The sequence below is a fragment of the Janthinobacterium sp. 1L-D-8-B-C4 genome (genome assembly GCF_057291295.1).
Window position 1 is genome coordinate 1 of sequence record NZ_JBXAVX010000002.1, and the last position, 57,671, is coordinate 57,671.

A 57,671-nucleotide genomic window follows, 5' to 3' on the forward strand; every position below is an offset into this window, starting at 1 on the left:
GCATACGCTCGACAGCAGTGAGTTTGAACTGCCTGGAGAAAACGGTGCGTTCCCGCCGCACTTGCATAGCGGGAACAGCGTCTGATACGGCAAGCGATGGCTTCTTGGTCATGATGGATTCCTCTGGATGTCACTATTTTCTCAAATTAGTGACCCTCCATCAAATCCGGGCTAGCTCACTCTGACCCTGGTGCTGGCCGGCCTGGCCATGCTGGGCCCGTTCGCCACCGATACCTTTTTACCTTCGTTCCCGGCGATCGCCACGCATTTCGACGTCAGCAGCGTGCTGGTGCAGCAGACCCTGAGCGTGTATCTGGCTGCCTACGCCTTCATGACCCTGTTCTACGGCACCTTGTCCGACTCGTTCGGCCGCCGTCCCGTGATCCTGGGCTCGCTGGTGATCTTCGCCATCGGTTCGATTGGCGCCGCGTTTGCGCCCAGCTTTGGCTGGCTGCTGTTCTTTCGCGGCATGCAGGGCGCCTCGGCCGGCGCGGGCAGGGTGATCGGCCAGGCCATCGTGCGCGATACCCTGTCCGGTGCCGCCGCGCAGAAAATGCTTGCCAATATCATGATGGTGTTCGGCATTGCGCCGGCCATCGCACCGATTATCGGCGGCTGGCTGCATGTGGCCTATGGCTGGCAATCGACATTTGTGTTCACTTTTTCCGTCACGGTGCTGCTGATGCTGGCCTGTTTGAAAGGCTTGCCGGAAAGCCTGCCGGCCACCCAGCGCCAGCCGTTTCATCCTGGCACGATTGCCGCCAACTACTGGCAGGCGCTGCGCCACAGGGTGTTCCTGCTGCGCTCCCTGGCGGTCGCCTTTGCGTTTGGCGGCTTTGCCCTGTATATCGCCTCGGCGCCGCATTTCATCCTCGACTTGTTGCGCCTGCCGGAAACCGCATTCGGCTGGATGTTCGTGCCGATGGTGGCGGGCCTGGTGCTCGGTTCGGCGCTGTCGGGCAAACTGGCCCATAGCGTGCCAAGCGCAATCCTGGTGCGGCGTGGCCTGCTGGTGATGGCGGCCACCGGCGTGCTGAACATGGCGTATAACCACTGGTTTGTTGCCAGCCTGCCGTTTGCCGTGGTGCCGGTGGCGCTGTATGCGTTCGGCATGTCGATTGCGCTGCCGGGCATGACCATGTCGACGCTCGATATTTTCCCGCAGATGCGCGGCCTGGCCGCCTCCTTGCAGAACTTCGTGCAGATGGTGCTGTTTGCGCTGGTGTCCGGCTTTGTCGCGCCGCTGCTGTTCGACAGCGGCTTCAAGCTGGCGCTGGGACAGGCCGCCGCCGTCGTGCTGGCCAGTTTTTTCTGGTGGCTGGGCACGCGCCAGACTGCCGCGCACACGGTGGAGAGGGTAGCCAAAAGCAACTAATAGTCAGCCATGCATGCTGCTTTGTTACACTGTCACCATCGGCCGCCTGCACGGGGCCAGGCAGCTTTGTAACTTTATTGGCAGAACCATGCACCTTATCAACTCCAGCCTGAACCACGCCTTGCGCGTGCCGCTGGCCGCCGAGATCCACTCGCGGCCGTTTTTGCAGCTCGATGCACCGGAACTGATCACCCACCTGGCCGTCTACAGCAACGACCAGCCCGCCACAGGCCTGTCGAACATGCAGGCCCAGCACGCCACCCTGGCGGCGCTGTGTACGCATTTCGGCGTCACCGGCCCCAGCAGCGAAGCAAAGTATTTTTATTATGACTTCGGCCGTTTCCGCCTGAAATGGGAATGCCACACGGAATTTGCCACCTTTACCTTTGCCGAACATCCCGGCGACCCCGTGCCGTCGGCGCAGGCCTTCGAGCGCATGCCGCTCGAACAACTGCCGCAGCAGTGGCTGGCTGGCCTGAAAGGCAAGCTGATGGTGGCCGCGCACGTGGTGCTCGAACGCGCCGTCGAGCCGGCCGACACCTTCATGCAAGGGCTGTCGCGTGTGTTCGAAGGCAATACCCTGGTCGGCAGCGAAGTGCTGCAGGGCGGTGAATTGTGGACCGATTTCACCATCCAGTCCGACGGCTTCAGCCGCTTCATTATCCGCGACGCCGGCATGCGTTCGCAGCAGTCGGGCCGCCTGGTGCAGCGCGTGCTGGAAATCGAAACCTACCGCATGTTTGCCTTGCTGGGCCTGCCTTACGCCATGCAGGCAGCGCCGTCGCTGAACGCGATTGAAAACGAGCTGGCGACGCTGGCCGCCGCCATGGTCGAGACCGATGCCGACAAGGCGCGCGGCGATGACGGCGCTTCCGAGCAAGCCTTGCTGGACCGCATCACGCGCCTGGCGGCCCGCATCGAAAAGCTGTCGCTCGACAATAGCTATCGTTTTTCCGCCTCGAAAGCCTACATGGGCCTGGTCCGGGCCCGCATCGAAGAGCTGCGCGAAGTGCGCATCGAGGGCACGCCGACGGTCGGGGAATTCATGGACCGCCGCCTGACGCCGGCCATGAGCACCTGCGAAGCGATGGCCAGCCGCCAGGAAGCGATGGCGCAGCGCATCGCCAATACCAACGATCTGCTGCGCACGCGGGTCGGCATCGTGCAGGAATTGCAGAACCGGCAGATCCTGCAGTCGATGAACGCGCGCGCCGCCCAGCAGCTGCAGTTGCAGCAAGCTGTCGAGGGCTTGTCGGTGGCGGCCATTTCCTATTATGTGATCGGCCTGTTCAGCTACACCGGCAAGGCAGCCAAGGTGATGGGTTTGCCGGTCAATCCGGAAATCCTGGTCGGCGCGCTGGTGCCGTTCGTGGCGGCCGGGGTATGGCTGGGCCTGCGGCGCATGCATCACAAGCTGCATGCGCACTGAGCAGGACGACAGCTTCGCCTGAAGTTTGCTATGGTCCGGCATTCAGCTTGAAAAGGAGCCATGGTGCTAGCAAATGTCGGCGATATCTATAGTGTGTTTTCAGTGGAGCTGCAGCAATACGTGGCTTGCCAGGTCACCCAGCTCAAGCCGGCGTCATCGCCCAGGGGCACGCCGCTGGCGGCGGTGCTGGAACTGGACTGGAGCGGCGACGCCTTGCCCGACGCGGCAGCCGCCAGCCGCATGCAGCCTTTGCGCTACAACTATTTTTTCGTGCGCAATCGCCTCGATCACGGCTATGTGACGGCCAATGTGCCGCCAGATCATGTGTTGATCGCCAACCTGCCGCCGCTGGTGGAGGACGACGTCAGCACCTACAAGTTCGGCTGGGATGTGGGCGCCAGCATGGCGCGCCAGCGCAGTTGGGAGCAGATCGACCCCGCGCGGCGCGCGCAATTCCAGGCCGCGTCAGACAAGACCGAGGTCATGGTCGGCGGCCAGGTCTTCAAGCAGGACGCGACGCGCATCAACGACAGCGTGCTGGACGCTGTGAAGGACCTGTCGGAGCTGGACCGGCTGCCTTGCCTGATGACCATCGAAACCAGCCACGGCACGCCCGAACTAATGGCGTATATCCAGCGGCACCCCTTCATCCACGAGCTGCACTGGCAATCGTCGACGGTTACCGAGATCGATATCAGCGCCACGCGCCTGCGGCGTTTCATTTTGTATCCCGACGGCGTCGCCAGGGTACGCCTCAATCCCGAGCTGTCGATGTTTTCGCTGGCCGCCGTGCCGTCGCCGCAGCTGCAGGTGGAGCAGGCGGAGCAGGGGCGCGACCTGAGCTTGCAGTGCGGGCACGCCATGCCGGCCCTGCATGGCCTGGATCGCCTGGGCGCGCTGTCGCTGACGGGAGTGAAAGAGATCGACCTGGCGCCGCTGGTCCGGCGTTTTCCTCAACTGAGGGAGTTGCGCATCTGGGGCAAGCCCGGCAACGCCAGCAATTTCCACAGCATCGCGCAGCTGAGCCAATTGCAGATGCTGACCACGTTTGATGTCTTCGGATTTGGTGCCGACGAATTTCCGTCTCCCGAGCAATTGCCCAAGCTGTCGAGCTTGTGGATGACCAGCGTGCCGGCGGACGTGGCCAAGGCCGTCAAGGCGGCCTACAAGAAAGCGGCGGCGCAAGGACTGGATTTGTCGATCAGCAAGCCGCGCAAGCCGGAATGGCTGGCCGAGAACCTGCACAATCCTTTTCGCGACTGGGATGGGCGCGAGCAGATCTCGGCGTCCCAGGCAAAGAAGGCGGCGCTGGCGTACAAGAACTTGCTCGCTGCCACGCGCAGTATTGACGCCAGCATGCCGGCGGTGGAAGTTGCAGCCGCGCTCGACGCCATGGTGACGGCCTATACCGTGGATTTCAACAAGATGGACCGTTCCGGCATTATCGAAACCGTCGAGCGCGAGGAAATCTACAGCGTGCTGGTCGATGTGCTGGTGCAGTTGGAAACAGACTTGGGCGAGCAGGGGCCGGCGCTGGTGCAGCAGGAACGCCTGTACGAATTATTCGATCAATTGCGTGATTTCTGACGCAGGCAGGTCCTGAATAGAAATAAAGTTCTAGATATAAAGTTCTAGTGTGGGTATGCTGGCGTCATGTCAAAACATACCCCACTCCCCACGCCTACAGCCGCCGAACTGGACCTGCTGCGCATCCTGTGGCAGCACGGTCCGCTCGATGCCCGCGCCGTGTATGACGCGCTGGCACTCGAGCGCGCCGACGCCAGCTACGCTACCGTATTGCGCCAGCTGCAACTGATGCACGGCAAGGGCCTGCTGAGCCGCGACGAAAGCCGGCGCCCGCAGCGCTATGCAGCCGTCGAAGCGCAGGAAAAAGTACAGACCAGCCTGCTCAAGGACCTGATCGGCAAGGTGTTTGCCGGTTCCGGCAAGGCGCTGGTACTGACCGCGCTGCGCGAGCATGTGAGCGACGCCGAGCGGCTGGAAATTGAAAAAATCCTGCGCAAGACGGACGCCGGCAAGCCATGAATGGGCCGCTGCTGATCCCTGCGCTGGGCTGGGCATTGCTGTATTTTGTCTGGCAGGGGCTGCTTGTCGGCGCCTTCGCTGCCGCTGCCCTGTGGCTGCTGCGCGGCGTTGATGCGCGTACCCGCTATGCCGTCTGTGCGCTGGCGCTGCTGGCCTGCGTGGGCATACCCGTCATCCATCTGCTGTATTTGCTTGGTGCGGGCGCACCACCGCGCGCCGGCCTTTCTTTTGCTGCGCTGCAGGCCTGGATGCCCTCGCTGGTGCTGGCCTGGAGCGCCGGCGTAGCGCTGATGAGCTTGCGACTGCTGCTGGGCCTGGCCTGGGTGGCCCGGCTGCGCCGCCAGGCAGTGGCCGCGCCAGCCATCTGGCAGCAGCGTCTTGATGCATTGGCGCTGCGCATGGGCTTGCGCTCGCCGGTGCCGCTCAAGCTGCATGCGGCGCTGGCCGGCCCCGTGACCGTCGGTTTCTTCCGTCCCCTGGTGCTGCTGCCGGCTTCCCTGTTGAGCGGCATGCCGGTGCCGCTGATCGAAGCCCTGCTGGCGCATGAACTGGCCCATGTGCGGCGCTGGGACTACTTGGTCAACCTGCTGCAGAGCGTGGCCGAGGCGCTGCTGTTCTTCCATCCCGTCGTCTGGTGGCTGTCGGCGCGCCTGCGGATCGAACGCGAACAGGTGGCCGATGCGCTGGCGGCGCAGGCATTGCAGGATCCGGCGCAGCTGGCCAGTGCGCTGCACCAACTGTCTTTGCAGGCCGTTGAACGGCATGGCAGCGGCTTGATCCTGTCGGCGCGCGGCGGCACGCTGCTGGCGCGTATCGAACGCCTGCTGGCGCCCATGCCTATGCCGGGCCGCGCCGGCTGGAAACTGGCGCTGCCAGCCATGCTGCTGGCTTTTGCCACCTTGCTTGCGCAGGCGCAGCGACATCCGGCACCTGAATCGACCCAAATGGTCCAGGCCGCCGCCAGCCTGCTGGCGCTGCCCGTCAATGCGCGCCATATGCTGGTGATCGACGACGCCAGCGGCAAGGTGCTGATGGCGAAAGACGCCGATGCCATCGTGCCGATCGCCTCGATCACCAAGCTGATGACGGCCATGGTGGTGCTCGACGCCGGCCTCGACCCCGCTGAAAAACTGCGCATCGTGCGCGCCGATGGCGAACCGACGCAGCGCCATGGCGTACTGGCCGATGGCGTGCAAGTGCCGCGTTCGGTGGCCTTGCAACTGGCGCTGCTGCCGTCCGAAAACCGCGCCGCCGCCGCCCTGGCGCGCACCTATCCCGGTGGCCGCGCGGCGTTTGACCTGGCGCTGCAAGCGAAGATCCGCAGCCTGGGCCTGAAGCGCACCAGCCTGGACGACCCGGTCGGCGCCTCGCCGGCCAACACCTCGACCGCCACCGAAGTGGCGCGCATCGTGGCGGCGGCCGCGCGCTATCCCGAGATCGCCCGCATCACGACGGCGCCGCTGGCCCGCGTGGCGGTCAATGGCAGGCCGCGCACCCTGCACAACACCAATCCTCTGGTCGGCCATGCCGGCTGGGACATCGCGCTGTCGAAGACCGGCAGCAGCAAGCAGGCCGGCAGCTGCCTGACCATGCGCATGAAGAGCGGCGGCAAGCACGTCACCGTGGTGCTGCTCGATGCCGATGGCGCCGAGCGGCGTGGCCTCGATGCGGCCAATATCCGCACCGCACTGGCTGCACAACCCTATTTTTAACCCTGGAGAATAATCATGACGAGATTGGCAAAACTGTTGGTGGTAGTGGCGATGACTGCGGCGGGCATGGCGCAGGCACAGGATGTGCCGGTGAACTGCGACGACTGCAAGGCGTGGAATGCGCCCGTCAAGCCGTTCAATATTGTCGGCAATACCTGGTATGTGGGTGTGGCGGGCTTGTCCGCAGTGCTGGTCACCAGCGAGGGCGGCCATATCCTGCTCGACGGCGCGCTGCCGCAATCGGCGCCGCTGATCCAGGCCAATATCGAGTCGCTCGGTTTCAGCATGAAAGACGTCAAGCTGATCCTCAATTCGCACGCCCACTGGGACCATGCGGGCGGCATCGCCGCCCTGCAGCGCGCCAGCGGCGCCACCGTGGTGGCCAGCGCCTCTGGCGCGAAAGTACTGCAAAGTGGCACCAACGGCAAAGATGATCCGCAATACCAGGCCAAGCCGGTGGTGCGGGTGGCCAAGGTCGACAAGGTCACCGTGGTGAAAGAGGGCGATGTCGTCAAGCTGGGGCAGTTGGCGCTCACGGCCCATATGACGCCCGGTCATACGCCCGGCGCCACCACCTGGACCTGGCAATCATGCGAAGACCAGCGCTGCTACAACGTCGTGTATGCCGACAGCCTGAACGCGTATTCCAGCGGCGATTTCCGTTTCACCGGCAAGGGCAAGCAAAACACGCCCGATGTCTCGGCCTCGTTTGAGGCGAGCATCGCCAAGGTCGCCGCGCTTCCCTGCGACGTGATTATCTCCGTGCACCCAAGCATGACCAAGGTGCTGGAAAAAGCCGCCAACCGCACCAGCGAACACAATCCTTTTGTCGATGCGAACGCCTGCCGCGCGTATGCGGACAATGCGGGGAAATTGCTGGCCAAGCGGCTGGCAAGCGAGCGGGAGGAGACGCAATAACGCACGTAATCCGACCTGGATTACTTCAGGGCCTTTTGCAGGTCCTTCGGCAATTGATACACCGGGCAATACTGATACGTCGTGCGATCGCCCCTGATCACCTGCGTAAATGTCAGCGCATCCTGCACCATCGCCTGCTGGCGCTGCACCACACGTGGCGCGGGGCCGGCACCGGCGTCAATGCAGGACTGGTCCACTGTATAGGTGCTGCGTTTGCGGCTTTTGACAGTGACTTTGCAGGCACGCGTATGCGCCGTGGACAATCCCTTGCCGTCGTATTGGCGGATGGCGGCATTGGCGGGCGACCCGCAGTCCGATCCTTTCGCAACATAAATGCCGGGCTTGAGCTGGTAGACGCCACCGGGTTGCGGCGACATGTCGGCGCTGGCCAAGGCGGTGGCGGCCATGCCCAGCGACAGCGCGGTCACGGCGATCTTCCTGATAATATATTTCTGCAATCCGTGCTCCTCATCAAGTTGACGGTGACCGATTCTACGACATCAGGATTGCCGGCCGCCGTACGCCTGCCGGCAGTAGCGAAAAAATACGGCTCAGACCTTTAATGAGAACCAATTATCAATTACAATGCAAGACTATTGCATTTAGTTGCATCATCTCAGGAAACCCATGTCCCGATTTTTACGCCGTCCCGCCGCACTGTTGCTCGCCGCTGCCAGCCCATTGGCGCTGGCTGCCGATCCCGTGCCCGCAGAAGATACCACCGGCCACAGCCATATCCCGGATGTGGTGAACGTGAAAGCCGAGCGCCAGCATTACCGCAGCCTGTCGGCCACGGGCGCCACCAAGACCGACGCCTTGCTGATGGACTTGCCGCAAAGCGTGCGGGTGCTGACCGGCGATTTGCTGCGCGATGCGGGTGTCACGAACCTGGCCGGCGCGCTGGAATTGTCGAGCGGCATTGCCAAGCAAAGCCCGCTGGGCGGCCTTTGGGACAGCTATGCCATGCGCGGCTTCACGGGCGACCCGAATTTCGGTTCCGACTATATGGTCAACGGTTTCAGTTCCAGCCGCGGCTACAACGGCATGCGCGACGCGGCCAATACGCAGAACATCGAGGTGCTCAAGGGCCCGGCGTCGGCCCTGTACGGCCGGGGCGAGCCGGGCGGCACTGTCAATATCACCACCAGGAAGCCGAAATTCGTGCCTGAATATAGCGCCGACTTTTCGCTGGGCAGCTTCAACATGAAGCGCGCCGCCGTCGACCTGACTGGCCCCATGAGCGACAATTTCGCCTATCGCCTCAACGCCGCGCACGAGAAGGGCGACAGCTTCCGCGACACCCTGACGGTCGAGCGCAGCCTGTTCTCGCCATCGTTCATCTGGCTGCTGGGCGACCGTACGACGGTGTCCTACGAGATCGAAGCCGTGCGCCAGCGCACGCCCTTCGACCGGGGCGTGCTGGCCGTCAGTGGTAAGCTGGGCTCGGTGCCCGTGTCGCGCTTCTTCGGCGAACCCGCTGACGGACCGATGACGGTCAAGTCGCTGGGCCAGCAGCTGTTCATCCACCATGATTTGTCCGACCAGTGGATCTTGCAGGCCGGGCTGTCCTACCGCGACAGCGAACTGACGGGCTATTCGAGCGAGGCGAACAACCTGCTGGCAGACGGGCGCACACTGCGCCGCCAGCGCCGCCACCGCGATTTCTCGTCGACCGATGTGTCGGGCCGGATCGAGTTGGTAGGCAAACTCGCTACGGGCACGATCAAACATGAAGTGCTGCTGGGCGTGGATGCCTACCATTTCGACGACCACCGGGTGCAATTGCGTCGCAATCCTTCCGCCGGCAACGCCTACGCCATCGATATCTTTGCCCCTGTGTATGGCGGCGTGGCCGATCCGCTGGCGCTGTCGATCGACACCCAGGAAGGGCAGAAGGCGCACGGCCTGTATGCGCAGGATCAGATCGACCTGAGCGCGCAATGGAAGGCGCTGGTCGGCGTGCGCCACGACAGCTATGACCAGGACGTGACGAACAACCGCCTGAACGTGAGCAACAATCAGTCGCTGTCGGCCACCAGCCCGCGCGTGGGCCTGGTCTACCAGCCGTCGAAAGCGTGGTCGCTGTACGCCAGCGCCGCCAAGGGTTTCCGTCCGAACAGCGGCATCAGCATCGCCAACCAGGCCTTCCCGGCCGAGCAGAGCCGCTCGTACGAACTGGGGGCGAAACTGGAGACCGGCAAGCTGACGGGTACTTTGGCCGTCTACGATATCAGCAAGCGCAATGTGCTGACCGTCAATCCGCTCAATACCGACTTTGCCATCGCCGCCGGCGAAGTGGGCAGCCGGGGCCTGGAGCTGGACGTGTCGGGCGAACTGGCGCGCGGCTTGCGCGTCTCGGGCGCTTACGCCTATACGGACGCCACCGTCACGCGCGGCGACAATACCATCGTCACCGGCAGCCGTTTCGCCAACGTGGCGCGCCACAGCGCCAACCTGCTGGCCATCCAGCAGTTCAGCCTGGGCACTGGCACGGCCAGCGTCGGCGGCGGCCTGCAATACATGGGCGAGCGTTTGGGTGACGTGGCCGTCAGCAGCAACTTCACCTTGCCGGCCTATACCACCGCCAAACTGCTGGCCTCGTACTCGCCGACCGCAAAGCTGCGCCTGTCGCTGAATGTGGAAAACCTGTTCAATCGCAGCTACTATGCCAGTTCCTACAGCCCGCTGTGGGTGGCGCCGGGGGCCGAGCGGACCGTGACGTTGAATGCGCATTACAGGTTTTAAGGTGTTTCACCCCCAACGGCGAAATGCCGGGGTCGGGCGGGGACGCCTAGTCCCTGAGGGTCCGATCCCAGTTTCTGCCCTGGGGGTAAATAACACCTGCTGTTTACCAACATTTGATATAGATTAATGACCGTTACCGCTACTCCCACCCCCGCCACACTGCGCGCCCGCATCGCCGTCATCGACGTGATGCGTGGCCTGGTGATGCTGATCATGCTGTTCGACCATGTGCGCGAAACCGTGTTCATGCACCACCAGGTCAGCGACCCGATGGATATTTCCGCCGTTGATCCGGCCCTGTTCTTTACGCGCACGGCGGCGCATTTTTGCGCACCGATGTTCGTGTTCCTGACGGGCCTGTCGGCCTGGCTGTATGCGCATCCGGCAGCAGGCCCGCGCAGCGCCGCCGGTTTCCTGTTCAAGCGCGGCCTGCTGCTGGTGGCGCTGGAGCTGGTGTTCGTCAATTTCGCCTGGTTCGGCGTGTTTCCGCCCGCCGTGCTGTACCTGCAGGTGATCTGGGTGATCGGCCTGGCGATGATGGCGCTGGCCGTGTTGCACCAGCTGCCCCTGAAGTGGCTGGTGGCGCTGGGCGTGGCGATTGTCGGCGGCCAGCATTTGTTCACTCATCTGCGCGCGGAAGAGGGCACCCTCGGCTACTACCTGCTGACGGTGCTGCTGCAGCGCGGTTTCCTGGTGGCGGACGGCGTCATGAAAATCAAGGTCAGCTACCCGCTGCTGCCCTGGATAGGCGTGATCCTGCTCGGTTATGCGGCCGGCCCGCTGTATGCGCGCAGCCGTTCGCCGGCAGGGCGGCGTTGTTGGCTGGTCGCCTTGGGCGCAAGCAGTTTGGTACTGCTGGCGGTGCTGCGCGGCTTTAACCTGTATGGTGAAAACCTGCCGTGGGTGGCCGGCGAGACGGCCGTGCAGACGGTGATGAGTTTCCTGAACTTTACAAAATACCCACCATCGCTGGACTTCCTGCTGTTCACCCTGGGCTTCGGCATGCTGGGCCTGGCCTGGCTGGAAACGTTAAATAACTGGTTTGTGCGCGCCTGCGCGACGTTTGGCGGCGCGCCGATGTTCTACTACCTGCTGCATTTGTACTTGCTCTTGATTATCGGCAAGACTTTGACTGCCGTGCTGGGTGCCAACCATGGCGGCCGTTACGGCGTCGAGCATATCTGGCAGGTGTGGTTGATTGCGCTGGCCCTGATGCCGCTGCTGTACTGGCCCTGCCGCGCGTTTGCCAACTACAAGCGCACCTCAGGCAAAACCTGGGTGCGCTACTTCTGAACCTTGCCGGCCAGCCGCTATTTAATCAGCGCAAGCACTTCGCGAAAACGTGGGTGGCGGCAGTCGCGCAGCCACTCGAAGGCCAGCATTTCCACCGTCAGCAGCTGCGCGCCCAGGGTTGCCAGCCGGCTGAGTGCCGCGTCGCGGCTGGCCGGCAGGCGCGAGCCGACGGCGTCGATGGCAATGATGACGTCGTAGTCGAGTTCCAATAGCCCGATCGCCGTTTGCAGCATGCACACGTGGGCTTCGCAGCCGGTAACGATCACTTGCGTGCGCCCTGGGGGCAAGATATCTTGCAAGCCATCGTCGCAGGCGCCGAAATGGGTTTTTTGCAAAGTCTGCCGGCATAGCGCGGCGATTTCGGGCGCGTTCGGGCCCAGCTTGCCGCTGTTCTGCTCGGTGCCCAGCACGGGAATATCGAGCAGGTGCGCAATCCTGGCCAGCCGCACGTTTTGCGCCAGTACCGCCACGCCATCGTGTATGGCCGGCATCAATCGCCCCTGCAGGTCGACGATCACCGCCACCGCCTTGCTTGCCTCCATCTGCATCGTGTTCTCCTTGATTTGATTTTATGGCAGCCAGTTCGGGATGGAAGACTCGCCCATCAGATAGCTGTGGTTCAGTTCGATCACCTCGCGCAGATAATTCCACAGCGCCCGCACACGGGCGATATTACGCCGCTCGGTCGGCGAAATCATCCAGAACGAGCGTTGCAGGTCGATCTGGCCGTCCAGCACCGGCACCAGCTCGTTCGATTGCTGGGCTACAAAACACGGCAGAATTGCCAGCGCCTGGCCGGCGCGCGCCGCATGGTATTGCGCCAGCACGCTGGTGCTGCGAAACGCGCGCCTGGACTCGGGCGCCACGTGGTCCATATAGCGCAGCTCGGCGCTGAACACCAGGTCGTCCACATAGCCGATGATGGGGTGCTGAGCCAGCTGGTCCACGCTGGCAATCGGCTCATGGCGCGCCAGGTAGGCCGGCGTGGCGTACAGTTTCAATCGGTAGTCCGACAATTTCGTCACCACATACGGGCCGGACAGCGGCCGCTCGATAGAAATGGCCACGTCCGCCTCGCGCTTGGACAGGCTGACAAAACGCGGCACGGCGATCAGGTCGACGCTGATATGCGGATGGCGGCCGCAAAAGTGCGCCAGGTGCGGCGCCAGCACCACCGCGCCAAAGCCTTCGGTGGCGCCCAGGCGTACCTGGCCCGACAGCAGCCGGTTGTGTTCGCCCAGTTCCTCGGTAGCGGCAAATACCGTGCTTTCCATGGTTTCCGCATATTCCATCAGGCGGTGGCCTTCGGGCGTCAGCTGGTAGCCGACGTAATTGCGGTCGAACAGCTGGGTGCCGACCTGTTCCTCGAACTTGCGCATGCGCCGGGACACGGTCGAGTGATCGATGCCGAGCTTTTTTGCCGCATCGACCAGGCCGGCGCTGCGCGTCAGTTCCAGGAAGACCCTTACGTTGTCCCAATCGAGCACTTTGTTCTCCTTGTGCATTTTTGCAAAGGAATTATGCATTAATTTCACTTGAATGCATATTTTTACACATGCAGAATACAACTAAACATATAAGAAATATCCCTTATCCATCAGGAGACACTGCATGAAAAAGACCGTTCTGGCCATGGGCGCGTTCGCGCTCGCGCTTTCTTTCTCCACCGCCGCACAAGCCCAGATTTCCGATGGCGTCGTCAAGATCGGCGTCCTGACCGATATGTCCGGCCCGTATTCGGCGATGGGCGGGCGCGGTTCCGTCGTTGCCAGCCAGATGGCGATGAAAGACTGCCTGAAGGCCGAATGCAAGGGCATGAAGATCGAGATCGTCTCGGCCGACCACCTGAACAAGGCCGATATCGCCGCCTCCAAGGCGCGCGAATGGATAGACCGCGACAAGGTCGACGCGATCGCCGACCTGACCAATTCCTCGGTGGCGCTGTCGGTGCAAAAGCTGATGAAAGAGAAGGGCGGCATCGCCATGTTCAGCGGCCCGGCAACCGGGCGGCTGACCAATGAAGACTGTTCGCCGAACGGTTTCCACTGGATGTTCGACACCTATTCGCAGGCGGCCGGCACGGCGGCGGCATTGACCAAGCTGGGGCAAAAATCGTGGTACTTCGTCACCGTCGACTATGCGTTTGGCCACTCGCTTGAAAAAGACGCCAGCGATGTCGTCAAGCGCAACGGCGGCACCGTGGTGGGCGCCGTGCGCCATCCGCTGAACGCCTCGGATTTTTCATCGTTCCTGGTGCAGGCACAAGGCTCGAAGGCGCAGGTGATCGGCCTGGCCAACGGCGGCGCCGACGTTGTCTCGGCGATCAAGCAGGCGCGCGAATTTCGTATCGGCAGCGGCAAGGACCAGCGCCTGGCGGCCTTGCTGGTATTCCTGTCGGACGTACATGCGCTGGGCCTGGAAACAGCGCAGGGCCTGGTGTATGCCGATGGCTTTTACTGGGATTTCGATGACCGCAGCCGCGCCTTTGCCAAGCGTTTCGAGGCGCTGAACAAGGGTGCCAAACCGACCATGGTGCAGGCCGGCGTGTATTCCAGCGTCTACCACTACCTGAAATCGGTGGCGGCGGCGAAAAGCGACGACTCGAAAATCGTCGCCGAAAAAATGCGCGAACTGCCGATCAAGGACGCCGTCATGAACAACGCCTCGATCCGTCCCGATGGCCGCGTGATCCACGACATGTACCTGGTGCAGGTAAAAACCCCGGCCGAATCGAAAGGCGCGTGGGACTACCTGAAAGTGCTGTCGACCATTCCTGCCGAGCAGGCGTTCAAGCCGATGGATGCGGCGGCGTGCAATCTGGTCAAGAAATAGTTTTCAGCTGTCGGCTGAGCAGCAGAAGGCCGGGGTCAGACCCGTCGGGTCTGACCCCAGTACTCCGCTGCTCCGTCGAAACTTATGAACATCGCATACTCCGGAGCGTAAAAAAAATGAACCAAGCCCTCACACAAGTCCCCGCCGTCCCCCTCCATATCGGCGGCAAGCACCATGCCTCCACCAGCACCGAATGGCGTGATGTGGTCAACCCGGCCACCCAGGAAATCGTCGCCCTCGTGCCGTTTTCCACCCCCGCCGAAGTCGAGCTGGCGATTGCCACCGCCAAGGAAGCGTTCAAAACCTGGCGCAATACGCCGCTGGCGGCGCGCATGCGCATCATGCTCAAGTACCAGCACCTGATTCGCGAAAATATCGGTGCGCTGGCCGAACTGATCACGCGTGAGCATGGCAAGACCCTGCCGGATGCGGAAGGGGAAGTCATGCGCGGCCTGGAAGTGGTCGAACACGCGTGCTCGATCGCCACCCTGCAGTTGGGCGAGATCGCCGAGAACGCAGCCAACGGCGTCGATGTCTATAACATCTACCAGCCGCTGGGCGTGGGTGCCGGTATCACGGCCTTCAATTTCCCGGTGATGCTGCCGTGCTTCATGTTCCCGATCGCGATTGCCTGCGGCAATACCTTTGTGCTTAAACCGTCCGAGCAGGACCCGTCGTCGACCATGTACTTGGTTGAACTGATGTACCAGGCAGGCTTGCCGGCCGGCGTGCTGAACGTGGTGCATGGCGGCGCCGAGGTGGTCAACCTGCTGTGCGACCATGCCGACATCAAGGCCGTGTCGTTTATCGGCTCGACTGCGGTGGGCACCCATGTGTACCGCCGCGCCAGTGAATCGGGCAAGCGCGCGCAGTCGATGATGGGCGCGAAAAACCATTGCGTGGTGCTGGCCGACGCCAACAAGGAGCAGGCGATCAATAACCTGATCGGCGCCGCTTTTGGCGCGGCCGGCCAGCGCTGCATGGCCAATTCTGTGGTGGTGCTGGTCGGCGAGGCGCGCTCCTGGTTGCCGGAGATCGTGGCCCGCTCGAAAGCCCTGAAAGTGGGGCCGGGCAGCGACCGCGAAGCGGACCTGGGGCCGATGGTCTCGAAAAGCGCCATGCAGCGCGCCGAAAAACTGATACAGGCCGGCGTCGACGAAGGCGCGCAACTGCTGCTCGATGGCCGTGGCCACCAGGTGGCCGGTTTCGAAGGCGGCAACTTCATGGGGCCGACGATTTTTTCAAAAGTCAACGCCACCAATTCCGTCTACACGCAGGAGATCTTTGGCCCCGCCATGTGCGTGGTTGAAACCGACACGCTCGACGAAGCGATCGCCTTTATCAACGCCAACCCGAACGGCAACGGCACCTCGATCTTTACCTCGTCCGGCTGGGCCGGGCGCAAGTTCCAGAACGAGATCGACGTCGGCCAGGTGGGCATCAACGTGGCCATTCCCGTGCCGGTCGCCTACTTCAGCTTTACCGGTTCGCGCGCCTCGAAACTGGGCGACCTGGGCCCGAACGGCAAGCAGGCGCTGTACTTCTGGACCCAGACCAAGACCGTCACGGCGCGCTGGTTTGCACCGGACGATGGCGGCAGCGGCGTAAACACCACCATCTCGATGAAATAAGGGGCGGCGATGACGACTACCATCGTTTTTATCGGCCTGGGCAACATGGGCCTGCCGATGGCGCAGAACCTGGCGCGCGCCGGCCATGCCGTCACCGGTTTTGATTTGATGCCGGCCAGCGTGCAGCAGTTTGTCGCCGGCGGCGGCTTGTCGTCCGAAGACCAGGCAGCGGCGATCGCGGCCGCCGATGTGGTGATCACCATGCTGCCGGCCAGCCGCCATGTGCAGGGCGCCTATCTTGGCGACGCTGGCATCCTGGCGCATGCAAAAGCGGGCGCCTTGCTGATCGACTGCTCGACCATCGCGCCGGAGGTGTCGCGCGAAGTGGCTGCCGCCGCGCAAGCGAAAGGCTTGCGCATGATCGACGCACCCGTGTCCGGCGGCACGGCCGGCGCGGCAGGCGGCACCCTGACCTTTATGGTCGGCGGGGCAGAAGCGGACCTGGCAAGCGCGCGCCCCTATCTGGAACAGATGGGCAAGAATATCTTCCATGCCGGCCCCAGCGGCAGCGGCCAGACGGTCAAGATCTGCAATAACATGTTGCTGGGGATTTTGATGATCGGCACCAGCGAAGCGATCCGCCTGGGCGTGGCCAATGGCCTGGACCCGAAAGTGGTGTCCGACGTGATGGCGAAAAGTTCGGGCCGCAACTGGACCCTGGAAGTCTACAATCCGTGCCCCGGCGTGGCTGATAACGTGCCGGCCTCACGCGAGTACACGGGCGGCTTTGGCGTCGATTTGATGCTGAAAGACCTGGGGCTGGCGGTGGAAAGCGCCGGTGCTTCCGGCGCCAGCGTGCCGCTGGGCGAACTGGCGCGCCAGCTGTACGACCTGCACAGCAAGTCGGGGGCGGGTGGGCTGGATTTTTCCAGTATTTACAAATTGCAGGACAAGCCGGTTTGATTATTGCTTGAGACCTTCAACCCAGGAGCAAAAGCCGGGGTCGTACCCTCAGGGACTCGGCGTCCCCGTCGACCCCAGTACTTTTTGCAGTTGGGTTGAATTCCAACCGTACGCCATAGCACTAAACTAAGAATATACAATCAGCAACTTGATCCAGTGCAAGACATGCACAATACAAGGATGCTGATGAACGATACGAGCAAACCCGCCGTCGACGGCGAACAAGCGGCCGCGCTGGAGCTGGGTCTCAAGGGACTGGCCGCCATCGACAAGGCGCTATGGCAGCGCGCATGCGCCTTTGTACTCCGGGGCGAGCACGACATCGTGCTGCAGGAGCTGCATCAGGCCAGCTCCCGCGCGGCTACCATGCTCGGTCATCCGGGCCGCCTCAGCCACGCCTTTTTCGCCATCGGCATCAACGACAAGGAAGCGCAGCAGGCGCGCGCCGGGCTGGTGGCGCGCGCGCAGTTTTATGCCCTGCTCGACGCCGATACCTTGCTGCCCGCGATGCTGGTGCGGCTGGGGAAAGTGCTGGCGGCAGCCGACCAGGGCCAGTCGTTCGAGCCGACCGGCGCCGATGTGCCGGACTGGCTGCATTACCTGGTCAACGACGCGCTGTTCGGCACCTGCAGCGAAACGCGCGAGGACGCCACCTCCGCCAACCGGCCGGCCTGGAATGTACGGCTGCTGATGCGATTGCTGGCGGCGGAAGACTTGCCCGTAGCGGCGGCGCTGGAACTGGTGTTCGAGCGCCGCCATATCGCCGACTATATGCTCGAGCGCTGCTTGCAGCGGCTGCTGGTACCGAATGTAATCGACAACGTCATGGAAGAGCAGCCCGGCGATGTACGCGCACTCGCGCCGCGCCTGTCCGCCCAGGGCAAGCGCCTGCTGGCCGGGCGCATCGGCAACGCCGAAGAGCTGGCGCAAACGTTCGACGATGTGCTGGTGGCGTACGCCGTCGACAGCAGCAAGACCGTGCGCACGGTGGCCGCGCCGTTTGTCAGCGCGATTGCCGAGGAGCGGCAGCTGGCATTGCTGCGCCACTGGCTGGTGGACGGCAAGCTCGATGAGCGTGCGCAGGCGGCCGAGCTGCTGGGCAGGACGCCGTCAAAGCCGCGCCGCGCGCTGCTGGAGCAGGCCATGGCAAACGAGTCGGCCAAGGCGGCAAAGCAGGCGATCGCCAACGCGCTGTCGCGCATGGGCGACGCGCAAGCGACTACCCTTGACGAGGCGCCGCCACCCGCACCCGAAGCCCCGCTGACGTTTCTGGACGACGAGGCGTTGGTGATCCTGCTGGAAAACCATGTCGCGCTGCTGAAGCGATGCGATATCGACGCGCGCGAAGAAATCGAAGAAAACCGCGGCCGGCGCGAACAGTACGATTGGGAGCAGCAGCGAAGGGAGCAGCAGTACGCCATCGGCGAGCCGCAGCTGCGTGCCGTGATCGACGCCTTCAATGGCGACGGCGACGATGCCGACCGCGCGCTGCTGAAAGACCATGCGATGCGCGAGACGATCGGATACCGCGACCGCATATTTGAATTGGAAGGCTTCGGCCTGCGCCAGCTGGCGCTATGGTATGGCCCGATGCGCCAGCGCTGGCTGTCGGTCTGGAACGACGGCCCGCTGCGCGACTGGCTCGAACAGCAGGACCCCGCCGACATCGACCTGCGCACCATCGACACGCTGTTGCGCGAAGCGGGCGCGATGCCGGACCTGGTGCCGCTCGACTGCCTGCAACCCGCCTGGCGCGGCTCGCCGCTCGATACGCTGCCGCCCGAAAGTATCTGGCCGCTGTTTTACGAGCAGCCGGCGCTGATCGAGCAGGGCCTTGGCCTGTCGGTGGCGCGCAGCGACGTCACCCTGGAACTGGCGTGGACCTTGAAAGTGATCGAAATGTTCCCGCAGCCGCCGGTGCGCTGGCGGCCGCGCCTGATGGAACTGGCTCTGGGCGAAGGCAAGACCTATCGCCAGGGCGCGCAGGATGTCTTGCGCAAGGTGCCCGATATTGGCCTGCAGGTGATCGCCAGCCTCGCGTCCAGCAAGCAGGAAGTGCGCAGCGTGGCCGCGCGCTGGCTGGCCGACCTCGATTGCCGCGCTGCCGTGCCGGCGCTGTACCAGGCGCTGGACAAGGAAAGCCGCGAGACCGTCAGCGCCACCCTGATGGGGACGCTGGAGCAGCTCGGCGAGGACCTGGCGCCGCGCCTGCATCCCGACAAGCTGCTGTTTGAAGCGCGCAAGGGCCTCAAGGCCAAGGCGCCAGCTGGCCTGGCCTGGTTCCCGTTCGAGACCTTGCCCGCCTGTACCTGGCAGGATGGCTCGCCGGTGGACCTCGACGTGGTGCGCTGGTGGGTGGTGCTGGCCTGCAAGCTGAAGGAACCGGGCGGCAATGGCTTGCTGGCCCGTTACCTGGGATTGCTGTCGGAAGCCAGCCGTGCCGCCTTGGGCGACCAGGTGCTGCGCGCCTTTATCGCGTACGACGAAAGCCGTGGCAGCGTGATCGGCGAAAAAGGTATTCTCGCCCTGGCCGCGCATGCGCCGGGACCGGAAGCGGTCGGCCTGCTGCAGGCCTATATGCGTGCCTTCCATGTGCGCCGCGCGCAGATCGAAGCGATGTTCGAAAGCCTGGCTGGCGGCATGGACCCGGCCGTGATCCAGCTGCTGCTGGGCGTGTCGCGCCGCTACCGCACCGCTTCGGTGCAGGACAAGGCGCGTGAACTGGTGGAGCAGATCGCGCAGCGGCGCGGCTGGAGCGCAGACCAGCTGGCCGACCGCACCGTGCCGACCGGCGGCCTCGATGACGATGGCCGGCTGGAACTCGATTATGGCGGGCGGCGGTTCGTGGTCACGCTCGACGCGGCCCTGAAACCGGTGCTGCAAAATGCGGACGGCAAGGAAATCAAGGCGCTGCCGGAACCGCGCCAGGGCGACGACGCCGACAGCATCAAGGAAGCGAAACAGGCGCTGGCCGGCTGCAAGAAAGAACTGAAACAGGTACTCGAGATGCAGAGCGCGCGCCTGTACGACGCCATGTGCACGGGCCGCAGCTGGCCGGTCGACGAGTGGCAAGGCTACCTGGCTGGCCACCCGATCGTCGGGCGCCTGGTGCAGCGCTTGCTGTGGCTGGCCGAGGATGGCGAAGGCAGCACGCGGCAGGTATTGCGCCCGACCGAGGACGGCAGCCTGATCGACGCCGGCGACAACGAAGTGGCACTGGCGCCAGGCAGCGTGCTGCGCCTGGCGCACGCATCGCTACTGGAACCGGGGCAGGCCGCCGCCTGGCAGCGCCACCTGAAGGACTACAAGGTCAAGCCGCTGTTCGAGCAATTGCAGCGCGCCTCGCCCGATGCCGCCCTGTTGAACGATATCGATATCGGCGAGCGCCTGGGCTGGGTCAGCGACGCGTTTACCTTGCGCGGCGCCTTTGGGAAACTGGGCTACCAGCGCGCGCAGGCCGAGGACGGCGGCATCTTCGACCATTACTACAAGGAGTTTGGCGGCGCCGACCTGCGCGTGGTGATCCATTTTTCAGGCAATGCGCTGCCCGAGGATAACCTGCCGGCCGCCCTGAAACGGCTGAGCTTCGAGCGCTTGTCGGGACCGTGGAAGCAGCGCGCGGTGTCGCCGGCGCAGGTGCCGCCAGTGCTGCTGGCCGAAGCCTATAACGATTACCTGGCGGTGGCGGCGCATGGCACTTTTGACGCCGACTGGGAAAATAAAATGCCCTGGTAGGGCTTTCATGCACACAAAAGACGAAAGACGACATGTTTAAAAAAATACTGGAAGTGGCGCAGCAGGCGGTGGGCCTGGACGACTTTGCACAACTGAAAAAAGGCTTGCGCGGCCTGACGCAGATATCGACTCCGCTGTGGGAGCGCGCTTGCGACTTTATCTGCAACGGCGGCGACCCCGAGGTGCTGCTGGAACTGCAAAAGGAGGCGCCGCGCGCCGGCAAGTTGCTGGGCCGTCCGGGTCGCCTCATCAGCGGTTTTTACAGCTACAACATGGACAAGAAAGACGGCGCGCTGGCCTCCGAAAGCCTGCGCCACCGCCACCAGTTTTATGCGCAGTTCGACGCCGGCAAGCTCGATGCGGACATGCTGGTACGCTTGGGCAAACTGCTGCAGGCGGCCGATCAGGGCGACTCGCTGGACCGTACTGGCGCGCCCGTGCCCGACTGGCTCCATTATGTCGTCAACGACGCGCTGCACGCCAGCTTCGACGATACGCGCGCCACCGCCACCATCGTCAACCGGCGCGGCTGGCATGTGGCGCTGCTGGTGCGTCTCTTGAGCGGCGAAGACGAACCTGAAATCGGCGCGCTGCAGATGGTGTTCGAGCGCAGCGGTTTGTCCGACTATGAGCGCGATCGCGCGTTTCCGTACCTGCTGGTGGCCGGTGCGCTGGACGAATACATGCTGGCACACGCCGAACTGGTGGAGCAGTTGCCAGGGTTGCTGTCGGCCAGCGGCAAGGTGCAGCTGGCCCGGCGCCTGGGTAGCGCACCGGCGCTGGCCGACCGTTTCGCCGCCATCCTGGTGCGCCTGGCCGTCGATGGCGGCAAGACCGTGCGCACGGAAGCGGCGCCGCACCTGGCGGCGATACCCTCCGAGCGCCGTGTCGAGCTGCTGCGGCAGTTGCTGGAAACCGGCAAGACGGAAGAGCGCGTGCAGGCGGCCGAACTGCTGGGACGCAGCCTGGGTCCGCAACAGGCGGCGCTGCTGGAGGAGGCGCTGGCCGCCGAGACCAGCAAGCCGGTGCAGGCGGCGCTGCGCAATGCGCTGTCGTGGCTGGGGGCGGCCAGCGATGCCGGCGCCAATCAATTGCCGGTGCCGCCACTGCCAACCGCGCCAGCGGCCACCCGGCTGGGCGACGAGGCGCTGCAACTGCTGCGCGCCAACCACGCCACGCTGCTGGCCAAGTATCGCATCGACGCGCAGCAGGAGCGCGAGGATAATGCGAACGGCAAGCACAAATACAAATGGCAGCAGCAGGCCCTGAAACGCTATGAGGCGCTGAAAGACGACTACCTGGCGGGCGCCATCCGCGTGCTCAATGGCGAGGGCCAGAAGGGCGACGAGCAGCCGTTGAGAAACAACCAGGTCAGCGGAGTAGCTGAGTTGCAGGGCAAGCTGGCGGCCTTGCCGGAGTTCGGCATGGCGCAGATGGCGCGCTGGATCATCGCCACGCGGCACAATAGCGTGCGCTTCTGGCATGACGGCTTTTTCCAGCAATGGCTGGCGCGCCAGGACCAGGCGGCGTTCGACCTGCGCCTGTTCGACCGCGCCATGCGCGAGGCGGGCGACCAGAACGACAGCGTGGCGATGGTATGCCTGGCCAGCAGCTGGTGGGGCGGCAAGCCGCAGCAGATGCTCGACGCCGCCATGGTCTGGCCGCTGTTTGCCGAACGCCCCGAGCTGATCGACCAGGGCCTGGGCCTGCGCGCGGTGGAAAAGCGCCAGGGCGCATCCGTGCCGGAACTGGGCGCCACGCTGGAGATACTGGCGATGTTCCCCACTTTGCCGGTGCAATGGCTGCCGCGCGTGATGGAGTTTGCGCTTGGCGAAGGCAAGCAGCATCGCGCCGCGGCGCAGCAGGTACTGGCCGGCCTGCCGGAGATCGGCAAGCGCGTGGCCGAAGCGCTGGCCTCGAGCAAGCAGGACATGCGCATCGGCGCGGCGCGCTGGCTGGCGGACCTCGATTACCGCGCCGCCGTGCCAGCGCTGTATGAAGCGCTGGACAAGGAATCGCGCGAAACCGTGATCGCCGCGCTGCTGACGGCGCTGGAAAAACTGGGCGAGGACCTGGCGCCGCGCCTGTCGCCTGCGGTACTGCTGGCGGCTGCGCGCAAGGGACTGAAAGGCAAGGCGCCGGTCGGCCTGGCGTGGTTTGAGATGGAACTGCTGCCCGCCTGCCGCTGGGCCGATGGTTCGGCAGTCGAACCGGAGATCATCCGCTGGTGGGTGGTGCTGGCCTGCAAGCTGAAGGAGCCGGGCGGCAATGGCCTGCTGCTGCGCTATCTGAGCCTGCTCGACGAAGCGAGCCGCGCGGCGCTGGGCGAAACCGTCCTGCGCCAGTTTATTGCCCAGGATACGCGTGGCCCCGCCATGGACGTGGCCACCGCCCACGCCGAGGCAAACGCGCCAGGGCGCTACCAGAGCTACCAGGACAGCGCCAAACGCTATCCGCAGTACTACAGCGCGCAAGGCAAGCTGACGCCGGAACAGGTGTTCGACGAAGTGCGGCGCGAAAAGCTGGCCGAATACCTGGGCAGCGCCATCGGCGAAAAAGGCATCCTGGCGCTGGCCGCATACACGCCGGGCCATCTGGCGGTAAGCCAGTTGCAGGCATATGTTCGCGACCATTATCCGCGCCGCGCGCAGATCGAAGCGATGCTCGATGGCCTGGCTGACGGCTATGATCCGGCCGTGATCCAGCTGCTGCTGGGCATCGCGCGCCGCTACCGTACCGCCTCGGTACAGGAAAAGGCGCGCCTGCTGGTCGAGCGCATCGCACAGGGCAAGGGCTGGAGCCAGGACCAGCTGGGCGACCGCACCATTCCCACCGGCGGCTTCGACGACAGCGGGCGGCTCGAGCTGTCGTATGGCGAACGGGTGTTTGTCGTGACGCTCGATGGCGCCATGAAGCCGGTGTTGCACAACCCGGACGGCAAGGAAATCAAGGCGCTGCCAGAGCCGCGCCAGGACGAAGCGCCGGAATTGGCCAAGGAAGCGAAGCAGTTGCTGTCAAACTGCAAGAAGGAACTCAAGCAAGTCATTACCATGCAGACGGCACGCCTGTACGAAGCCATGTGCGCGGGCCGCGTGTGGCCGGCCCACGAGTGGCGCGAGTATCTGCTGCGCCACCCGATCGCAGGCCGCCTGGTGCAGTCGCTGGTGTGGATCAGCGAGGACGGGACGGAAAAAACCCTGCTGCGTCCGAGCGACGACGGCAGCCTGCTCGATGTGAATGACGATGAAGTCGAGCTGGCGGACGGCAGCGGCGTGCGCCTGGCGCATGCTTCGCTGCTGAACGCGGAGCAGATCACCGCCTGGCAGCGCCACTTCAAGGACTACAAGGTCAAGCCGCTGTTCGAGCAGCTGACGCACCAGTTGCCCGACGCGGCATTGATGGCAGGGCGCAGCATTGCCGACCGCGAAGGCTGGGTGGGCGACACCTTTGGTTTGCGCGGCGCGTTTGGCAAGCAGGGCTATCTGCGTGGCCAGGCCGAGGATGGCGGCGTGTTTACCGAGTATCACAAGGACTTCCCGAGTGCCGGCCTGCGCGCGCTGATCGAGTTTTCCGGCAGCGGCCTGCCCGAAGAGCAGATGGCGGCGGCGCTGAAAACGCTGGCCTTCTATCGCCTGCCGCAATCGTGGCGCGACGAAGCCGTGCCACTGGCGGAGATACCTCCGGTGCTGCTGGCCGAAGCGTATGCCGACTATCATGCGGTCGCCAAATCGACTGGCGGTTATGATGCGCAGTGGGAGAGCAAGATGCCATGGTAGCGGTGGCTACCTCATGCTTGCCGCCGGACCTGCCGCTGGGCGACGACGCGTTCCGGCTGCTGCAGGACAATCGCGCGCAGCTGCTGCGGATGGCTCAGCGGAACATGCTGGCGGACCAGGAGGCATACCCGGCGTCGCCACATCCCTTGCAGCGGTACCAGCAATTCGAACAGCAGTGCGCGTGGTGGAATGACGCGCGCTTGCACGGCCTGCTGCGCGCCGTGAATGGCGAAACAGGGGAAGCAGAGCAGCTTTTCGGCCAGCCGCTGGGGTCCGAACTGCTGCGCTGGAAAAACCGGCTGGCCGTGTTGCCCGGCGTGAGTTTCATGCAGTTGGCGCGCTACATGCTGGCCACGCGCCATCGCAGCCGCCTGTTCTGGAGCGATGACGGTTTTATTGCATGGCTGGCGCGCCAGCCGGCCGGCGGTATCGATCTGCGCATGCTCGATGCGTGCCTGCGCGCCGCTGGCGACACCCAGGACGCTGTCGGCCTGGCTTGCCTGGCCGAGCGCTATTGGGGCGAAACATATCCGCAGGCGGTGTTGCCGGCGCAGTGCATCTGGCCGTTTTTCGAGCAGCGCCTCGACCTGATCGAGCAGGGCCTCGGCCTGGCGGTCGACCCGCGCGTGCCGCCGGACCGGCTGCGGCTGGACGCCACCCTGGGCGTGCTGGCCACTTTTCCGGTCTTGCCGCGGCGCTGGCTGCCGCGTGTGATGGAGATCGCGCTGGGCGAGCACAAGGATGTGCGCCTCCTCGCGCAAGCGCTGCTGGCCACAGTGCCCGATATCGCCAGCCTGGTGGTACCCGGCCTGGCGTCGCCGCGGCAGGAGTTGCGCGTGCGCGCCGCGCAGTGGCTGGGGCGCCTCGGCGACCAGGGCGCGGTACCGGCGCTGTACCGCGCCGTGCGGCAGGAAAAGCGCGAAGCCGTCAGCGCCGCGCTGCTGTCGGCGCTGGAACTGCTGGGTGAAGACCTGGCGCCGCTGCTGGCGCCAGGGGTGCTGCTGGCGCAAGCGCGCAAGGGCTTGACGGGCAAGCCGCCGGCCGGCCTGTCCTGGTTCGATTTCACCGCCTTGCCGCCATGCCGCTGGCTGGACGGCGCGCAGGTGGATGCCGATATTGTGCGCTGGTGGCTGGTGCTGGCCTGCAAGCTGAAGGAGCCGGCCGGCAATCCACTGCTGATGCGCTACCTGGGCCTGCTGCATGGTGACAGCCGCGCGGCGCTGGGCGAGGCGGTGCTGCGCCAGTTCATTGCGCACGATGCGCGCATCGTCAAGTCGACCCTGTACGGCTTCGAGGTGATCGACTATGCGGGCAGCGCCATCGGAGAAAAAGGCGTGCTGGCGCTGGCCTGCCATGCGCCCGGCCCGCAGGCGGTCAGCCTGGTGCGGGACTATATGCGCGAGCATTATTTGCGCCGCGCGCAGATCGAGGCATTGCTGGAAAGCCTGGCCGCCGGTTGCGATCCGGCCGTGATCCAGCTGCTGCTGGCCGTGGCGCGCCGCTACCGCACCGCGGCCATCCAGGAAAAGGCGCGCCTGCTGGTCGAGCGTGTCGCCGCCGCCATGGGCTGGAGCGCCGGCCAGCTGGCCGACCGCACGATACCGTATGCCGGCCTCGATGACGGCGGCCGTCTGGCGCTGCGGTATGGCGGGCGTGACTATGTCGTGACGCTGGGTCCTGGCGTGAAACCGGTGCTGCACACCTTGGACGGCAAGCTGCTTGCCGCGCTGCCCGAACCGCGCCAGGACGACGATCCGGCCAGCATCAGGGAAGGCAAGCGCCAACTGGCCGCCTGCAGGAAAGCGGTGGCGCAGGTGGTGGTGCTGGAGACGGCACGGCTATATGAGTCCATGGGCGCCGGCCGGCGCTGGGCGGTCGACGAATGGCGCCAGTATCTGCACCGCCATCCGATCACGGGGCGCTTGCTGCAGCAGCTGGCGTGGCTGGAACTGGCGCCCGATGGCGCGCTGTTGCACATGTTCCGGCCAACCGAGGATGGCAGCCTGATCGATGTGCAGGACGACGAGGTCACACTGGCGCAGGACAGCCTGCTGCGCCTGGCCCATGCGGTACTGCTCGACGAGCCGCAGATCGCCGCATGGCGGCGTCATCTGGCGGACTACAAGATCACGCCGCTGTTCGCGCAGCTCGATCACCGTGCGCCGGCCGGGGCGCTGCTGGCCGGCCTGGAAATCGACGACCGGCTGGGCTGGACCGGCAATAACTTCAGCCTGCGCACCGCATTCGGCAAGCGCCACTACGTGCGTGCCGCCCCTGTCGATGGCGGCGTGTTCGACGCCTACCTGAAGGATTTCGCCGGCGCCGGGCTACGCGTGCGGATCGGTTTTACCGGCAGCCAGCTGCCCGAGCAGCGCCAGCCGGCGGCCCTCACTACCCTGTCGTTCCAGCGGCTGGCAGATTTGCATGTGGTTGCGCTGGCCGAGGTGCCACCCGTGTTGCTGGCCGAGGCGTATGCGGATTATCATGCGGTGGCCATGACCTGCGGCTACGATGAATTTTGGGAAAGCAGAACGCCCTTTTAGGCGAGACAAAAAATGACTGAAACAGACAAGCAGGAACATGCGGTGCGCCGCAGCGCCGAACAGCGGCATGCGGGAGAACTGGCGCGCCTGAAAGAAGCCGATACCGATCCGCGTCCGGAAGGCTGGCTGCTGTCGCCGCGCGCGGTGCGCCGCTTTATCCTCGGCGACGCGGCGTTTGACGTCAGCCGCAAATTCTATGGCGACGATCCTCTGGTCGACCGCGCCATCGTTACCCTGATGGGCCACCAGGGCCTGATGCTGGTGGGCGAACCGGGTACGGCCAAGTCGCTGCTGTCGGAACTGCTGGCGGCCGCCATCAGCGGCGATTCGGCGCTGGCGATCCAGGGCACGGCCGGCACCACCGAAGACCATATCAAGTATTCGTGGAATTACGCGCTGCTGCTGGCCGAAGGGCCGAGCCGGCGCGCGCTGGTGCCGTCGCCCTTGTTCCAGGCGATGGAGGCGGGCAAGCTGGTGCGCTTCGAGGAAATCACGCGCTGCGCGCCCGAGATGCAGGACGTGCTCATTTCGCTGATGTCGGAAAAGCAGCTGATGATCCCCGAGCTCGGTGGCGATGCGCGCGTGCATGCGCGGCGCGGCTTCAACATTATCGCCAGCGCCAACCTGCGCGACCGCGGCGTGCATGAAATGTCGTCGGCCTTGAAACGCCGCTTCAACTTCGAGACTGTCAAGCCGATCCGCGACCATGGCTTCGAAGTCGAACTGGTGATGCAGCAGCTTGCACGCGAACTGGCCGCCATCGGCGCCACCGTGGTGGTGGGCCGCGACGTGGTCGAACTGCTGGTGACCACTTTTCAGGAACTGCGCGCCGGCCAGACCCGCGAAGGGGCGGCCATCAAGACGCCGGACGCCGTGATGTCGAGCGCCGAAGCGGTCAACCTGGTGTATGCGGCCTCGCTCGAAGCGCTGCATTTCGGCGATGGCGTGCTGCGCCCGCGCGAACTGGCCAACCAGCTGCAGGGCGTGGTATTGAAAGACAATGCCGACGACATCAAGCGCGTGCGCCATTATTTCGACACCGTGGTGCGCGAACGGGGCCGCCGCGACGACCTGTGGAAAAACTTCGGCGAGGCGGCGCGTCAGCTATGGCTGTAGCATTGCCGGCGCCTTTGGCGTCAACTCTGGCCGCCGCACGCGAACGGCTGTTTGCCAACGGCCTGTATTTTGCGCCGCTGCGCCACCACAGCCCGGCCTGCGCGTTTGCCCTGCAGGCCATGTTGCGCGAGCTGCGGCCTGCCGCCGTGCTGATCGAAGGGCCGGACGGTTTTACCGAGATGCTGCCGCTGCTGCTTGACGAACGTACGCGCCCGCCGGTGGCGCTGCTGTGCCAGACACGCGCGCCGGCAGGCGACGGGCAGGCGCACACGCACACGCAGTCGGCGTTCTTCCCGTTCTGCGACTACAGCCCGGAATGGGTGGCACTGAAGGAAGGCGCGGCGCTGGGCGCGCAGCTGTCCTTTATCGACCTGCCATGGCAGGCGCGCGCGGATCAAGCGCAAGAGGATCAGGAGGCGCGCAGCCTGATGGCCGAACGCTACCTGGCCCACAGCACTTACCTGAACGCGCTGGCGCGGCAAGCCGGCTGCCGCGACCAGGACGAATTGTGGGACCATTTGTTCGAGTCTCGCTCGCGCACGGCCTTGCTCGACTGGCGCACGCTGTTCGGCGACGTGTTTTCCTATTGCGCCATGGCGCGCCTCGACTATGAACCGGCGGTGCTGGAAGCGGAGGGCAGCCTGCCGCGCGAGCGCCATATGGCGGCCCACATTGCCCGCTGGCGCAGCCAGGTCGAGGGTCCCATCGTGGTCGTGACGGGCGGCTTTCATACCAGCGCGCTGATCGATCTGCTTGAACAGGCCAAGCCGATTTCAAGCACGCCGGCAGCCGTGCCCAGCTGGTTGATACGCTACAGTTTTGAACGGCTCGATGCCCTGAACGGCTATGGCGCCGGCATGCCGGCGCCGGCCTATTACCAGGCCGTGTGGGACGTGCTGCAGCAGCCAGGCGACGAGCATCACCTGGCGGTGGCCGTCGACCAGCTGACGCAATTGGCGCAGCACAGCCGCGTGCTTGGGCTGCAGCAGCGCATCTCGACGGCCGAAGTGCAGGCGGCGGTGCTGCAGGCGGCGCGGCTGGCGGCCTTGCGCGGCCATGCGGGGCCGGGCCGGACGGACCTGCTGGACGCCATGCGCTCGTGCTTTGTGAAAGGCGCCATCGATGATGGCATGCAGGGCTTGCTGGACGATGTGCGGCGCCAGATGACGGGCAGCCGCCTTGGCGACGTGCCGCCGTCGGCCGGCTCGCCGCCGCTGGTGGAAGACGCGCGCGCCGAAGCGCGCCGCCACGGCCTGCGCCTGGACGATGGCGAGCAGCGGCTGGCGCGGCTGGACCTGTACCGCAAGGAGCGCCACCGCCGGCGCAGCCATTACTTCCAGCTGATGCAGTACCTCGATACCGGCCTCGCGCGCTGGCAGGGCGGCCCCGATTTCCTCACCGGCAGCCGGCTCGAACTGCTGTTCGAGGAATGGTCGTATGCGTGGACGCCGCTGGTCGAAGCGCGCCTGATCGAACTGTCCGGCAACGGCGCCACCTTGCTTGAGGTGGCGCTGGCGCGGCTGCTGCGCGAGGAACAGGCCTTGGCCGCCGAGGGCCGCGCCAGGTCCGCCGGCAGCGCGGCCGCGTTGCTGGTGCGCGCCTGCGTGATCGGCCTGCATGAGCGCCTGCCTGCCTTGCTTGATCTTCTGTCGCGCCATCTCGACGACGATGGCGACTTCGCTTCCGTGGTCGCCTGCGGCCATGCGCTGGTGACCTTGTGGCGCGCGCGCGAGCCGCTGGGCGTGCGCGGGCATCCGGGCGTGCTGCAGCTGATGCGGCGCGTCTGGCCGGCCGCGCTGTTTTTGCTGCCGGCGCTGGCCGATGTGGCGGAAGACGCGGAAATGGCGCAAGTGGGGCAGTTGCTGGCGCTGCGGGAATTTGGCCGCGCCGCGCGCAGCGCCCTGGGCGAAGAGGAAGCCGGTCTCGCCTTCGAAGCGGCCGATCTGCACCGCCATCTGGACCGCCTGGCGCAGCGCGGCGACGGCGCGCCCGGCATCTGCGGCGCGGCCAGCGCGCTGCTGTTCCTCGATGGCGCCTGGGACGAGCAGCAGTTGTCGCTGCTGCTCGAACAGCGCTTCGGCTCGGGCGCCATGGCGCAGGACGCGGTACGTTTCCTGTCCGGCCTGATGGCCGCCGCGCCCGAACTGCTGCTGACGCAGCCAGGCTTGCGGCGCAGTTTCAACCAGATGGTGGGCGGCTGGGACGAGGCCAGCTTCATCGCCTACCTGCCCGACCTGCGGCTGGCCTTCACCGGCCTGAAACCGCAGGAAACGGGCGAACTGGCCGAAGCGCTGGCGCTGCTCAATGGCGCCGCGCCAGAGGCCTTGCAGGCGGAGCTCCATTACGACGTCAGCGAGGCCGACATGCTGGCCGGCGGGCGCCTGAACGCGGCGCTGGCGGCCTGCCTGGCGCGCGACGCGCTCGGTAGCTGGCTCGATACGACACCGGAGGCGCCGCATGGCTGACCATCAAGACAATGCCGAACTGCTGCGCCGCTGGCGGCTGATCCTGGGGCGCTATGCGCAGCCGCTGCAAAACGAAGCGTGGTCGCAGCATGATGGCCGGCTGGACGCCAGCCTCGATTATCTGTATGGCCGCGAGTATGAACGCAAGGGCATGCTGCGTGGCGGCGGCCCCGGCGCGGGCGGCTCGCTCGACCCCAGCCAGCTGCGCGCGATCGACTGGCTGAACCAGGCGCGCAAACTCTTTCCGCAGGAAGTGTACGAGCGCGTGCAGGGCCATGCGATCGAACGCTATGAATTGAGCGGCCTCTTGCGCGACCCGACCGTGCTGGCCAGCCTTGAGCCGAACCAGGCGCTGGCGCGCGCACTGATCGGCATGCGCGGGCGCCTGAGCGCCGACATGCATGATGCGGTGCGCGCCATCATTCGCCGCGTGGTCGAGGAAATCACCGAGCGGCTGCGCAAGGATTTCGTCAATGCCGTGACGGGGCGGCGCAACCGCTTTCGCCGCAGCCAGCTGAAAAGCGCGCAAAACTTCGACTGGCGCGCCACCATTGCCGCCAACCTGAAGCACTACGACACGGCCAGCGGGCGCATGGTGATCGCGCGGCCGATCTTCAATGCACGGGTCAAACGCAGCCTGCCGTGGGACGTGATCCTGTGCGTCGACCAGAGCGGCTCGATGATGGATTCGGTGATCTATGCGGCGGTGGTAGCCGGCATTTTGTCCAGCCTGCCCGCCGTCAATGTGCGCCTGGTGGTGTTCGACACCAGCGTGGTCGACCTGACGCACCTGGCCAGCGACCCGGTCGAAGTGCTGCTGACGGTGCAGCTGGGTGGCGGCACCAATATCGGCCGCGCGGTGCAGTATTGCGAGCAGCTGGTGACCACCCCGCAGCGCACGATCTTCGCGCTGATCAGCGACTTCGAGGAGGGCGCGCCGCCCGCGCCCCTGCTGGCCTCGCTGAAACGCATGGCCGAATCGCGCGTTACCCTGCTGGGACTGGCCGCGCTCGACGAGCGTGCGCAGCCCGTGTACGACCGGGGCATGGCGCAGCGCCTGGCCGACCAGGGCATGCATGTGGCGGCGCTGACGCCGCAGCACTTTGCCGAATGGCTGGCGGGGGTGATGCAATGAGCTGGCAAGCGGTGTACCGCAGTTTCGACGACGACAGCCTGGCAACCTTGGCCAATGCCGGCCTGCTGCGCCGCGCGCTGAAGGATGTCGAAGCGGACAAGGTCGGCTGGCAGGGCGATGCGGGCGGCGTGGTGCTGGCCGATGGCCAGCAGGTGACGCTCGATGGCGGCGGCCCGCAAAAAGCCCGCTGCGATTGCCCGGCGCCCGGCATCTGCAAGCATATCCTGGCAGCTGCCGTGTGGTTGCGCGAACTGCCGGACGATGCCGCAAGCGAGACGGCGCCTGGCGTGCTGGAAGAAGTGCTGGCGCAGGACAGCGCGCAGCTGTGCAAGCAGGCCGGCAAGCCGGCCGTGCGCCAGGCGCTGGCCTGGCTGCTTGACGGCGACCAGGTTCAGGCGACGGTGCTCAACGCCCGGCTGCAGATCGAACTGCCATCGTTGAAACTGGCGTGCAGCTATCTGCGCGGCGCCGGTTTCGAGGGCATGGTGTCGGACACGCCACTGAAGATACGCAAGGCGCTGCACCTGTATGCGCTGGCCTGTGTCTGGCGCCAGCATGGCCGCGAGTTTGCCTGGCCGGCCGGGATGGATGCGGCGCCGGCCGAGGAAGTGCAGGGCGTCAGCAGCTCGGAACTGCTGTTCCTGGCCCAGGTGCGCCACCTGCTGGGCGAACTCCATGACAACGGCCTGTCGCACGCCAGCGCAATTGCCGCCGGCCAGCTGCGCGCGCTGACCATGTCGGCGCGCGGCGAAAGCCTGCCGCGCCTGGCCGCCATGCTGCGCGGTCTGGGCGGCACGCTGGACCTGCTGGTGCGGCGCGACTATCACGCCAGCGAGCGCCTGGCGTTCGACGAGATGGCGTCGATCTACGCGCTGTGCGCGGCGCTGGAACAGGCCACCGGCCAGCCCTTGCAGCGCCTGCGCGGGCAAACGCGGCGCAGTTTCGATGCCGCAGGCGAGTCGCCATTGGAACTGCTGCCGCTGGGCGCCTGGTGGTGGGAAACGCGCGGCGGCGCGCATGGCTTGAGCTTGGCGTTCTGGGATCACCGGGCGGGCCGGATTCTGCAGGCGGTGCTGGCGCGGCCGGACGGCAACGACCGTTCATTTACGCGCGAATCGAGCTGGAATGCCATTAGCCTGTGGCAGGGCGCCGGCAGCGTGCAGCGCCTGTGCGAGCAGGGCCTGATATTGTCCGGCGCGTCAATGGCGGCAGACGGCCGCCTGGCCATGGACAGCCAGGCGCACGCCAGCACCGTGCCATTGTGGGAACTCGACGACGCGCGCTGGCAGCAGCTTGGCTTTGCCGACTGGGCGGCGCTGGCCGCCTTCCTCGGCGAGAACGTCGGGCTGGCGGCGCAGCCGGTCGACTGCGTGCTGCTGCGGCCCAGCGCGGTGGCCGCACCCCGGCTCGATGAAGTCCGCCAGCAGCTGGACTGGCAGGTGTTCGACACAAATGGCGCCGTGTTGAACCTGGTGATCCCCGCGCAGGAGGCACTGCGCCCGCGCATCGCGCGGCTGCAGGCGGCGGTGACCGATGGCGCCGATATCCGCGCCGTGCTGGCCAGCCGCGCGCGTGGCGAGTTTGATGGGTGGCAGCCGGTGGCGCTGCTGATCGCCAAAAACGGCAAGCTGCGCGTGGTGTCGCTCGATTTCGCGGTTGATGCGGGCAAGCTGCCGTCGGCGCTGGCGCGCTTTTTCAAGAGCCTGGCCGGCACCAGCATGGCGCCGCCGGTCTTGCAGCAAACCTCCGGCATGTCGCTGGTGCTGGCCCAGGTCCTCGATCGACTGGCGCTGCAGGCACGCAGCGGCCGGCCGCGCCTGGAGCCGGAAGTGGCAAACGAGCTGGCGCGCCATGGCGCCACCTTGCGTGCACTGGGACTGGACCTGCCGGCCCGTTTGCTGGCCGCGTATATGGGCGCGCCCAGCGCCGCCCGCGCGCTCATGCTGGCCTATGTCTGCACCACCTGCCTCGCTTTGGAGACTGACCGGTAGAGCAGCTGCATCAGGGCTGCCTGGCCTGCAACGCCGCCAGTTCGGCCCTGGCTTTTTCCAGCTTGCCTTCCAGCTTGGCGATCTTCTTCGGTTCCTTGTTCGCTTCCTGGGCCAGGCGCAGCGAGCGGTCGGTCTGGTTGACCTTGGCCTGCGCCTTGATGACTTTTTCGTTGTGGCGCCTGACCAGTGCATCGTCGCGGCAGTTGGCGTTGCTTTCGTCGAGCGCGCGGCTCAAGCCTTCCACCTTGTTGGTATTGCCCATCTGCTGGGCGTCACGCAGTTCGGCGCGGATGCTTTCGCGCTTGGCGGCGCAGCCGGCCAATTGGGTTTCGGCCCAGGCGCCGCCGCTGGCGGAAAGTGCGACAAACAGGCTCAAGGCGGTGATGGATGAACGGTACATGGCGGCCTTTCAAAGTGGTGGACAAGCGGTGAACAATACCGCGTGCAAGCCTACCATTATTGCGTGCCGCGCGCTGTCTTGCAGGCGGCATCGGCTACCATCACCACTGCACATTTTCCAGGATGACCGATGCTGAAATATCTCCTTGCCTTTTCCCTGCTGCTGCCGGCAGTCGCGCCGGCGCAGCAGCACCCGGCGCTGGTGCCGTTCGACCTGAGCGGCCTCGATGCCATGCGCCAGCGGGTCGATGCGCTGGTCAACCCTCCGGTCGACCTGGCACCCGATAAAGTGGCCGCCTTCGGCAAGGCGCGTCGCGCCGCGCAGGCCGGCGACGCGGCGGCGCAGCTGCAACTGGCCGGCATGCTGCACCAGGGCCAGGGCACGCCGCGCGACAGCGATGCGAGCCTGGACTGGCTGGAAAAATCGGCGCAAGGCGGCAATGGCACGGCGCAATCGGTTCTTGGCGTGGCCCTGACGCACGGCCAGGGCGTGGCGGTGGACCGCAAGCAGGGTGAATACTGGCTGCGCAAGGCTGCCGCGCAAGGCGTCGAGCAGGCCCACATCACCCTGGCGCTGCACTACGAAACCATCCACAGCAGCCCTGAAGAACGCGCGCACGCGCTGCACTGGCTGAAGATACATGCCGAAAACGGCTACTTCCCGGCCTATAATGAGATCGGCTACCGGCTGATGATGACGGCTACCGGCGAGGCCCAGCGCCGCGAGGCGTTTGGCTGGTACATGAAGGCGGCCAAGGCGCTCGATCCGCCGGGCCTGAACAATGTCGCTTATTCATATGAAGTGGGGCAGGGCGTGGCGCAAAGCGACGAGGCGGCGCTGGGCTGGTATGAAATGGCGGCAATTGCCAAAAGCCCGCCCGGCCAGGCCGGCTTTGCGCGGCTGCTGGAGCAGGGCCGTGGCGGGCCGACCCGGCAGGGCCAGGCGCCGCCGCCGTTTGCGCTGTATCTGCTGGCCGCGCAGCAGGGCGACCTGGAGGCGATGGAGCGGCTGGTACAAGTCTACGACCATGGCGAACTTGGCCAGGCAACGGACCCGGCACAGGCGGCGCTGTGGCGGGAAAAGTTGAGTCAAGCCAGGGTCGTTGGTGGCATGCCGAGGTAGCGTGATATTATATTTGTTATCGATAACAATATGATGAGAGACTCATGAATCCCGATTTCCGTTCCAAGAGCATGCTCGAACAGCATATCCTGCACACGATGCGCTTTTACCATCCGCGGGCGCTCGACGCCAGCGGCGGTTTTTACCATTTCTTCCTCGACGACGGCACCATCTACGATGCGGCCACGCGCCACCTGGTCAGCAGCACGCGCTTCATCTTCAACTACGCCATGGCCTACCGCCAGTTCGGCGACGATGATTACCAGGCGGCGCTGCGCCACGGCGTGGCCTTCTTGCGCGATGCGCACCGCAATCCGGAAACCGGCGGCTACGCCTGGCAGCTGCGCTGGGAAAATGGCGTCGGGACGGTGGAAGACGGCGCGAATCACTGCTACGGCCTGGCCTTCGTGCTGCTGGCCTATGCGCATGCACTGCAGGCTGGCATGCAGGAAGCGCGCGCTTACCTGGATGAAACGTTCGAACTGATGGAGCAGCGCATGTGGCTGCCCGAGCACGGCCTGTACGCCGACGTCGCCAGCGCCGACTGGGCCACGCTCGACGGCTATCGCGGCCAGAACGCCAACATGCACGCCTGCGAAGCGATGCTGGCGGCGTTCGAGGCGACCGGCGAAGCGCGCTACCTGCACCGCGCCGAAACGCTGGCGCACAATATCACCAATCGCCAGGCCGGCCTGGCCGGCGGCATGATCTGGGAACACTATAAACCGGACTGGTCGATCGACCTTGAATACAACCTGCACGACAAGAGCAATATCTTCCGTCCGTGGGGCTACCAGCCCGGCCATTTCACGGAATGGGCCAAGCTGCTGCTGATCATGGAGCGCCACGCCAAGTTCATGGCCGGCCCGTCGGACTGGCTGCTGCCGCGCGCGCGCGAACTGTTCGACACGGCGCTGGCCAAGGCCTGGGACAACACGCATGGCGGCATCCACTACGGCTTCGGCCCGCACGATGAAATCTGCGATGGCGACAAATATTTTTGGGTGCAGGCCGAAAGCTTTGCCGCTGCCGCCGTGTTGGCCAAGCGCACCGGCGACGAGGGCTACTGGCAAACCTACGACAAGATCTGGGACTACAGCTGGCAGCATTTTGTCGACCATGACCATGGCGCCTGGTACCGCATTCTCACACCCGACAATCAAAAGATCAGCAACCAGAAAAGCCCGGCCGGCAAGACCGACTACCACACCATGGGCGCCTGCTATGAAGTGCTGAACTTGCTTGGCGGTGCGGCATGAGCGGCTTTCCTTCTTTTGTCTCGGCCGGCGAAGCGCTGACCGACATGCTGCGCACCGGCAGCGATCAGTGGAGCAGCCAGGTTGGCGGCTCAACCTGGAACGTGGCGCGCGTGATGGCCAGGCTGGGCGTGCCGAGCGCCTTTGCCGGCGCCGTCAGCCTGGACGTGTTCGGCGACGCGCTGGCCAGCGCCAACCATGCGGCGGGCCTGGATGCGCGCTTCCTGCAGCGCTACGCCAAGTCGCCGCTGCTGGCCATCGTGCACGAGCTGCATCCACCCACCTACTACTTTATCGGCGACGACAGCGCCGACCTGCATTTCGACGCGGCGCAGCTGCCGGCCGGCTGGATGCAGGGCGCGCAGTGGGTGCACTTTGGCGGCATCAGCCTGGCGCGCGAACCGCTGGCCGGCAAGCTGGTGGCGCTGGCCGAAGAGCTCAAGGCGGCCGGCGTGAAAATCAGCTATGACCCGAATTTCCGCGTCATGATGGATGAACGCTACGACGCCACCCTGGCGCGCATGACGGCGCTGGCCGATGTGGTGAAAGTATCCGACGAAGACCTGGCGGGCCTGTTCCGCCACGACGATATCGACGCCTCGTTTGCGCAGCTGCGCAGCTGGAACCCGCAAGCAACGTTCCTGTACACGCGCGGCGCGGCCGGCGCGGCGCTGTACCAGGGCGAGCACACCTGGCAGGCGGCGCCACCGGTGATCGAGGTGGTTGATTCGGTTGGTGCCGGCGACGCCAGTATCGGCGGCCTGCTGTACAGCCTGATGTACCGGCCTGAAGTTGACGCTGGCGAGCATTTGCGCTTTGCCGTGGCTGCCGGCGCGGGCGCCTGCCTGGCCGCCGGCGGTTCGCCGCCGTCGGTGGAGCTGGTTGCATCGCTGGCGCAAAAAACCGTGGTGAAATAAGCGCTCAGCGGGCGCCCGGCGGCGCCGTCGAGGCCCGCACCATCAGCGTAAAATCGAGCAGGCGGTGCGTGGCCGGCGCCACGTCACCGGCCCTGCGCTGGCGTATTTCGTCAAGCACCAGGGTGACGGCGGCGCGTGCCATGTCGGCAATCGGCTGGTGGACGGTAGTGAGCTCGGGCCAGACGGTGGTGGCCACCGGTGTATCGTCAAAGCCGCACACGGACAGCTGCTGCGGCACCTGCAGGCCCATGCCATGGGCCACGGCCAAGGTGGCCGCCGCCATGTCGTCGTTGCAGGCGAAGATGGCGCTGGGGCGGGTGGGCGCTTCCAGCAGGCGGCGCGCCGCATCGAGTCCGGAACGATAGGTAAATAGTCCCTGCGCCAGCCGGTGCACCGGCACGCTCAACCCCGCCTCCTGCATCGCATCGAGAAACGCCTGCTGGCGCAACAGGGCAGGGGTGTGCGCCGGGTCGCCCTGGATAAAGCCGATATCGCGGTGCCCCAGCGCCAGCAGGTGGCGCGTCATCGCCAGCGCACCCTGGTAGTCGTCGATGCGTACTGCGGAAATGGCGGGCGACGGCTGGCCGGTAGCCACCGCGATCGAGGGCATGCCGATGCGGTTCAATTGCGCTTGTATCTGTGGCGAGTCGCACAGCGGCGGTGGCACCAGGATGCCGTCAACCCCGGCGGCCACCAGTTTCCTGATCGCGGCCTGCTGGCTGGCCAGGTCGCCACAGCGTTCCAGCAGCAGCTGGCCGCCACCCTGGCTGCACTGTTCCATGGCGCCGACCAAAAATTCGCTCAGATACGCCGCGCTGGGATTGCTGTACAACAGGCCGATGCGCAGGGTGCCGGTGCGCGCGGCCCTGGCCGCCAGGTTGGGCTGGTAGCGCAGCGCGGCGATTGCCGCTTCCACCTTGCCGCGCGTGGCGGCGCTGACGCTGGCGCGTCCGTTGATCACGCGCGACACCGTCATGGCCGAGACGCCGGCCAGGCGCGCCACGTCGTGCACGGTGGCGCCGCCTGGCGTATCAGCGGCGATGGGCGTCATCCTATTCGAGATGGCCGCCGAACTTCAGCTTGCCACTGATGCGCATGCCGTGCAGCTGGCCTTCATCGCCTTCGGCCGCGCTGGTGCGCTGCACGGTGTCGCGCCGTGCCAGGCCCACCGACAAAATATCGAGCATCATCAGCTGCAGCAGGCGCACGATCATCGGCACGAAGTTCAGGTTGCCCTCGGGGTGGTTCAATGTCAGCAGCACGTCGGCCTGGCGCGCCAGCGGCGAGCCGCTGGCGGTAATGGCCAGCACGCGCGCGCCGCAGCCCTGCGCCACTTTGACCGTGCGCAGCAGTTCGGGCAGGGTGCCCGAACGCGAAATGACCAGCGCGACGTCGCCCGGTTTGAGCAAGGCGGCGCTCATTTCCTGCGCCTGCTGGTCGGCAAAATAACTGCTGACGATGCCCAGGTTGAGCAGCTTGTGCTGCATGTCGTCGGCCACCACGCGGGCGCTGCCCACGGCCAGCAGTTCCACCCGCCGCGCGCCGCGCAGCATGTCGATCGCTTCGGTCAGTGCTTTCACGTCCAGCATGTCGCGCATCGCCAGCGCGGCCGAGGCGCTGTTGCCCAGCACCTTGCGCGCCAGTTCGGCGTCGGAGTCCGACATCTCCACATGGCAGTGCGCCACCGTGATGGCGCCGCCGGTCAGGCCCGAGGCCAGCTTGAGCTTGAAGTCGGCCAGGCCCTGCACGCCGATCGAGCGGCAAAAGCGCATCACCGTTGGCTGGCTCACGCCCACGCGCTGGGCGATTTCGGCGATCGGCAAGGTCAGCATGGCGTTCGGCTCCTTCAGCACCCAGTCGGCCACCTTGCATTCGGAGGGGCTCATGCGGCCGCGCGCCTGGCGCACCGAGTCGAGCACCGGCGCGCCCGAGTTGGCCCGCTTGAGTTTTTGCGCCAGGATGGCGGCAATGCCAAGAAAAGTCGGCAGTTCGGCGGTGATCAAAAAAGTGGGAATCTGCGCCAGGTATTCGTTCAGGCGGCCTTTTTGCTCGAAGCGCGCGCGGAACTGCGAGCGTTCGAACAACGGCCCCAGGCGCGGCACGATGCCGCCGCCGATATAAATGCCGCCCAGCGCGCCCAGGGTCATGGCGACGTTGCCGGCAATCGAGCCGAGAATGGCGCAAAAACAGTCGACCGCTTCAAGGCATACTTCGCAGTCGTTGGCCAGCGCGCGGCTGGTGATTTCAGACGCCAGCAGCGGCTGCGCATCGGTCACGCCGGCGCGTTCGGCCAATGCGCGGTAGATCAGTTCCAGGCCGCGCCCGGACGCGAGGCGTTCGGCCGAAACGTGCGACAGTTCGCGCCAGGCATACGACAGCACGTCCATCTCGCGCTGGTCGCACGGCGCAAAGCTGACATGGCCGCCTTCGCTGCCGAGCGCGATCCAGCGGTCTTCTGCCGGGATCATGCCCGATACGCCCAAGCCCGTGCCCGAACCGAGCAGGCCGATCACGCTGTCGGCGCGCGCCATGCCGCCGCCGATCTGCATGCGCTGGTCGGCTCGCAGATAGGGCAGGGCCATCGCCAGCGCCGTGAAGTCGTTGACCACCAGCAAAGTGTCCAGGCTGAGCGCGGTGCGCATGGCTTCGATCGAGAAGAACCAGTGGTGGTTCATCATGCGGATATTGTCGTCGTCGATCGGGTTGGCGATGGCGATGGCCGCATGGCGCACGCGGGCCGAACCGGCGGCGCGCGCCTCAGGGCTGCCTATGTAGGCGTTAATCGCGTCGAGCAAGGAAGCGTAGTCGTCGCAGGGAAGAACGGCCACCGCTTCCAGGTGGCCTTGCCGCGTTTCAAGCACGAAGCGGGCGTTGGTGCCGCCGATATCGGCCAGCAGGCGCGGGCCATCACTGAAACGGTCGGCCGCGTCGCTGCCCGTACTGTCTGTTCTTTCATCAATTCTCATGGCGGCGTTCAAGTCTCGTCTGCGTGCGCCGTCTTTGCGGCGCAACTGTCGTTATGGTGAAAACCAAGGATTCTAGAGCGTATTTGCACTCCGTGCCAAAAAAAGCCCGCCAGGCTTTTGCCAGCGCCCGGCGGCAAGGAAAAAACACTTTGTGCAAGACCAACAATAGTCAAATAAAGTCTCGCCGACTAGTCGTAGGATTACAACATAATATGTTGATATTTGTTCGTAGTATAGTTACTATGTCTCTGCTGGAAAGATTTCTGGCCAGTACATTCGGCCACGAAGTACTAGAAAAAAACAACTACTGAGGAGACTTACCCATGCTGCATCGCAACATGTTGAAGGCCGCTTTGAAAGCGCTGCCTGCTGCCATCGTTTTAGCCATCGCCAGCGGTTCCGCCATGGCAGACCCGATGTACCCATCCGATTCCGAAGGCTTCCACGGCTACCTGCGCGCTGGCGCCGGCAGCAACACCTCCAGCGACGGCGGCTCACAAGGCTGCTTCGGCCTGGGTGGCAATACCATGAAATATCGTCTGGGCAATGAGTGCGACGCCTACACCGAATTCGGCTACACCAAAGCCATCGCCAAGTCCGGTGACGTGACCTACATGGCCACCGTCTGGGTCAACGCCTACGCACCAAACTCCGATTTCGGCGACAACAAGGTCGGCATCGTCAAAGCCTACGTCGAAGCCCAGGGACTCGATTTCCTGAACGGCGGCACAGCCTGGGTCGGTAAACGTTTCTACTACCGTCCTGACATCCACATGCTGGATCTGCAGTACATCAACATGAACGGTACCGGCGCCGGCCTGGACCGCATTCAAGCCGGTCCTGGTAAATTCTCGTATGCCTTCTTCAAGGACAACGATATCAATTCCGTGTCGCCAACGGGCATCGTCAGCACCAAGTCGGCCGTACGCCAGAACTTCATCTACGGTGAAATCCCGGTCAACACCAACGGCACCCTGGACCTGGCCGCGACCTACATCATCGGCGAAGGCAAGGACAACGACGCTTTCGGCGAAAAGCATAACGGCTGGCAGCTGTCGGCATTCCATCGTCAAGGCAAGATCTACGGCGGCGGCAACACCTTCGGCGTGCAATACGGCGTTGGCCCTGGCGTCGGCAAGGGTGCCCAGTTCGGCGCCGCAGGCGACACCTCGTTCGGTTCGGATGTGAAACGCACCCGCGTGTTCAATGACCTGGCGATCCAGCCGATGGAAAACTTCGGCATGGAACTGGTCGCCCTGTGGCAAAAAGACGAGTCGAATGCTACCGGCTCGTCGACCTGGACTTCGGTCGGCGTGCGTCCTGTATACGCTTTCACCAACAACTTCAAGTTGATTGGCGAACTGGGTACGGACCGCGTGACGCAAGCAAGCGGCCCGACCAAGCGCCTGACCAAGCTGACCATCGCCCCGGCGATTTCGGCAGGTCCTGGCCTGTGGTCGCGTCCTGAACTGCGCGCTTTTGTCAGCTACGGCAAATGGAACGATGCGGCCACCGCGTCGGTCAACGCAGCCAACAACGGCGGCCCGATCTACAACAACAATACCAGCGGCACATCGTACGGTTTCCAGGTTGAAGCCTGGTTCTAAGCAAACAACGAGACCCGCTTGCCAGCGGGTCTCGGCACACAAGAGCGCCGATACAGGCGCAATTTCGACCCTTCTCGGCACATTGCGCCGAAGCCCCCTAAAAGCTTGATCAAAAAAGGAATTGTGGAGATGAAACTGAAATTCAAGATTACCCAACTGGCCGCCCTGACCGCCTTGGCATTCGCCGGCAATGCTTTCGCTGCCGACGTTGAAGTGCTGCACTACTGGACCTCGGGTGGCGAAGCCAAATCCGTCGGCCAGCTGCAGCAGATGGTCAAGGAAGCCGGTTTCGGCTGGAAAGATTTTGCAGTAGCAGGCGGCGCCGGCGAAAACGCCACCACCGCGCTGAAAACCCGCGTCATCTCCGGCAACCCGCCGACCGCTGCCCAGATCAAGGGCCCGTCGATCCAGGAATGGGGCGCAGAAGGCGTGTTGGCCAATATCGATGAAGCCGCCGTTGCCGGCAAATGGGATGCGGTCCTGCCGAAAGTCGTGGCCGACGTCATGAAATACAAGGGCCACTACGTTGCCGCACCGGTCAATGTGCACCGTGTCAACTGGATGTGGGTCAACCCGGAAGTGCTGAAAAAAGCCGGCGTCGTCGGCACGCCAACCACCTGGCCAGCATTCTTCGAAGCGGCTGACAAGATCAAGAAATCGGGCGGCATCGCGATTGCCCACGGCGGCCAGCCATGGCAGGACGCCACCGTGTTTGAATCGGTCGCGCTGGGCGTGGGCGGCGCTGATTTCTACAAGAAAGCCATCCTGAAGCTGGACCAGAAAGAGCTGACCGGTCCGACCATGCTCAAGGTGTTCGACACCCTGGGCAAAGTCAAGACCTACATCGACAAGGATGCGGCCGGCCGCGACTGGAATCTGGCCACCGCCATGGTCATCAACAACAAGGCCGGCTTCCAGTTCATGGGTGACTGGGCCAAGGGCGAATTCACGGCTGCCGGCAAAGTGCCAGGCAAGGACTACCTGTGCGTGGCAGCGCCAGGCACGGAAAAAGCCTACACCTTCAACATCGATTCCTTTGCCATGTTCACGCAAAAGGATGCGAATGCGAAGAAAGGCCAGATCGCCCTGGCCAACGCCATCATGAATCCGAAGTTCCAGTCGATCTTCAACCTGAACAAGGGTTCCATCCCTGTACGTTCCGGCGTTTCCAAGGACAAGTTTGACGCTTGCGCCCTGAAATCGATGGACGACATGGATGCCAGCAACAAGGCAGGCACCTTGCTGCCATCGTTCGCGCACGGCATGGCGCTGCCATCGGCCACGCAAGGCGCCGTGTTTGACGTGGTTGCCAAGTTCATGAACACCAACATGAGCTCGAAAGACGCTGTTGCCGAACTGGCCAAAGCCGCCAAAGTGAAGTAATCACCACAGCGCCGGCTCCCCGCCGGCGCTGCTGCATCGCAGATGTTGCAGGTATCGCAGGCCCCCTCCGGCAATCGCCCGGACGGGCGCCATACGCAGTTCTACTTCTACGGCTGTCCTATGTCCATACGCAAGCAATTTGATCGATGGATACCACAACTGGTCCTGGGCCCGACGCTCATCGCCAGCCTGGTATTCGTCTATGGTTTTATTTTCCTGACCGGTTATCTGTCGCTGACCGAATCGCGCATGATGCCGAACTTCGAGTTCTCCGGCCTGACGCAATACTACAGTTTGTTCGATAACGAACGCTGGTGGACTTCGCTCACGAACCTGGGCATCTTCGGCGTGCTGTTCATCGGCCTGTCGATCACCATCGGCCTGTTCCTGGCCATCTTGCTCGACCAGAAAATCCGTGGCGAAGGCTTTCTTCGCGCAATCTACCTGTACCCGATGGCGCTGTCGTTCATCGTCACCGGCACCGCCTGGAAATGGATGCTGAACCCCAGCCTGGGCCTGGAAAAGGTCATGCACGACTGGGGCTGGACCTCGTTTACGTTCGACTGGCTGGTGAACTCCGACATGTCGATCTACACGGTGGTGATCGCCGGCGTGTGGCAGTCGTCGGGCTTCGTGATGGCGCTGTTCCTGGCTGGCCTGCGCGGCATCGATGACGAGATCATCAAGGCGGCGCAAGTCGATGGCGCATCGCTGCCGACGATCTACTGGCGCATCGTGATTCCCGCCATGCGCCCGGTGTTCTTCAGCGTGATATTGATCCTGTCGCATATCGCGATCAAGAGTTTCGACCTGGTGATTGCATTGACATCCGGCGGACCGGGCAATTCGTCCGACGTGCCGGCAATCTTCATGTACCAGTTTTCCTTCACCCGCGGCCAGTTGGGCCTGGGCTCGGCATCGGCAATGATGATGCTGGCCACCATCGTGGCCGTGCTGGTGCCGCTGATGTACCTGGAAACGCGCAGCGCAAAGGCGATGAGATGACACACACACGCAAGCATCAATTTACTCTCGGGCGGGTGGTCCTGTACCTGTTGCTGATCCTGTTCGCCCTGTATTACATCATTCCGCTGTACGTGACCCTGTCGACGTCGTTCAAGTCGCTCGACGAGATCCGCAGCGGCAACCTGCTGGCCCTGCCGCACGTGTGGCAGTTCGAGTCCTGGGGCAAGGCCTGGTCCTCGGCCTGTACCGGCGTGACCTGCAATGGCCTGCAGCCGTTCTTCTGGAACTCGATCGAAATGGTGGTGCCGGCCGTATTGATCTCGACCTTCATCGGCGCCTTCAACGGCTATGTGTTCGCGCACTGGCGCTTCCGTGGTTCGGAAATGCTGTTCGCCGGCCTGCTGGTGGGCTGCTTCATTCCGTTCCAGGTGGTGCTGCTGCCGATGGCGCGTTTGCTCGGTGAGTTCGGCCTGGCCAATACCACCACCGGCCTGGTATTCGTGCACGTGGTCTACGGCACGGCGTTTACGACCCTGTTCTTCCGTAACTACTACACCAGCGTGCCGGAAGAGCTGATCAAGGCGGCCCGCATCGACGGCGCCGGCTTCTTCCTGATCTTCCGCAAGATCGTGCTGCCGATTTCCGGTCCGATTTTTGTCGTCTGCATCATCTGGCAATTCACGCAGATCTGGAACGACTTCCTGTTCGGCATCGTGTTCGCCAGCGGCGATTCGCAGCCGATCACGGTGGGCTTGAACAACCTGGTCAATACATCGACCGGCGTGAAGGAATACAACGTCAACATGGCGGCGGCGGTGATCGCAGCGCTGCCGACACTGCTGGTCTACCTGGTCGCAGGCCGTTATTTTGTGCGCGGCCTGACCGCAGGCGCAGTCAAAGGTTAAGGAAAAACATGTCTAGCTTATCGATTCGTAATATCCGCAAGGTCTACACCAACGGCGCCGAAGTGCTGAAAGGCATCGACATCGAGATCAAGGACGGCCAGTTCCTGATCCTGGTCGGCGGCTCCGGCTCCGGCAAGTCCACCTTGCTGAACATGATCGCCGGCCTGGAGAGCGTCACCTCGGGCGAGATCATGATCGACAACAAGGTCGTCAATGACCTGCCGCCGAAGGACCGCGACATCGCCATGGTGTTCCAGTCCTACGCTTTGTATCCGTCGATGACGGTGCGCGAGAACATCGCCTTCGGCCTGAACGTGAAAAAGGTCGCCAAGGCCGAACAGGAAGAGATCGTCAGCAGGGTCGCCGAGACGCTGCAGATCTCGCACCTGCTCGATCGCCGTCCGGCGCAATTGTCGGGCGGCCAGCGCCAGCGCGTGGCGATGGGCCGCGCCATTTCGCGCAAGCCGTCACTGTTCCTGTTCGATGAACCGCTGTCGAACCTGGACGCCAAGCTGCGCGTGGAAATGCGCGCCGAGATCAAGCGTTTGCACCAGCGCCTGAAAGCGACCATCGTCTACGTCACGCACGACCAGATCGAAGCGATGACGATGGGCGACCTGATCGCCGTGATGAAGGATGGCGTGGTGCAGCAACTGGGCACGCCGCAGGAAATCTACGACAACCCGGCCAATCTGTTCGTGGCCGGCTTCATCGGTTCGCCATCGATGAACTTCATCACCATCAAGCCGGTGGTCGAGAACGGCGCCGTCTCGGCCGTGATTGAAAACGGCGGCAATAACATGCGCCTGGACCTGCCGTTCGATGCGGAAAAGCTGCGCAGCCATGTCGGCCGCGACGTGATCCTGGGCATCCGCCCGGAACAGATCACCGACATCAGCAGCGCGCACGGCGACGTCGGCCAGGAACTCGCTTGCCTGGTCGACCTGGTCGAGCCGACCGGCCCTGACACCTTGCTGACCACCCGCCTGAACGGCGCGGCCGTGACCTGCCGCACCCATCCGATCGAGGCCGTGCGCCCCGGCCAGACCATGCAGCTGTCGTTCAACCTGTCGAAAGCGGCGCTGTTTGATCCGGCCAATGGCGAACGCATCGCGTAACTGATCACGTAATTAAGCCAGCCACACGCATGGCCCGGCAGCCGCAAGGTTGCCGGGCCATAGTCGTTTACACTGCTGGCAATTCCACCCGATATTTTTGCCATGAAAAAACTCGCGCTTGCCCTCAGCCTGACATTGCTGTCCTTGCCCGCCGTGGCCGGCAAGGAAACGCATGCTGCGGCGGTATCGGCCATGTTTGCCGACAGCGGCGCGCTGGGCATGGTGGTGGTGACGGTGCAGGGCGGTCAGATCGAGGTCCATGGGCGGGGCGAGACGCGGCCCGGCAGCGGCCAGCTGCCCGATGGCCAGTCGCTGGTACGCATCGGTTCCGGTTCCCAGGTATTCACGGCCGAGGTGCTGGCGCGGCTGGTGCAAGAAGGTAAGTTTCGCCTGGACGATACCCTGCAGCGTCATGCCGGGGCGGGGCGCAAGGTACCGCGCGTGGCTGGTGCGCGCGAGATCACCTTGCGCGACTTGGCCCTGCACACCAGCGGCTTGCCGCGCGGCGTAGCGAGCGGGCCGCCGAAATATGCGGCGCCGTTTGCCTGGCCTGGCGCGGACGTGCGCTGGGCCGAACTGAAAGACGGCAAAACCGATGCCGCGCCCGGCCAGGAAGCGACGTACTCGAACACAGGCTACGACCTGCTGGGCGACGCGCTGGCGTCCGCCGGCGGCGCGCCGTACACCAGTTTGCTGGCGCGCCTGGTCACGGGGCCCTTGCAATTGGCCGACACCACGGCCACGCCAACGCCCGCGCAGTGCGCGCGCCTGATGAGTGGGCCTGACCTCGACAACAGCGGTCCCTGCGGTGCGACCACCGCCACCGCCGCCAGCAGCGGCCTGTTTTCCACGCCGCAGGACATGGGCGTGTGGCTGCGCCAGCTGGTCGGCACGGTGCCGCCTGAACCGTCCACCTGCATGGTGCTGAAGCCCTGGCTGATGCTCGCCGCCATGCCGGCCATGAAAGGCTTCGATATCCCGGGGCCGGCCGATGCGCTCGGTATCGGCTGGGTGCGCCTGGACGACGGGCAGCAGGGCACGTCGCCGATCTGGCACAAGACCGGCAGTGGCGCCGGCTTCATGAGCTACACGGCGGTATTGCCGCAGCAGCGCAGCGCCGTGTTTATCGTCGCCAGCAAGGTCGACATGAAGATGCTGGCGCGCATGACGCGCGCCGGCAATGCGCTGCTGCGCGAGCTGGGCCAGGAGGTATCGGCGCAGGTGGGCAGCGAGCTTGACCCGCTGCCTTGCGCACCATCTCCCGCCACCCTTTGAGGCAGCGAGTTGCCCGTATATGTATGTTGCCGAACACAAGATTTTTGGCCTGGAAATTAAAATAGGCAAAACATAGCGTTCAGCACACTCCCCGGACCATGCAGTGCCACTCGACGCCTATATTTATCGACGCATCGCTGTTCTTACCTGAAGCTGGCCCATCATGAATGACAACACATCCGCGCGCGCGCAGCGCAAGCCGACCAGCCGCATCTCGACCGGCATTGTCGGCCTTGACGATATTCTGTGCGGCGGCCTCACTGCCCAGCGCGTCTACCTGGTCGAAGGCTCGCCCGGCACCGGCAAGACCACCCTGGGCCTGCAATTTTTGCTCGATGGCGTGGCGCACGGCGAGACCGGCCTGTATATCACCCTGTCGGAAACGGCGGACGAGCTCGACGCCGTGGCCGAAAGCCATGGCTGGGACATGGACGGCATCGCCGTATTCGAACTGGCAAACGACAATTCGCTCGATCCCGATGCGCAGCAATCGGTATTCCACCCGTCCGAAGTGGAGCTGGGCGAGACGACAAAAAGCGTGATGGAGCAGGTCAATACCCTGAAACCCCTGCGCGTGGTGTTCGACAGCCTGTCCGAGATGCGCTTGCTGGCGCAAAATCCGCTGCGCTACCGGCGCCAGATTCTGGCCCTGAAACAATTCTTTTCCCTGCGCGACTGCACCGTGCTGCTGCTCGACGACAAGTCGAACACGCCGGACCAGCAGCTGCACAGCATTGCCCACGGCGTGATCAGCCTGGAACAGATCGCGCAGGAGTTCGGCAAGGAGCGGCGCCGCGTGAATGTGATCAAGATGCGCGGCACCAAGTTTCGCGGCGGCTACCATGACTACATCCTGGAAACGGGCGGACTGAAAATCTTTCCGCGCCTGATCGCAGCCGAACATAACACCGATTTCCATGCCCATGTCAGCTCGACCGGCTCCAGCGCCTTCGACGAACTGCTGGGTGGCGGCTTGCCGTCCGGCACCAATACCCTGGTCGTCGGCCCATCTGGCATCGGCAAGACGACGGTGTCGGTGCGCTGCCTGCTGTCGGCGCTGGAACGCGGCGAAAAGGCGTCGTTCTACCTGTTCGACGAGGGATTGGCGACGTTTTTCGCGCGCTCCAATTCATTGCAGATGGATTTGCGGCCTTACGCCGACAGTGGCCAGCTGGTCATCCACCATATCGATCCGGCCGAACTGGCGCCCGGTGAATTCGCGCATATGCTGCGCGACGCGGTCGAGCAGTCCGACGTCAAGTTCATCGTCATCGACAGCCTGAACGCCTATCTGCAGGCGATGCCGGGTGAACATTTCCTGACCTTGCAGATGCACGAACTCTTGTCTTACCTGAACCAGCAGGGCGTGACCACGGTGCTGGTGCTGGGCCAGCACGGCCTGATTGGCGAGGTGCGCTCGGACGTCGACCTGAGCTACCTGAGCGACACCACCGTGCTGCTGCGGTTTTTCGAATCGAATGGCAAGCTGCGGCGCGCCATTACCGTGATCAAGAGCCGCACCAGCAACCATGCGCTGACCATCCACGAGCTCAAGCTGGGCCATGGCGGCATTACCATCGGCGGCGCGCTGGAAGGCTTCGAAGGCATACTGACGGGCTTGCCAACCTACCGCGGCGCCACCCCGATGATGCTGGCGGGGCCAGATGAGCCTCGATAACGGCACGCTCGACGAGCGTATCCTGATCCTGGCGCCGCATGGCCGCGACGCCGAAGTGATCCATCAGGTGCTGGCGCGCAACGGCTTTGGCGGCGGCGCCGTGGCGAACTTTGACGCCATGGTTGCCGAGCTGCAGACCGGCGCAGGCGCCTGCGTCATCGCCGAGGAAGCGCTGCAGGATTCCAGCGTGAACCGGCTGCTGGCCTGGCTGCGCACGCAGGAGCCATGGTCCGACTTTCCCTTCGTGATACTGATTTCAAAACACAATGGCGTGACGCCGCAAGCGGCGCGCAGCACCTTCGACCAGCTGGGCAATATCATCCTGCTGGAACGGCCGCTGAATGCCGAGACCCTGCGCAGCGCAGCCGCCTCGGCCCTGCGCGGGCGCCAGCGCCAGTACGAGGCGCGCAAGATCCTGGCCGAGCGCATGCGCGCGGCCGAAAGCCTGCGTGAAAGCCGGGCCCAGCTGCTGCAACTGAACGAGACGCTCGAATCGCGCATCGAGGAACGCACGCGTGCGCTGGCCCAGGCCAACGACCGCCTGATGAACGAAGTGATCGAACGCGAGCGGGTGCAGCTGGCCATGGTGCAGCTGCAAAAAATGGAGGCGGTAGGGCGCCTGACGGGCGGCATCGCGCACGACTTCAACAATCTGCTCAACGTGATTCAGGGCAGCATGGACCTGATCCTGTACCTGTCCAAGGACGAGAATGCCCGCCGCAAGGCCGAGGTCGCCCGCCGTGCCTGCGAGCGCGGCGGCAAGCTGACCAGCCAGCTGCTGGCGTTTTCGCGCAACCAGCGCCTGAACCTGCGCGCCACCGATATCCGTACCCTGTTCGATGGCGTGCGCGAACTGATGGCCACCTCGCTCGGCTCGTCGGTCCAGCTGTCGTTCGAGCTCGACGAACAGCTGCGGTTCGTGATGGCGGACGTCAACCAGATGGAAATGGCGCTGTTGAACCTGGCCATCAATGCGCGCGACGCCATGCCGGCCGGCGGCAAGCTGGTGGTGCGCGCCAGCCGCGCGGCCGCGCCCGAAGGTTTGCTGCCAAGCGGCATGTACTGTCTGATCGCCGTCACCGACGACGGCCAGGGCATGGATGCGGCGATAGTGGCCAAGGTGTTCGAGCCGTTTTTCACTACCAAGGCGATCGGCAAGGGCACCGGGCTGGGCCTGAGCCAGGTCTACGGCATGGCCCAGCAGTCCGGCGGCACTGCGCGCGTACTGAGCGAAGCGGGCGTCGGCACCACGATTGAAATCTGGCTCAGGCTCACTGGTGACGCCATGGATGCCGAAGATGCGGAACCGGCCCAGGCGCCGCCCGCCCCCGGCGCCGGCGCGCGTATCCTGGTGGTCGAAGACGACAGCTCGGTACGCCTGTCGATGGTCGAATCGCTCGAAGCACTCGGCTATTGCGTCAGCCAGGCGCAGGACGGCCAGGCTGGCCTGCAAGAACTGCGGCGCGACAAGCCCAGCCTGATGATCACCGACTACCTGATGCCCGGCATGACAGGCGCCGAACTGGTGGCGATCGCCAACCGCGAGTTTCCCGGCCTGCCGATGATTATCGCCACCGGCTATGCCGACATGGAAGCGATCGACCAGGTGATCGGCAGCAATACCGTGCTGCGCAAGCCGTTCCAGCTGGCGGACCTGGCGGCGACGGTGACGCAGGCGCTGGCGCGCCATGGCTGACATCATTTCGCCTGATGACCTGATGCTGCCGTCCGAACGCGAACGGCGACAGATTTTCTATCTGCTCAAGAAAAACAGCTCCATCACCGCCTGGCGCCGCGTTCATGATTTCTATGCGGCGTGGGTGGATGTGACCAGGCAAAGCCTGCACGAGGCGGCCAGGCAGGGCTGGGCGCTGAAAACCTCGCTGCCAGCGTCGACACTGGCGTTCCTGCAGGAAGGGCTGGCGCAATTGGCCAAAGCCATGGCCACGCTGGAAAAAAACAACTTCAAGGGGTTCGGCGCACCGTCTTTTTTCGACCTGATCGCCGCGCGCAACCGCCTGACCATCGAACTGGATCGGGTACGGCGCGTAGATGAAGGCGAGAACGGCATCGATGAGGCGCATACGCCGCTGTGGCAGGAGTATTGCGAGGCCATGCATGCCGCCTACGATGCATGGGCTGAATGCTCGATGCATCTTTATCAGCGTAATTACTTTCCTGGCGGACCGTGGTACTACCAACGCTGGCTGAAACGCGATCTGCCACTGATGCACTTTCCTGCTGACATGGAAGCGGTGCCCGATCCCGCCGTAAACAGCTTTGTCCGTGGCGATGGCGTCGTCGCGTGCGCCGGTATCTGGGAGCCCGTCGCCGCGCCCGCCAGTTCCTTCATTGAACGCCTGACGGGCGCGTGGAAACCCGAGGCGCCTTTTACGGTCGTGGGGGCGATGAACTATTTCACCGCCAACTCGCTCGCCCCGGCGATTATGCTGCAACGCGACGGTGACCATGCCAGCGAAAAAATGGCGCTGGCATGGCGCTTGTTGTGGCGTGAAGACCGTTATGCGGACGGTGCAATGCCTGAACAGGAGGCCCGCTACCGCTTCCTGGAACCGCAGCGCTCGCGTCCTGCCGCGTCTTGCCTTGACCCTGCCGATGGCGTCATATGGGCCTGCAGCGGAGCCGCCGCACCGGTGAGCGGCAAGTGGCTGCTTGAATCGCATGGCACCTTTACCCAGATGCGCAAGAAAGGCCAGCGCATGCCGTTCTCGCAGGGTGAGTCCGTGCGCTGGGTACTGGTGCGGCCGGATAGCCTTGTCAGACCGTAGGTATCGTGCCGCCATCGATCACATGCTCGCTGCCGTGGATGGCCGCCGCCCGCTGCGAGGCCAGAAAGGCGACCAGTTCGGCGACTTCTTCCGGTTTTCCCGGCCGGCCGATCGGAATGCCGCCCAGGCTATCCATCAGTTTCTCGCGCGCAGCGACGTCGCTGATGCCGCCGTGCTCGGCGATGCGCCGTATCATGGCGCTGGCCGCCGTGGTTTCGATAAAGCCCGGCGCCACCGTGTTGATGCGAATGCCACGCGGCCCGAATTCATTGGCCAGGCCCTTGCTGTAATTGCTGAGCGCAGCCTTGGCGGCGGCGTAGGCCAGGGTGGAGTCGAACAGTGGCAGGCTGCGCTGGATCGAGGAAATATGAATGATGACACCGGCGCGTTTTTCCAGCATGGCCGGCAGCAGGGCCCGGTCCAGCCGCACTGCAGCGAGCAGGTTGCCTTGCAGCGCTTCTTCCCATAATTGATCGGTCAATGCCAGCGCGCCGCCGCCGGGCGCGGTCGAGCCGCCGATATTGTTGACGAGGATATCGACGCCGCCATGCGCGGCCAGGATGGTGTCGGCCACCGTATCGGTCCCTTCGCGCGTGCCGAGGTCGGCGCGGATAAACTCCACCCCGGACGGCAGTGCATCGGAAGCTTCCCTGGCGGTGGTGATGACCTGGGCGCCGCGCGCCTGCATCAGCACCACGATGGCGCGGCCCATGCCCTTGGTGCCGCCGGTGACCAGCACGCGCTGGCCGGCAAAGTCTTGTGGCTGATTCATGGTTTGATTTCCTGTTGAGTTGATCGAGTACTCATCATAGATGTCATGATTTATTCCAGATACGCAGGTTTGACATGTAAGCTATCAACTTCAAGTTAATAATCAACGCCATGAAACCAATCTCGTTTGAGGCCATCCGCATCTTCCTCGCCGTGGCCGAGGCCAGAAGCTTCACTGCCGCCGCGATACGCCTGGGCGTGACACCGGCGGCCGCCAGCAAGGCGGTCAAGCTGCTCGAAGCGCAGCATGGGGTGATGGTGTTCGTGCGCAATACGCGCCGGGTGGCCCTGACCGAAGCTGGCACCGCCTTGTATGCCAGCCTGCTGGCGGCAACCGGTCAGATCGACGATGCTTTCACGGCGTTGACGCGCTTTCGTGACCGCCCGGCCGGCACCTTGCGCCTGACCGTGCCGCGCGCCTTGGGGGCATGGGTGCTGAGGGGGCTGGCGCCGCGCTTCCAGCGCGCGTATCCCGATGTGTCGCTCGATATTTCGCTCGACGATGGCGAGGTCGACCTGCTGGAGCATGGGTATGACGCCGGCATACGGCTGGGCCAGTCGGTGGCGCAAGGCATGGTGACGGTGCGGCTGACGGGCGAGCTGGCCTGGTCGGTGGTCGGCGCGCCTGCTTACTTCGCGCGCGCCGGCCGGCCTTTGGCACCGGAAGAGCTGGTGCGCCACGAAACCGTGCGCTACCGCTTCCACCGCACGAAGGCGCTGGCGCCGTGGGCCTTTGTGCGCGGTGGCGATACCTTCCATGTCGAAACCGGGCAAAAACTGGTGGTCAACGACACCGGCCTGATTGCCGACTTTGCCCGCTCGGGACTGGGGCTGGCCTATTTGCCCGATATCGAGATCGCGCACGACCTGGCGGACGGGCGGCTGGAGCGGGTGCTTGAAGCGTTCATTGCGCCGTCATCGGGATTGTTTCTGTATTTCGCGGCCAGGACGCAAAGCCAGCCGAAGCTGCGCGCGTTTATCGACATGGCTGCCGCCGAAGGGCCGGATGGCAAGCTGCAGGATAAAGCCGCGCCGCGCCAGGCGCAAGATCGAGCTGTTCCTCGAATCGATGTCAGCCCTTGAGCATGGCGCTGATCAGTACGCGCCAAAAACCGTCGCATTGTTGACCGTGACGACTTTGTCGACAGTCACCTCGGCGGCGATGCTGCCGGTATAGCCGCCGCTGAAATAGCAGTCGACCACCAGCCGTGGATGCTCGGCCAGGGCCAGCTCGATATGCGAGTCGACACCGGGATGCAACTGCACGGACTTGCTGGCGCCAGCGGCGAGATCGCCGATTGCATACGATTTTCCGGTGATATGGACCACCACCGATCGCATGGCTTCCGTGCCGATATTCGTGGCGGTAAACGTGATGCTTTTTTCGGGCGAAAAGGGGTAGGCCATGACACCGAGGACGATGGTGGCGACGAGCGCGCAAAACAGCAGCATTTTCTTCATGGGCATGATCCAGGCAGGTCGTGGCAGATATTGCCATCATATCCACGACCTGCCCGTCAGTGCAAGGCAATGCGTTGCTGCTGATGCCAGCGTCCTTACTTCGCCAGCGACTTCTTGTAGGCGATCGAATACGTCAGCTTGCCCGTTGGCGTTACCAGGTCGTCCAGCGCCGGCTGGCTGAATACGCCGCTCCAGCCCAGGGTTTGGGCAGTGACGCCGCCGCTGACGATGTCGGTGGCTTTCAGCGCCACCATCGCTTGCGAGGCCGTCTTGATGGCCGCCATGTAGGCAGTGGTGTCGCTGGTGTCGACTTTCGACAGGTCGATCACCGGCTTGTTGCGCAGCCAGTCGGCCCAGTAGAATTCGAGGAATTCGGTGGCTGTCGATGGCACCACGTAGCCGGCGTCGCGCGTGAAGTAGACCAGGGCGCGGTATGGGTCGTTGCCCAACGATTTCAAACCGATCGAGGCTGGCAGCTGGCTGGTGGCAATCGCCTGGTTGGCGCCGTTCTTCAGCCAGACCTTGTTGGCCTTTTTCATTTGCGCCCAGAAATCATATTCGCTGAGTTTACTGAAGTTGTCGGTCACCTTGACCCATACCTTGAGCTGATGATTCACGCCATTGTCGGCGTCCCAAAAAGCGCTGAAGGTGTGGTGTCCATCGGTCAGGAACAGCTTGCCATTCGGGCCGATGACGACCGTCTTCATGTCGCCCGGCCTGGTGCCTACCGGCGACTTGCACTGGAAGCTGGCGGGCGGGTTGATCAGGGTGGCGCCGGCGATATTGGCGGTCTTGGTGACCACGTCCTCCTGGCCGTTCGCTTCGCACAGTTCGGCAAATTTCTTTGGCTTGTTGGTCTTGGCCATGATCAGGTCTTCCGCGCCGTAGCGGCCCAGCTTGTAGTACACCTGGTCGTAGCCGATGGCCGGCTGGGTCGGGTGCAATTCGTCGAGCGACACCTGCAGGAATACGGGCGCGGCATCGGTGCCGGCAGCGGTGGCGGCCAGGAACTGGTCGCGCGCGCTCAGCACGGGTGGCGTTTCCAGCACGCTCTTGCCGGTTGCCATCGGCGTGCCGCCGTTGATAATTTGCGCGACGATGCTGCCGCTGGCGTTGACGATGTCGGTATCGGCGCCACTGGTTTTCACTTGCAGATTGTCGAGCAGCACGTCAGCCGGGTCCTTGCTGTTCGGCGTCAATGGTCCATTGACGAAGTCATAGCCGGCAGCCATGCCCAAGGTTTGCATGGGCGCGGCCAGCGCCTTGCCCAGCTGCGCTTGCGCCGCCTGCAGCTTTGCCGCATCGATCGCGGCCAGGCTGGCGGCAGGCGCGGCAACCGGGTTTGCTCCCAGCAGTTGCGCGGTGATGATGGAGGTCAGCGGGGTCAGGTTGATGGTGCGCTCCTTCAGTGATACGGCGGACAGCACCATGCCGCCGGCCGTGGTGGCAGTCACCAGGAAAGGCGCCCTGGCGGTGGCGGTAATCGCAATATTGGCCTGGCCATTGGCATCGATGCCGCCGAAGCCTACTCTTTCTTTGCTGGCATCATAGACATTGACCGTGCTGCCTGTCGCCGCCTTGCCGGTGGCGGCCACCACGCTGATGATGCGCGCTGGTGCCGGTGCCGCCGTTTGATCCTGATCATTGGATGAGCCGCCGCATGCGGCCAGGCTGGCGCCAAAGGCCAGCGCCAGGGCGGCCGACAAGGTGGAGCGGCCGAAGTTGGCCAAGGCGAGTCTGTTTTGCATGTCTGTCCCGTGATGTCGGTATAAAAAGTGCCGACATGCTAGCGGACGGATATGTCAGGATGATGACAGGGGCAGGGTTGCTCCGCTTTACTCCCCTAAATTTACTCCAGCAGGCCGGCGGGCGTGCGCGGCGACGACATCAGGTCGCGAAACGCCGCCCAGTGCTGGGCGCGGGTGCTACCCTGGCGTTCGACCCAGGCCTTGGCCATGTCCTGGCCCAAGTTGTAGTTGATCACGTAGGCGCCCATCTCGTCGTAGAACTGCAGCCGCTGCGCCGCTTTTTCAGCCGGATACAGGCGCACGTTGACCAGCCATTCCAATGCTTGCTCCTTGTCCAGGCTGCCTTCAAGGTACTGGCGCGCAATATCGTTGTCGGCATAGGCCAGCTTTGCCAGCAGGCGGTTCAGGGCCAGGTAGCGCGGCGCCAGCGCGGGGTCCAGCCCGGCCAGCGGAAACAGCACCTGCTGCTCGAACGCCAGCCTTTCTTCATCCGTAAAGCTCAGTTCGATGCCATGGTTGGCCGTGCCTTCGGCAATCAGCGATTGCGGCGAAAACAAAGGATAGACGCAGTATTCGATCCAGCCCTTGCCGCGCACCAGGTCGCGTTCGAGCAGCACGTTATACACATGGTGGCCCGGATAGGCCTCGTGGCAACCCAGGTCGACGGCGCGGTCGATATGGATCGGCAAATCGGTATTGATCTGGATGACGCTCTGGTAATTGCCCTTGTACCAGTTGTAGCCGCTCCAGGACTTGTCGGTGACAAATTCGAGCACGAAGTCTTCCTCCGGCGGCAGCGCGATGTAGCGCAGCGTGCGTTCGCGGCCGGCCGCGATGGCGGCTTGCATCACGGCCTGCAAGTGCTCGGGCGCGATGATGAACTGGCGCCGAAATGCCTGCACCCTTGCACTGACCGGGCCGCTGCCGGGCAGCAGGGCGGCCACTTGCGCCACGATGGCTTCATACCAGGCCCGCGTGTGATGCGGCGACACGGCGTCGTACAGCCGCGCGCTTTCTTCGTCAAAGCCCGGCTTTGCGCCACCGAGCATGGCCACCTTCATTTGCATCGACAGCAATTGCGTGCGCAGGTTGGTGGCGCGCAGCCGCGTTTCCTGGTCAGTACTCACTTCGGCGCCATCAAGCTGCGCCAGGGTTGCCGCAATGTCGTGGCCGATCTGTGGCAGCGAACGCTGCACGGTGGCGGCGTCCTGCTGCCATTCCGGCGGGCCGTAATAGGCATCGACATAGGAAGTATCATGCTGGCCGATGGCCAGCACCAGGTGCACATAAGATTCGGCAATAGCGGACAGGGTAGCGGGCATGGCGGCAGCAAATAGGAATCGAAGAACCAGTATAGCAGCGCCGCGCCGTTGTAAATAAGCCTGTTGCCTGCGGCCGACCATGTCGCATCCCCTTCTTATCAGGAAAATCAATAACTGGTATCTGAAATCGAAAGTGGCTTTATATCTTGAAACGCTTATGATGATATTGCACTGCAACAAATACCGTACATTTCCAGGAGCATTCCATGTCCCACACCACCATGCCAGCATTGACCGTTTTCTCTTTCAACAGCCTGTCCGGCGCCTTTGAAAAGGCAGCCTCGGCAGTGCAAGCATTGATGCTGCGTATGCACAATGCGATCGCCAACGGCATCGAAGAGC

The 57,671-nt window shown here is 64.2% G+C and carries 42 protein-coding genes (1 of these 42 running past the window's edge); 32 read left to right on the forward strand and 10 right to left on the reverse strand.

The window, feature by feature from the left end; all coding sequences use genetic code 11:
* The first annotated feature begins 190 nt into the window (after positions 1–190).
* From AC0Z42_RS03100 to bla, 6 genes are all read left to right on the forward strand, one after another.
* Positions 191–1,375 carry a multidrug effflux MFS transporter gene (locus AC0Z42_RS03100; protein WP_485466781.1) on the forward strand — a complete coding sequence of 395 codons (1,185 nt, stop codon included), beginning with the start codon at positions 191–193 and terminating at the stop codon, positions 1,373–1,375.
* 88 nt (positions 1,376–1,463) lie between these two features.
* Positions 1,464–2,804 carry a DUF3422 family protein gene (locus tag AC0Z42_RS03105; RefSeq protein WP_485466782.1) on the forward strand — a complete coding sequence of 447 codons (1,341 nt, stop codon included), beginning with the start codon at positions 1,464–1,466 and terminating at the stop codon, positions 2,802–2,804.
* Positions 2,805–2,864: 60 nt separating this feature from the next.
* Complete coding sequence (locus tag AC0Z42_RS03110; protein ID WP_485466783.1) at positions 2,865–4,391, forward strand: hypothetical protein; 1,527 nt, start codon at positions 2,865–2,867, stop codon at positions 4,389–4,391.
* A gap of 66 nt (positions 4,392–4,457) precedes the next feature.
* A complete protein-coding gene (locus AC0Z42_RS03115; protein ID WP_485466784.1) occupies positions 4,458–4,850 on the forward strand; it encodes a BlaI/MecI/CopY family transcriptional regulator in 393 nt (130 codons plus the stop codon).
* A complete protein-coding gene (locus tag AC0Z42_RS03120) occupies positions 4,847–6,562 on the forward strand; it encodes a M56 family metallopeptidase (RefSeq protein WP_485466785.1) in 1,716 nt (571 codons plus the stop codon). The genes AC0Z42_RS03115 and AC0Z42_RS03120 overlap by 4 nt, the downstream gene beginning before the upstream one ends.
* Positions 6,563–6,577: 15 nt before the next feature.
* A complete protein-coding gene (gene bla, locus AC0Z42_RS03125) occupies positions 6,578–7,480 on the forward strand; it encodes a subclass B3 metallo-beta-lactamase (protein ID WP_485466786.1) in 903 nt (300 codons plus the stop codon).
* 20 nt (positions 7,481–7,500) lie between these two features.
* On the opposite strand, the gene AC0Z42_RS03130 is transcribed toward bla, so the two are convergent.
* Entirely contained in the window at positions 7,501–7,938 is a 438-nt protein-coding gene (locus tag AC0Z42_RS03130; RefSeq protein WP_485466787.1) for a hypothetical protein, read from the reverse strand.
* 169 nt (positions 7,939–8,107) lie between these two features.
* On the opposite strand from AC0Z42_RS03130, the gene AC0Z42_RS03135 reads away from it, so the two are divergent.
* Positions 8,108–10,225 (forward strand): TonB-dependent siderophore receptor, encoded by a 2,118-nt coding sequence (locus AC0Z42_RS03135; RefSeq protein WP_485466788.1) that lies wholly within the window; start codon positions 8,108–8,110, stop codon positions 10,223–10,225.
* A 126-nt stretch (positions 10,226–10,351) separates the two neighbouring features.
* The gene (locus AC0Z42_RS03140; protein ID WP_485466789.1) at positions 10,352–11,518 is read left to right on the forward strand and encodes an acetyltransferase domain-containing protein; all 1,167 of its coding nucleotides are present in this window, start codon (positions 10,352–10,354) and stop codon (positions 11,516–11,518) included.
* A gap of 17 nt (positions 11,519–11,535) precedes the next feature.
* Here AC0Z42_RS03140 and AC0Z42_RS03145 read toward each other — a convergent pair whose 3' ends face one another.
* Positions 11,536–12,066 carry an isochorismatase family protein gene (locus tag AC0Z42_RS03145; RefSeq protein WP_485466790.1) on the reverse strand — a complete coding sequence of 177 codons (531 nt, stop codon included), beginning with the start codon at positions 12,064–12,066 and terminating at the stop codon, positions 11,536–11,538.
* A 21-nt stretch (positions 12,067–12,087) separates the two neighbouring features.
* Positions 12,088–13,005: a LysR family transcriptional regulator gene (locus tag AC0Z42_RS03150; RefSeq protein WP_485467305.1), complete on the reverse strand. Its 918-nt coding sequence runs from the start codon at positions 13,003–13,005 to the stop codon at positions 12,088–12,090.
* 145 nt (positions 13,006–13,150) lie between these two features.
* Here AC0Z42_RS03150 and AC0Z42_RS03155 point away from each other — a divergent pair, with 145 nt between their 5' ends.
* From AC0Z42_RS03155 to AC0Z42_RS03200, 10 genes are all read left to right on the forward strand, one after another.
* Complete coding sequence (locus AC0Z42_RS03155) at positions 13,151–14,350, forward strand: ABC transporter substrate-binding protein (RefSeq protein ID WP_485467306.1); 1,200 nt, start codon at positions 13,151–13,153, stop codon at positions 14,348–14,350.
* A 116-nt stretch (positions 14,351–14,466) separates the two neighbouring features.
* Positions 14,467–15,981 (forward strand): CoA-acylating methylmalonate-semialdehyde dehydrogenase, encoded by a 1,515-nt coding sequence (locus AC0Z42_RS03160; RefSeq protein WP_485466791.1) that lies wholly within the window; start codon positions 14,467–14,469, stop codon positions 15,979–15,981.
* Positions 15,982–15,990: 9 nt separating this feature from the next.
* The gene (gene mmsB / locus AC0Z42_RS03165; RefSeq protein ID WP_485466792.1) at positions 15,991–16,884 is read left to right on the forward strand and encodes a 3-hydroxyisobutyrate dehydrogenase; all 894 of its coding nucleotides are present in this window, start codon (positions 15,991–15,993) and stop codon (positions 16,882–16,884) included.
* Positions 16,885–17,070: 186 nt separating this feature from the next.
* Positions 17,071–20,619, forward strand: a complete 3,549-nt coding sequence (locus AC0Z42_RS03170) for a DUF4132 domain-containing protein (protein ID WP_485466793.1) — start codon at positions 17,071–17,073, stop codon at positions 20,617–20,619.
* Between the two features lie 32 nt (positions 20,620–20,651).
* On the forward strand, positions 20,652–24,395 hold the full coding sequence (locus tag AC0Z42_RS03175) for a DUF4132 domain-containing protein (RefSeq protein WP_485466794.1): 3,744 nt from the start codon (positions 20,652–20,654) through the stop codon (positions 24,393–24,395).
* Positions 24,371–26,938, forward strand: coding sequence for a DUF4132 domain-containing protein (locus AC0Z42_RS03180; RefSeq protein ID WP_485466795.1), 2,568 nt, complete (start codon positions 24,371–24,373; stop codon positions 26,936–26,938). Before AC0Z42_RS03175 ends, AC0Z42_RS03180 begins: the two co-directional genes overlap by 25 nt.
* 12 nt (positions 26,939–26,950) lie before the next feature.
* On the forward strand, positions 26,951–28,054 hold the full coding sequence (locus tag AC0Z42_RS03185; protein ID WP_485466796.1) for an ATP-binding protein: 1,104 nt from the start codon (positions 26,951–26,953) through the stop codon (positions 28,052–28,054).
* Positions 28,045–30,519: a DUF5682 family protein gene (locus AC0Z42_RS03190; RefSeq protein ID WP_485466797.1), complete on the forward strand. Its 2,475-nt coding sequence runs from the start codon at positions 28,045–28,047 to the stop codon at positions 30,517–30,519. Before AC0Z42_RS03185 ends, AC0Z42_RS03190 begins: the two co-directional genes overlap by 10 nt.
* Positions 30,512–31,654, forward strand: a complete 1,143-nt coding sequence (locus AC0Z42_RS03195; RefSeq protein WP_485466798.1) for a VWA domain-containing protein — start codon at positions 30,512–30,514, stop codon at positions 31,652–31,654. Before AC0Z42_RS03190 ends, AC0Z42_RS03195 begins: the two co-directional genes overlap by 8 nt.
* Positions 31,651–33,645 (forward strand): SWIM zinc finger family protein, encoded by a 1,995-nt coding sequence (locus AC0Z42_RS03200; RefSeq protein WP_485466799.1) that lies wholly within the window; start codon positions 31,651–31,653, stop codon positions 33,643–33,645. The genes AC0Z42_RS03195 and AC0Z42_RS03200 overlap by 4 nt, the downstream gene beginning before the upstream one ends.
* Positions 33,646–33,655: 10 nt before the next feature.
* Here the strand turns inward: AC0Z42_RS03200 and AC0Z42_RS03205 are convergent, their stop codons facing one another.
* Positions 33,656–34,045 (reverse strand): DUF1090 domain-containing protein, encoded by a 390-nt coding sequence (locus AC0Z42_RS03205; RefSeq protein ID WP_485466800.1) that lies wholly within the window; start codon positions 34,043–34,045, stop codon positions 33,656–33,658.
* Between the two features lie 129 nt (positions 34,046–34,174).
* Between AC0Z42_RS03205 and AC0Z42_RS03210 the strand changes: the two genes are divergently transcribed.
* The 3 genes from AC0Z42_RS03210 to AC0Z42_RS03220 are packed head-to-tail and all read left to right on the forward strand — an operon-like array spanning position 34,175 to position 37,340.
* Positions 34,175–35,167 carry a tetratricopeptide repeat protein gene (locus AC0Z42_RS03210; protein WP_485466801.1) on the forward strand — a complete coding sequence of 331 codons (993 nt, stop codon included), beginning with the start codon at positions 34,175–34,177 and terminating at the stop codon, positions 35,165–35,167.
* A 44-nt stretch (positions 35,168–35,211) separates the two neighbouring features.
* A complete protein-coding gene (locus AC0Z42_RS03215; protein ID WP_485466802.1) occupies positions 35,212–36,426 on the forward strand; it encodes an AGE family epimerase/isomerase in 1,215 nt (404 codons plus the stop codon).
* The gene (locus tag AC0Z42_RS03220) at positions 36,423–37,340 is read left to right on the forward strand and encodes a carbohydrate kinase family protein (RefSeq protein WP_485466803.1); all 918 of its coding nucleotides are present in this window, start codon (positions 36,423–36,425) and stop codon (positions 37,338–37,340) included. Before AC0Z42_RS03215 ends, AC0Z42_RS03220 begins: the two co-directional genes overlap by 4 nt.
* A 4-nt stretch (positions 37,341–37,344) precedes the next feature.
* On the opposite strand, the gene AC0Z42_RS03225 is transcribed toward AC0Z42_RS03220, so the two are convergent.
* Together AC0Z42_RS03225 and AC0Z42_RS03230 are read right to left on the reverse strand one after the other, a co-directional pair.
* Complete coding sequence (locus AC0Z42_RS03225) at positions 37,345–38,391, reverse strand: LacI family DNA-binding transcriptional regulator (protein WP_485466804.1); 1,047 nt, start codon at positions 38,389–38,391, stop codon at positions 37,345–37,347.
* A gap of 1 nt (position 38,392) precedes the next feature.
* Positions 38,393–40,306 (reverse strand): glucokinase, encoded by a 1,914-nt coding sequence (locus AC0Z42_RS03230; RefSeq protein WP_485466805.1) that lies wholly within the window; start codon positions 40,304–40,306, stop codon positions 38,393–38,395.
* A gap of 323 nt (positions 40,307–40,629) precedes the next feature.
* Here AC0Z42_RS03230 and AC0Z42_RS03235 point away from each other — a divergent pair, with 323 nt between their 5' ends.
* The 9 genes from AC0Z42_RS03235 (at position 40,630) to AC0Z42_RS03275 (ending at position 52,027) form a co-directional block, all read left to right on the forward strand.
* Positions 40,630–41,913 (forward strand): carbohydrate porin, encoded by a 1,284-nt coding sequence (locus AC0Z42_RS03235; RefSeq protein ID WP_485466806.1) that lies wholly within the window; start codon positions 40,630–40,632, stop codon positions 41,911–41,913.
* A 129-nt stretch (positions 41,914–42,042) separates the two neighbouring features.
* On the forward strand, positions 42,043–43,296 hold the full coding sequence (locus AC0Z42_RS03240) for an ABC transporter substrate-binding protein (RefSeq protein WP_485466807.1): 1,254 nt from the start codon (positions 42,043–42,045) through the stop codon (positions 43,294–43,296).
* Positions 43,297–43,416: 120 nt separating this feature from the next.
* A complete protein-coding gene (locus AC0Z42_RS03245; protein ID WP_485466808.1) occupies positions 43,417–44,301 on the forward strand; it encodes a carbohydrate ABC transporter permease in 885 nt (294 codons plus the stop codon).
* On the forward strand, positions 44,298–45,167 hold the full coding sequence (locus AC0Z42_RS03250) for a carbohydrate ABC transporter permease (RefSeq protein WP_485466809.1): 870 nt from the start codon (positions 44,298–44,300) through the stop codon (positions 45,165–45,167). The genes AC0Z42_RS03245 and AC0Z42_RS03250 overlap by 4 nt, the downstream gene beginning before the upstream one ends.
* Positions 45,168–45,175: 8 nt before the next feature.
* Complete coding sequence (locus AC0Z42_RS03255) at positions 45,176–46,285, forward strand: ABC transporter ATP-binding protein (protein WP_485466810.1); 1,110 nt, start codon at positions 45,176–45,178, stop codon at positions 46,283–46,285.
* A gap of 102 nt (positions 46,286–46,387) precedes the next feature.
* Entirely contained in the window at positions 46,388–47,560 is a 1,173-nt protein-coding gene (gene ampH, locus AC0Z42_RS03260; protein WP_485466811.1) for a D-alanyl-D-alanine-carboxypeptidase/endopeptidase AmpH, read from the forward strand.
* Between the two features lie 163 nt (positions 47,561–47,723).
* A complete protein-coding gene (locus AC0Z42_RS03265) occupies positions 47,724–49,238 on the forward strand; it encodes an ATPase domain-containing protein (RefSeq protein WP_485466812.1) in 1,515 nt (504 codons plus the stop codon).
* Positions 49,225–50,934 carry a response regulator gene (locus tag AC0Z42_RS03270; protein WP_485466813.1) on the forward strand — a complete coding sequence of 570 codons (1,710 nt, stop codon included), beginning with the start codon at positions 49,225–49,227 and terminating at the stop codon, positions 50,932–50,934. The genes AC0Z42_RS03265 and AC0Z42_RS03270 overlap by 14 nt, the downstream gene beginning before the upstream one ends.
* Positions 50,927–52,027 (forward strand): Imm71 family immunity protein, encoded by a 1,101-nt coding sequence (locus tag AC0Z42_RS03275; RefSeq protein WP_485466814.1) that lies wholly within the window; start codon positions 50,927–50,929, stop codon positions 52,025–52,027. Before AC0Z42_RS03270 ends, AC0Z42_RS03275 begins: the two co-directional genes overlap by 8 nt.
* Here AC0Z42_RS03275 and AC0Z42_RS03280 read toward each other — a convergent pair.
* Positions 52,017–52,799, reverse strand: coding sequence for an SDR family oxidoreductase (locus AC0Z42_RS03280; protein ID WP_485466815.1), 783 nt, complete (start codon positions 52,797–52,799; stop codon positions 52,017–52,019). The genes AC0Z42_RS03275 and AC0Z42_RS03280 overlap by 11 nt on opposite strands.
* A 110-nt stretch (positions 52,800–52,909) precedes the next feature.
* On the opposite strand from AC0Z42_RS03280, the gene AC0Z42_RS03285 reads away from it, so the two are divergent.
* Positions 52,910–53,881 carry a LysR family transcriptional regulator gene (locus AC0Z42_RS03285; RefSeq protein ID WP_485466816.1) on the forward strand — a complete coding sequence of 324 codons (972 nt, stop codon included), beginning with the start codon at positions 52,910–52,912 and terminating at the stop codon, positions 53,879–53,881.
* A gap of 12 nt (positions 53,882–53,893) precedes the next feature.
* Here AC0Z42_RS03285 and AC0Z42_RS03290 read toward each other — a convergent pair whose 3' ends face one another.
* The 3 genes from AC0Z42_RS03290 to AC0Z42_RS03300 form a co-directional block, all read right to left on the reverse strand.
* A complete protein-coding gene (locus tag AC0Z42_RS03290; protein WP_485466817.1) occupies positions 53,894–54,259 on the reverse strand; it encodes a hypothetical protein in 366 nt (121 codons plus the stop codon).
* Positions 54,260–54,354: 95 nt separating this feature from the next.
* Positions 54,355–56,007 carry a ParB/Srx family N-terminal domain-containing protein gene (locus AC0Z42_RS03295; protein WP_485466818.1) on the reverse strand — a complete coding sequence of 551 codons (1,653 nt, stop codon included), beginning with the start codon at positions 56,005–56,007 and terminating at the stop codon, positions 54,355–54,357.
* Positions 56,008–56,108: 101 nt separating this feature from the next.
* Positions 56,109–57,329: a hypothetical protein gene (locus AC0Z42_RS03300; protein ID WP_485466819.1), complete on the reverse strand. Its 1,221-nt coding sequence runs from the start codon at positions 57,327–57,329 to the stop codon at positions 56,109–56,111.
* A 299-nt stretch (positions 57,330–57,628) separates the two neighbouring features.
* Here AC0Z42_RS03300 and AC0Z42_RS03305 point away from each other — a divergent pair, with 299 nt between their 5' ends.
* A protein-coding gene (locus AC0Z42_RS03305) for a DUF3563 family protein (protein ID WP_485467307.1) crosses the window boundary here: on the forward strand, positions 57,629–57,671 show its start. Its footprint extends 125 nt past the window's final position; only the first 43 of its 168 coding nucleotides appear in the window; its start codon is at positions 57,629–57,631; the stop codon falls past the right edge of the window.

Bases quoted from the DNA above. Each gene is read 5' to 3' on its own strand.
- AC0Z42_RS03105 (WP_485466782.1), top strand. From the start codon at position 1,464: ATGCACCTTATCAACTCCAGCCTGAACCACGCCTTGCGCGTGCCGCTG.
- AC0Z42_RS03110 (WP_485466783.1), top strand. From the start codon at position 2,865: ATGGTGCTAGCAAATGTCGGCGATATCTATAGTGTGTTTTCAGTGGAG.
- AC0Z42_RS03115 (WP_485466784.1), top strand. From the start codon at position 4,458: ATGTCAAAACATACCCCACTCCCCACGCCTACAGCCGCCGAACTGGAC.
- AC0Z42_RS03120 (WP_485466785.1), top strand. From the start codon at position 4,847: ATGAATGGGCCGCTGCTGATCCCTGCGCTGGGCTGGGCATTGCTGTAT.
- bla (WP_485466786.1), top strand. From the start codon at position 6,578: ATGACGAGATTGGCAAAACTGTTGGTGGTAGTGGCGATGACTGCGGCG.
- AC0Z42_RS03135 (WP_485466788.1), top strand. From the start codon at position 8,108: ATGTCCCGATTTTTACGCCGTCCCGCCGCACTGTTGCTCGCCGCTGCC.
- AC0Z42_RS03140 (WP_485466789.1), top strand. From the start codon at position 10,352: ATGACCGTTACCGCTACTCCCACCCCCGCCACACTGCGCGCCCGCATC.
- AC0Z42_RS03145 (WP_485466790.1), bottom strand. From the start codon at position 12,066: ATGCAGATGGAGGCAAGCAAGGCGGTGGCGGTGATCGTCGACCTGCAG.
- AC0Z42_RS03155 (WP_485467306.1), top strand. From the start codon at position 13,151: ATGGGCGCGTTCGCGCTCGCGCTTTCTTTCTCCACCGCCGCACAAGCC.
- AC0Z42_RS03160 (WP_485466791.1), top strand. From the start codon at position 14,467: ATGAACCAAGCCCTCACACAAGTCCCCGCCGTCCCCCTCCATATCGGC.
- mmsB (WP_485466792.1), top strand. From the start codon at position 15,991: ATGACGACTACCATCGTTTTTATCGGCCTGGGCAACATGGGCCTGCCG.
- AC0Z42_RS03170 (WP_485466793.1), top strand. From the start codon at position 17,071: ATGAACGATACGAGCAAACCCGCCGTCGACGGCGAACAAGCGGCCGCG.
- AC0Z42_RS03175 (WP_485466794.1), top strand. From the start codon at position 20,652: ATGTTTAAAAAAATACTGGAAGTGGCGCAGCAGGCGGTGGGCCTGGAC.
- AC0Z42_RS03185 (WP_485466796.1), top strand. From the start codon at position 26,951: ATGACTGAAACAGACAAGCAGGAACATGCGGTGCGCCGCAGCGCCGAA.
- AC0Z42_RS03190 (WP_485466797.1), top strand. From the start codon at position 28,045: ATGGCTGTAGCATTGCCGGCGCCTTTGGCGTCAACTCTGGCCGCCGCA.
- AC0Z42_RS03195 (WP_485466798.1), top strand. From the start codon at position 30,512: ATGGCTGACCATCAAGACAATGCCGAACTGCTGCGCCGCTGGCGGCTG.
- AC0Z42_RS03200 (WP_485466799.1), top strand. From the start codon at position 31,651: ATGAGCTGGCAAGCGGTGTACCGCAGTTTCGACGACGACAGCCTGGCA.
- AC0Z42_RS03205 (WP_485466800.1), bottom strand. From the start codon at position 34,045: ATGTACCGTTCATCCATCACCGCCTTGAGCCTGTTTGTCGCACTTTCC.
- AC0Z42_RS03210 (WP_485466801.1), top strand. From the start codon at position 34,175: ATGCTGAAATATCTCCTTGCCTTTTCCCTGCTGCTGCCGGCAGTCGCG.
- AC0Z42_RS03215 (WP_485466802.1), top strand. From the start codon at position 35,212: ATGAATCCCGATTTCCGTTCCAAGAGCATGCTCGAACAGCATATCCTG.
- AC0Z42_RS03220 (WP_485466803.1), top strand. From the start codon at position 36,423: ATGAGCGGCTTTCCTTCTTTTGTCTCGGCCGGCGAAGCGCTGACCGAC.
- AC0Z42_RS03225 (WP_485466804.1), bottom strand. From the start codon at position 38,391: ATGACGCCCATCGCCGCTGATACGCCAGGCGGCGCCACCGTGCACGAC.
- AC0Z42_RS03230 (WP_485466805.1), bottom strand. From the start codon at position 40,306: ATGAGAATTGATGAAAGAACAGACAGTACGGGCAGCGACGCGGCCGAC.
- AC0Z42_RS03235 (WP_485466806.1), top strand. From the start codon at position 40,630: ATGCTGCATCGCAACATGTTGAAGGCCGCTTTGAAAGCGCTGCCTGCT.
- AC0Z42_RS03240 (WP_485466807.1), top strand. From the start codon at position 42,043: ATGAAACTGAAATTCAAGATTACCCAACTGGCCGCCCTGACCGCCTTG.
- AC0Z42_RS03245 (WP_485466808.1), top strand. From the start codon at position 43,417: ATGTCCATACGCAAGCAATTTGATCGATGGATACCACAACTGGTCCTG.
- AC0Z42_RS03250 (WP_485466809.1), top strand. From the start codon at position 44,298: ATGACACACACACGCAAGCATCAATTTACTCTCGGGCGGGTGGTCCTG.
- AC0Z42_RS03255 (WP_485466810.1), top strand. From the start codon at position 45,176: ATGTCTAGCTTATCGATTCGTAATATCCGCAAGGTCTACACCAACGGC.
- ampH (WP_485466811.1), top strand. From the start codon at position 46,388: ATGAAAAAACTCGCGCTTGCCCTCAGCCTGACATTGCTGTCCTTGCCC.
- AC0Z42_RS03265 (WP_485466812.1), top strand. From the start codon at position 47,724: ATGAATGACAACACATCCGCGCGCGCGCAGCGCAAGCCGACCAGCCGC.
- AC0Z42_RS03270 (WP_485466813.1), top strand. From the start codon at position 49,225: ATGAGCCTCGATAACGGCACGCTCGACGAGCGTATCCTGATCCTGGCG.
- AC0Z42_RS03275 (WP_485466814.1), top strand. From the start codon at position 50,927: ATGGCTGACATCATTTCGCCTGATGACCTGATGCTGCCGTCCGAACGC.
- AC0Z42_RS03280 (WP_485466815.1), bottom strand. From the start codon at position 52,799: ATGAATCAGCCACAAGACTTTGCCGGCCAGCGCGTGCTGGTCACCGGC.
- AC0Z42_RS03285 (WP_485466816.1), top strand. From the start codon at position 52,910: ATGAAACCAATCTCGTTTGAGGCCATCCGCATCTTCCTCGCCGTGGCC.
- AC0Z42_RS03290 (WP_485466817.1), bottom strand. From the start codon at position 54,259: ATGAAGAAAATGCTGCTGTTTTGCGCGCTCGTCGCCACCATCGTCCTC.
- AC0Z42_RS03295 (WP_485466818.1), bottom strand. From the start codon at position 56,007: ATGCAAAACAGACTCGCCTTGGCCAACTTCGGCCGCTCCACCTTGTCG.
- AC0Z42_RS03300 (WP_485466819.1), bottom strand. From the start codon at position 57,329: ATGCCCGCTACCCTGTCCGCTATTGCCGAATCTTATGTGCACCTGGTG.